Source organism: Pseudomonas caricapapayae (assembly GCF_001400735.1).
Lineage (GTDB): Bacteria > Pseudomonadota > Gammaproteobacteria > Pseudomonadales > Pseudomonadaceae > Aquipseudomonas > Aquipseudomonas caricapapayae.
Genome location: NZ_LJPW01000083.1, coordinates 1 through 45,551 on the forward strand (window position 1 = coordinate 1; position 45,551 = coordinate 45,551).

Sequence of the window (45,551 nt, forward strand, 5' to 3'; positions counted from 1 at the left end):
CTGCAACGGTCCTTAAAGGGTGGCTACGCGGCGCTGAACGAAACGATCCACGTAATCGTCGGCGGGCGAATGAAGGATTTCTTTCGGCGTACCGACCTGAATCAATCGTCCATCCTTGAGGATCGCGATGCGATTGCCGATGCGTACGGCTTCGTCCAGGTCGTGGGTAATGAACACGATGGTCTTGTGCAGGCTGGCCTGCAGCTCCAGTAACTGATCCTGCATTTCAGCGCGGATCAACGGGTCGAGGGCGCTGAAGGCTTCGTCCATCAGAATGATGTCGGTATCGGCTGCCAGCGCTCGGGCCAGACCGACACGCTGGCGCATGCCACCGGAAAGCTGATGCGGGTATTTGTTTTCGTAGCCTTTGAGGCCTACCGTCGTGACCCAGTGCTGCGCGCGTTCCTGACACAGCGCTTTGCTCTCGCCACGCACTTTCAGACCGTACGCCACGTTGGCCAGCACCGTCTTGTGCGGCAGCAGGCCGAAGCTCTGGAACACCATGCTGATCTTGTGCCGGCGAAATTGGCGCAAAGCCTCCATGTCGTAACGCAGGATGTCCTCGCCATCGATCAGGATCTCGCCGCTGGTAGGGTCGATCAGCCGGTTGAAGTGGCGCACCAGCGTCGATTTGCCTGAGCCCGACAGGCCCATGATGACGAAGATTTCACCGCTGCCGATCGACAGCGACAGGTCGTTGACCCCGACCACGCAACCGGTCTGGGCCAGTACCTGATCCTTGCTCTGGTTCTGCTTGATCAGCGCCAGTGCTTCCTTTGCGCGGCTGCCGAAAATCTTGAACACATTTTTGACGACGATCTTGTTCGGTTCCACGCTGCTCATTTGTGCGCCTCATGCCGTGGGCGGCCATAGGCCTGCGTGATTCGGTCGATGACGACCGCCAGAATGACAATGGCCAGACCCGCTTCCAGGCCGCGTCCGACGTTGAGGGTCTGAATGCCCACCAGTACGTCTTCGCCCAGTCCGCGTGCGCCGATCATCGAGGCGATGACCACCATCGACAGTGCCATCATGGTGGTCTGGTTGATCCCGGCCATGATGCTCGGCATGGCCAGCGGTAATTGCACGCCGAACAGCTGCTGCCAGCGGTTGGCGCCAAAAGCGTTGATGGCTTCCATCACTTCGCCGTCAACCTGACGAATACCCAGATCGGTCAGACGGATCAGCGGCGGCGCGGCATAGATCACTGTGGCGAAGATCGCCGGTACCTTGCCCAGACCGAACAGCATCAGCACCGGGATCAGGTAAACAAAGCTGGGCATGGTCTGCATGATGTCCAGCAACGGCATCAGTACCGAGCGCAGGCGATTGCTGCGCGCTGAAAGAATGCCCAGCGGAATGCCGATCAGTACCGCAATGATTGTGGCGACCAGCATCAGCGCCAGGGTTTGCATCAGTTTGTCCCACAACCCGACCGCGCCGACCAGAAACAGCAGCCCGACGATAACCACGGTGGTGACGATCTTGCGCGTTGCGTGCCAGGCGATACCGCCCACGATGATCAGCATCAGCCACCACGGTGCCATGCGCAGCAGGCTTTCCAGGTTGACGATGGCCCATAGCAAGGTGTCGGAAATGTGCCGGAACACATCGCCGTACTGCGTTACCAGTGAGTCGACGCCATCGTTCACCCAGTTGGCGATCGAGAAAGTGAAGCTTTCAGGAAACATAAGCGGCTCTCAAATGAGGTGTGTCGGGTCAACGTCAGGGCAGTCGGATCTTTCAGTCCGACTGCCCGGTCGTTTACAGCGAGGCGTCCACCTTCTTCGCGGCGTCTTCGCTGACCCATTTGTGCCAGACTTCCGGGTGCTCTTTAAGGAAAATCTTCGCCAGCTTCGGCGATTCGATGCGTTCCTTGGCCATGCGCCCCAGGTTCTGGTTAAGCAGGTCGATAGGCAGGTTGACCTTTTCCAGGATAGCGACCAGTTCAGGGGCCTCATCGTGGAACACTTTGGACACGCCGACCTTGATATCGATCGTCTTGTTTACGCCGGCTTTCTCCTCCAGGCGCACCAGGTCCACCTGTCCCATGAGCGGTGTCGGCGACCAGTAGTACGTCAGGATAGGCTCGCCACGTTTGTAGCTGGAGAGAATAGCCGCGTCCAGCGCAGGGCCGGTGCCCGGGCGGAAGTTGGTGTATTTGCTTTCCAGGCCGTAGCTCTTGAGCATTTCAGTGTTTTCCAGCTCACAGGTCCAGCCGGCCGGGCAGTTGTAGAAACGACCTTTGCCGGGTTCTTCCTGGTCCTTGAACACGGCTGAATACTGAGCCAGGTCGCTGATGGATTTCAGGTTGGGTGCCTTGGCTTCCAGCTTGCGTTTGGCGTCGCCTTCAATCACGTAGCGAGGCACGTACCAGCCTTCCACTGCGCCGACTATCGGGGCACCGACACCGACCACTTTGCCCGCTGCAGCGGCCTTGTTCCAGACCTCGCTGCGGCCAACCCACTCTTCGGCAAAAATCTGGATGTCGTTGGTGCTCAGGGCGTTTTCCATGGCGATGGAGTTGCCAGGCAGAGCATCCACGGCGCAGCCGTAACCCTTGTCCAGAATGACCTGCAGAACGTCGGTCAGCAGCATTGCGCTTTCCCAGTTCAGACCGGCGAATTTCACCGGTTTGCCTGATTCGCACCAGCCAGCGGCCTGGCTTGTGCCTGCGCTGGCAAGCAAGCCTGCGGATACCAGTGTGGTCAACAGGGCCTTTTTCATTTTCATTGTCGATGCTCCTAAACCAGAAATGGATGACGGCAGCTTCAAGTAGGCATCCGGCCCGTGGGCATACTCATGCCCGTCCCCGAGGTGTGCCGGCGCGGTGACCGGCAACGCTCTTAACGTCCGATCATCGGCAGGTTCAGGCCCTGCTCTTTGGCACAGTCGATGGCGATGGCATAACCGGCATCGGCATGACGCATCACACCGGTGGCCGGGTCGTTGTGCAGTACGCGGGCGATACGCTCGGCGGCTTCGTCCGTACCGTCGCAGACGATCACCATCCCGGAGTGTTGCGAGAAACCCATGCCGACACCCCCGCCATGGTGCAGCGAGACCCAGGTCGCGCCGCTGGCGGTGTTGAGCAAGGCATTGAGCAGCGGCCAGTCGGAGACCGCGTCGGAGCCATCACGCATGGATTCGGTTTCACGGTTGGGGCTGGACACCGAGCCGGAGTCCAGGTGGTCGCGACCGATGACAACCGGTGCCGACAACTCGCCGCTGCGAACCATTTCGTTGAACGCCAGGCCGAGTCTGGCACGCTGACCCAGCCCGACCCAGCAGATACGTGCAGGCAGGCCCTGAAAACTGATGCGCTCACGGGCCATGTCCAGCCAGTTGTGCAGGTGATCGTCGTCCGGGATCAGCTCTTTGACTTTGGCGTCGGTCTTGTAGATGTCCTGCGGGTCACCCGATAGCGCAGCCCAGCGGAACGGCCCGATGCCGCGGCAGAACAAGGGACGGATATAGGCCGGGACAAAGCCGGGGAAATCGAAGGCATTGGCAACGCCGACTTCCTTGGCCATCTGGCGAATGTTGTTGCCGTAGTCGAAGGTCGGAATACCGGCCTGCTGGAAGGCCAGCATGGCTTCGACGTGCTCGGCCATCGACTGCTTGGCAGCCTTGACCACGTTGGCGGGCTCGCTCACCGAGCGGGCGCGGTACTCGTCCCAGGTCCAGCCTTTTGGCAGGTAGCCATTGAGCGGGTCGTGGGCGCTGGTCTGGTCGGTGACCATGTCCGGACGGACACCGCGACGGACCATTTCCGGCAGAATTTCTGCCGCATTGCCGCACAGGGCGATGGAGATGGCTTTACCTTCGGCAGTGTATTTGGCGATACGCGCCAGCGCGTCGTCCAGATCCACTGCCTGTTCGTCGACGTAGCGGGTCTTGATGCGGAAATCGATGCGGCTCTGCTGACATTCGATGTTCAGCGAGCAGGCCCCGGCCAGTGTGGCAGCCAGCGGTTGCGCGCCACCCATGCCGCCCAGCCCGGCGGTCAGCACCCAGCGGCCCTTGAGGTTGCCGTCATAGTGCTGACGACCGGCCTCGACGAAGGTTTCATAGGTGCCCTGGACGATGCCCTGGCTGCCGATGTAGATCCAGCTGCCTGCGGTCATCTGGCCATACATGGCCAGGCCCTTGGCATCCAGTTCGTTGAAGTGCTCCCAACTGGCCCAGTGCGGGACCAGGTTGGAGTTGGCGATCAATACGCGCGGGGCATTGCTGTGGGTCTTGAACACGCCTACCGGCTTGCCGGATTGCACCAGCAGGGTTTCGTCATCGTTGAGCTGAGTGAGGCTTTCGACGATCTTGTCGTAGCACTCCCAGTTGCGCGCCGCGCGGCCGATGCCACCGTACACCACCAGTTCGTTGGGGTTTTCAGCGACTTCCGGGTCGAGGTTGTTCATCAACATGCGCAGCGGCGCTTCGGTCATCCAGCTTTTGGCAGTCAGTCGAGTGCCGCGTGCAGCACGCACGACGCCTTCACGATGGCGGGTCCAGTCCTGCTTCAGGTCTTGATTATTCTCGGTCACAAAAAAATCCTCGGCGATCAATTCGAACCAGCCCGTTGAAGGGCGAGCAGTGCCTGGCGAAGCAGGCCGATTCAGTTGGGTAGCGAACAGAACGTTTAACCTGTCTCTACTTGTACATACAAGCATATGCAATCAGAAGACCAACTTTAACGAGCTGCGGTTTTTTGCGACTCAAATCGGCATGCAGCGCTGTGTTTCCGAGGGTTTAAAGATTCTTGCAGGCAAGCGGAGTTTCTGTGGGGCAGGGCTGGAGTTGTTACCTGAGAGGCTTTTTGCGCAGTTTTGGGGCGGCAGGTAACAGGTTGGTGCGTGAAATGTGTGGGTGCCGTCCGGATCAGAATCGAGCCTTCACGAGCGGTCGAAGATGCCAGGTTCGATGATCGCCAAATGGCTTCAGCGACGTGGGAACGAACCTGCTCAAGCGTGCGTCATACCCAGGCCTGAGCCAGCATTCACCGGCCTGCGATTAGGTCTCGCAAGCGTTTTCATGTTTAAATTGAACGCTCGTTCAAGTTAAACCGGTGGTTCGCTGCCCGCTCACAACAGGAGGCTTACCCTTGCCGTATCCGCTTTTTGCAGTTGGTTTTATCAGTCCGGAGGCACGCAACCGATGAGTTCTCCGAGTACTTCTTCAAGCGGCATGGTCCGCATGAATGCTCCAGTGTTCTATTTCGCTGCGAGTTTTATTCTGATTTTCGGCATCGTTGTCATCGCCTTCCCGCAAGCCAGCGGTGAGTGGTTGCTGGCGGCGCAAAACTGGGCGGCCAATACGGTCGGCTGGTACTACATGCTGGTCATGACCCTGTACCTGGTCTTCGTGGTGGTCACCGCCTTGTCGGGCTTCGGCAAGATCAAGCTCGGTGCCGACCACGACGAACCCGAGTTCAGCTACCTCTCGTGGGCCGGCATGTTGTTCGCCGCCGGGATCAGTATCACGCTGTTCTTCTTCTGCGTGTCAGAGCCCCTGACGCACCTGTTGCAACCGCCGCAGGGCGAGGGCGGCACCGCTGAGGCGGCGCGCCAGGGCATGCAGTTGCTGTTTTTGCACTGGGGCCTGCACGGCTGGGGTGTATTTGCCTTTGTCGGCATGGCGCTGGCCTATTTCGCCTACCGACACAACCTGCCGCTGGCCCTGCGTTCAGCCCTGTATCCGCTGATCGGCAAGCGCATCAACGGCCCCATCGGCTACGCGGTCGACGGGTTCGGCATTATTGCGACCATCTTCGGGCTCGGCGCAGACATGGGCTTCGGTGTGCTCCATCTGAATTCCGGTCTGGACTACCTGTTTGGCGTGGCTCATACCCACTGGATTCAGGTCGGTCTGATCACGCTGATGATGGGCGCAGCGATTCTGGTGGCGATAGCCGGTGTCGACAAGGGCGTACGCGTCATGTCCGACATCAATATGCTGCTGGCCTGTGCGCTGCTGCTGTTCGTGCTGTTCGCCGGTCCGACGCAGCATTTGCTCAACACGCTGGTGCAGAACATCGGTGACTACCTCGGGGCGCTGCCGAGCAAGAGCTTCGACGTCTACGCCTATAACGAGCCAAGTGACTGGCTGGGCGGCTGGACAGTGTTCTATTGGGCCTGGTGGATTGCCTGGGCACCGTTCGTGGGCCTGTTCATCGCGCGTATTTCCCGCGGCCGGACCATCCGTGAGTTCGTTTTCGGTGTGCTACTGATCCCGCTGGGTTTCACCCTGGCCTGGATGTCGATCTTCGGCAACAGCGCCATCGATCAAGTGCTCAACCACGGCATGACTGCGCTGGGCCAGTCGGCTATCGATGATCCGTCGATGACCCTGTACCTGTTGCTGGAAACCTATCCGTGGAGCAAAACGGTCATCGCGGTAACGGTGTTCATCAGCTTTGTGTTCTTCGTGACCTCTGCCGATTCGGGCACAGTGGTGCTGTCGACGCTTTCGGCCAAAGGCGGCAACCCTGACGAAGACGGTCCGAAATGGTTGCGCGTGTTCTGGGGCGTCGCTACGGCACTGATCACCAGCGGCCTGCTGTTCTCGGGCAGTATCGATGCGCTGAAGTCTGCGGTGGTACTGACCTCGCTGCCGTTCTCGCTGATCCTGCTGCTGATGATGTGGGGCCTGCACAAGGCGTTCGTCATGGAGTCCCAGCGCAAGATCGCGCAGCTGTACTCTCTCGCCCCGGCGTCCGGCGCGCGACGTGGCGGCTGGCGTCAACGTCTGAGTCAGGCCGTGCATTACCCGTCGCGAGATGAGGTGTACCGCTTCCTCGACCAGACCGTACGCCCGGCGATTGATGAAGTGACCGCCGTGTTCGTCGAGAAGGGCCTGAACGTCGTCAATGTGCCTGACCCGTCCAATGACTCGGTGACCCTGGAAATCGGCCACGGTGAAGAGCGTCCATTCATTTATCAGGTACAGATGAAGGGCTTCTTCACGCCTTCGTTCGCCCGCGGCGGGATGGGCTCCAAGCAACTGAACAACCGCCGCTACTACCGCGCCGAGGTCCACCTGAGCGAGGGCAGTCAGGACTACGACCTGGTGGGCTATACCAAGGAACAGGTCATCAACGACGTGCTCGACCAGTACGAGCGGCATATGCAGTTCCTGCATCTGGTGCGTTGATCGGGACGTGAGGGGCGGTTAAGACTATCGCTCCTCATGCTCTGCACTGAGCCCCATGTTCAGGACAGGACGCGGAGCGTCCGGAACGGCATGCCCACGCGGAGCATGGGCACGATGGTGTTCTTGCCGGCGGCTATCGCTTCTCACGCTCCAGCGTTGGCTCGAGAGGCGTCTGGCTCACGTACTTTCCCGCTCCACCAACCTGCATTCCAGCAAATTCAGCCGCTGTATCTCTCCCTCTACCGGCAACACCCCGAGGCTTTCAAGCACCCGCGTGGCAGCCAGTATGCCGATCTCCAGTGCAGGCGGTTTGATGGTGGTCAGGCTGGGCAGCATCATTTCAGCGAAGGCGTAGTCACCAAAACCCATCAGCGCGCAATCCTGCGGAATGTGCAGGCCTGCGCGCTGGCTGGCGAGCAGGGCACCGGCTGCCAGATTGTCGTTGGCGAAGAAAATCGCATCGGGGCGCGCTGGCTGGCTCATCAGTGTGTCCATTGCCTGTTTGCCTGCCTCGAACGGCGCGCGACCGGTGTCCGGGACAAACACCCAGGGCTTGATGCCGAGCCCTTCCAGGGTCGCGACATAGCCGTCACGCCGTTCCAGAGCGCTGAAGTCGCCTGCAACGCTGTTCTGCACGAAGGCGATGCGACGGTAGCCTTTGTCATACAGATAGCGGGCTGCCGTCACGCCGACGTCGTAGTGAGAGAAGCCAATCTGGATCGGGCTGCGTTCAGGCTGGTGATCCCAGGTTTCGATCACCGGCACATCGGTTTGCTCAATCATCTTTTCGGTGGCCTGGCTATGGAAGCGACTGGTCAACACCAGGGCCGCTGGCGACCAGCCCAGAAACGCCCTTACTGCGCTTTCTTCCTGCTCGGCGGAAAAGTAGCTGGAGGCCAGTAACAATTGGAAGCAGTGCTGACTCAGCGTGTCGCTGAAGCCCTGAATGGTGTTGGCGAAGATGGGCCCGGAGATGTTGGGAATCACCATCGCCACTACTCGGCTGCGCGCCGATGCCAGGCCACCGGCGACCAGATTCGGCACATAGCCCAGCGCATTGACTGCAGTCGCAATCCGCTCGCGCAGTTCAGGCGACACTTGTTCCGGCTGATTGAAATAGCGCGATACGGTAATGGCCGATACACCGGCCTGGCGCGCTACAGACGTGATGGTTACCCGTCCTGCACCTCGGCGTTTGCGTGTCGCGGGTTTCTCGTCGGCCATGCTCGATCACTTCGTATAAAAGTAAAAAGAATATAAAACTAATTTTTCAGTATTGGACGGTCTATTCGATCTTTCCTGATACTTGTGATGTTAGCGCTAACAAAGGCGGTTTGTCTGCTACTCGCCACCGCGAATGCCCGGACCCGTTCTAGCCAGCACGCATAGTCGCCAGTGCGCATCGCACAGGCGGATCAGGGCATATTTCAGGTAGGCACGCAGATGCACACAACACGTGGGGATGGGGTCAGACACACGCTTCTGGCACAGGCAATCGATCGGGCTCATACGGCGCGGGGGCGGCGTTTTGGCTGGTTGTTGACCGGGCTGACGGCATTGCCGTGGGTTCCGGCCGTAGCAGATACCGCAGCAGCGCAGAACACAGAGACGGTAGCGCTTGAGTCCGTCACCGTGACGGCCACGCGGCGCGAAGAGTCGCTGCAAAAGGTGCCGGTCGCCGTTTCTGTGATTCAGGGCGAGCAACTGGAGCGGGACAACCGCAACGGCGTGGCCAGTATCGTGCAGCAAGTACCGTCGTTGAATTTCCGCACAGGGGCGTCCAACAAGGACACCTCGCTGTTCATTCGCGGTGTCGGCACCATTTCCACCTCGCCAGGCGTCGAGCCGACTGTGGCCACCGTGATCGACGGCGTAGTGTATGCGCGTCCGGGCCAGGCCACGCTGGACCTGCTCGACCTTGTGCGCATTGAAGTGCTGCGCGGCCCGCAAGGGACGCTGTTTGGCAAGAATGCTTCGGCGGGTGTGCTCAATGTCACGACCAAAGCGCCCACCGAAGAGACTCACGGTTATATCGATCAGTCGTATTACAGCGGCAACGAAAGTCGCACCCGCTTCGGCATCGGCGGCAGTCTGATTCCGCAGACCCTCAAGGGTTCGGTCACGACGCTGTTCGGCAGCTATGACGGCAACGTCGACAACAAGCTCAATGGCCATGAAGTCAATGGCTACAACCGCAAGGGCGCGCGCGGCAAGCTGGAATTCACGCCCAATGACGACATTACCTTTACCCTGGCGGCGGACTACATGCAGTCCCACGACGATGCGCCCAACGGTGTGGTGAGCAAGGCCCTTACGCCGGCTTTTGCCAGCGCCCTGTCACCGGTCCGTGCCGACAGCGACAACCGCGATGTGCTCAGCGATTACCGCAGCCATGTCGAGGACGTCAACAAGGGCTTGTCCGGCCAGCTCGACTGGCAACTGGGCGACTACACCCTGACCTCCATCACTGCCTGGCGCGGCTGGGACAACACCCAGTATCAGGATGGCGACCGACTTGGTACGGTTACCGCCGCGTTCCCTGGCACCGAAGACAAGGGCGACCTGGAATTCAACCAGTATTCCCAAGAGCTGCGCCTTGCATCGCCAAAGGGCCGGTTTGTCGAGTACGTGGGCGGGCTGTTCTACATGCACGGCAAGAGCGACGAAACCTACCAGCGCACGCTTGTCACGCCGACTCGTCAGGACCGCGGCGTTGCCGATTACAGCACCACCACCGACAGCTATTCGGTGTTCGGCGAGACGACCTTCAACTTCACTCCTGACCTGCGCGCAATTGTCGGCGCGCGCTGGACTCACGACGACCTGGAATACGATCACCGCCGCGTATCGACATCAGCCACGACCGTCAGCGGCATTCAGCCGGGCACCAGCAGTTCCGGTTCGGTCGACGAGGACGGCAAGTCCGGGCGTCTCGGCTTGCAGTATGACCTGAGCGACAGTGTGATGACCTACGTCACCTATTCACGCGGCTACAAAGGCCCGGCTTACAACGTGTTCTTCAATATGCAGCCGCGCGACACCGATGCGCTCAAGCCGGAGACCTCCAACACCTGGGAAGTCGGCATCAAGGCCACCACCTGGGATAATCGACTGACCACCAACCTGGCGGTGTTCCACAGCGACTACGACAACTATCAGGCGAACTTCTTCGACAGCGTTGCCGGGCAGGTGGTTACGCGGTTGATCAACGCAGGCAGCGTCAGCACAGAAGGTGTCGAGCTGGATTATGCCTTGCAGGCCACCCGGAACCTGAAATTCTCCGGCGCACTGTCTTACACCAAGGCACGCATCGACAGCTTTGCCTGCCCGGCCGGTGCCGCGGCGTCATGCAACGTCGATGGCAAAACCCTGCCCTACAGCCCGGACTGGAAAAGCTACGTTCGCGCCGATTACACCATCCCGCTGGACAACGGTCTGGATATCGAACTGGGCACCGATTACAGCTGGCAGAGTGAAGTGCAGTACGACATCAGCCAGAACCCCGACACCCGACAGGGTGCCTACGGCATCTGGAATGCCAGTGTGGCGCTGGCTGATTACAACAGTGGCTGGCGCGTCGCACTGCTCGGCAAGAACCTCGCCGACAAGTCCTACTCGCCGATGCTGGCCACAGGCGGCAGCTACGTTTACCGGTCTGTACCACGTGATGACGAGCGTTATTTCGGCGTGCAACTGCGCAAGGATTTTTGAGGCGTGGCCCGCAGTCACACAGTAAGGAGTGAGGTATGAGCACGTCTGCTCGACAGATGAAACTGGGCGCTTTCCTGATGGCCACCGGGCACCACGTCGCTGCCTGGCGTCACCCGGATGTGCCTGCGGATGCAGGGCTGGATTTCAAGCATTATCGGCATGTGGCCAGGGTCGCGGAGGCTGCGAAATTCGACACCCTGTTCGTGGCAGACAGCGTCGCTGCCGCGACCGGTGATATCGCCAGCCGCATGGCACGCTCCGATCATTTCGAGCCGCTGACACTGCTCTCGGCGTTGAGTGCGGTGACGGATAACATCGGCCTGATTGCAACGGCGACGACGACGTACAACGAGCCGTATCACGTGGCCCGCAAGTTCGCCTCGCTGGATCATTTGTCCGGCGGACGGGCGGGGTGGAATCTGGTGACGTCCGATGCCGCTGCCGAAGCGCAGAACTTCGGCCGCGCCGAACATGTGGGGCATGCCGAGCGCTACAGCCGCGCCCGAGAGTTTCATCAGGTGGTGACCGGCTTGTGGGACAGCTGGGCAGATGATGCTTTTACCCGCGACAAGGCCAGCGGTGAGTATTACGACCCGGCCAGACTGCATGTACTCAACCATCAGGGCGAGCACTTCAGCGTCAAAGGCCCGCTGAATGTGGCGCGCTCGCCGCAAGGGCAACCCGTGGTCGTGCAGGCCGGCTCCTCCGAAGTCGGGCGCGATCTGGCGGCGCAGACGGCGGAAGTGGTGTTCACCGCGCAGACCTCGCTGGCCAGTGCCCAGGCGTTTTACGCAGACATCAAAGGTCGTTTGAGCGCCTACGGACGTGACGCAGATTCGCTGAAAGTTATGCCCGGCGTGTTCATCGTCGTGGCAGAAACCGAGGCCTTGGCGAAAGCCAAATTCGAGTCTTTTCAGGAACTGGTCGAGCCTCGGGTGGGGGTTGCCCTGTTGGGGCGCATGCTGGGCAATTTCGACCTGTCGGGCTATCCGCTGGACGGCCCGTTGCCGGAATTGCCGCTGACCGACAGCGGCCAGCGCAGTCGACAGAAACTGCTTACCGAACTGGCCGATCAGGAAAACCTCACCCTGGCGCAACTGGGGCGGCGGATTGCCGGTGGGCGAGGGCATTACAGCCTGATCGGTACGCCTGCGCAGATCGCCGATGAGCTGCAAGTGTGGTTCGAACACGGCGCGGCGGACGGCTTCAACGTGCTCGTGCCGCATTTGCCGGGCGGCCTGGAAGACGTTGCGCAATTGTTGGTGCCGGAGTTGCAGCGGCGCGGGCTGTTCCGTACCGAGTATGAAGGCGCGACATTGCGCGAGAACCTGGGCTTGCAGCGACCTGCTTACAGGTTTTGATTGTTACCGTGCATTCATCGTTACACACAAGGCCGCTCTGGATTCTGGCCGAAGGCCGTGGGAGCGAACTTGTTCGCGAAGGCGGCGGTTCAAACAATACATTTTTCAAAGAATATGCCGGCCCTTTCGCTAACAATGCGGATCGCCGCCCCGGTCGCTCCCACGCCCTGCGGGCAGAATCAAAGAAAGATTTGTGTATGGCAATGGCTTTAGGGCATAGACCACTGAATTAAAGGATTACCCATGAAACCATTCACCTTCATCGCCGCCATTCTGGCTTTCAGCGGCTTGCTCAATGCAGCCTCTGCCGACGAGCCTGACGCCTTGCGCATCGGCTACCAGAAAGGCTCGATCACGCTGGTGCTGGCCAAGGAGCACGGCCTGCTGGAGAAGCGTTTTCCAGAAAAGAAAATCAAATGGATCGAGTTTCCGGCCGGCCCGCAAATGCTGGAGGCGTTGAACATTGGAAGCCTGGACATCGCTTCGACCGGCGACATTCCGCCGATCTTCGCTCAGGTCGCAGGTGCCGATCTGGTCTATATCGGCGCAGAACCGGCCAAGCCGCAGGCGGAAACCCTGCTGGTGCGCAATGAAAGCCCGCTGCACAGCGTTGCGGAATTGAAGGGCCGCAAGGTCGCCCTTCAGAAAGGCTCCAGCTCCCACAACGTGGTGCTGCGTCTGCTGAACAAGGCAGGCCTGACCTTCAAGGATATTCAGCCGGTATACCTGACCCCTGCCGATGCCCGCGCCGCTTTTGAAAACGGCAGCGTCGATGCCTGGGCGATCTGGGACCCGTATTACTCCATTGCCATGAGCGAAGGCCATAGCCGCCTCTTGGCCAATGGTGAAGGGCTTGGACTGTCCGGGCCGTTCTATACCGCACGCCGGGCGTTTTCCGAGGAAAACGCTGCGTTGGTGCAGCACGTCCTTGATGAGCTGACTGTGGCCGATGGGCTGACCCGCTCGCAGCGCACCGAGAGTATTCAGATCCTGGCGCGCAGCATGGGCTTGTCCGAAGCAGTCATCACTCAGTATCTTGATCATCGACCTGAATCGCCCAGCCTGCCGATCACACCCGAAATCGTACGTGCGCAGCAGGCGACCGCCGATCTGTTTTACGACAACCACCTGATACCCAAGCGGGTCGATATCCAGAAGGTGGTCTGGCAAAAGCCATGATTCTCGCGTGGCGAGCAGATTTTTCCGGCTCGCGAACGCACCGCAGAACGCCTCGAATATCCCCAGACAAGAGAGGATTCAATGACCTACATCGCTGCCGAAAATCGTTACAACGACATGCCTTATCGCCGTACCGGCCGCAGCGGGCTGGTGCTTCCGGCGCTGTCGCTCGGCCTGTGGCACAACTTCGGCGACAGCACGCCGATCGACACGCAGCGTGCCATGTTGCGCACAGCGTTCGACCTGGGTATCAACCATTTCGACCTGGCCAACAACTACGGTCCGCCCTACGGCAGTGCCGAGATCAACTTCGGTCGCCTGTTGCGCGAAGACTTCAAGCACTACCGCGATGAATTGATCATCTCCAGCAAAGCGGGTTGGGACATGTGGCCGGGTCCTTACGGCCAGGGTGGTGGTTCGCGTAAATACGTGCTCGCCAGCCTTGACCAGAGCCTGCAACGCATGGGGCTGGATTACGTCGATATCTTCTATTCTCACCGCTTCGATCCGGACACTCCGCTGGAGGAGACCGCCGGCGCACTGGCCACCGCGGTGCAGCAGGGCAAGGCTCTGTATATCGGTATCTCCTCGTATTCCGGGGCCAAGACTCGCGAGATCGCTGCGTTGCTCAACGAGTGGAAAGTGCCGTTGCTGATCCACCAGCCGGCTTACAACCTGCTCAACCGCTGGGTCGAAAAAGACCTGCTCGACGCGACCGAAGAGCTGGGTGCCGGTGTGATTGCCTTCACTGCGCTGGCTCAGGGGCTGCTGTCTGACAAGTATTTGAACGGCGTGCCCAAGGATGCACGGGTCAACCGTCCGGGCGGTGGCTCGCTACAGGCTTCGCACCTGTCCGAGCAGAATATTGCCCATGTGCGCGCGCTTAACGAAATCGCTCAGCGTCGCGGACAAAGCCTGGCGCAAATGGCTCTGGCCTGGACGCTGCGCGACCCGCGCGTGACGTCGGCGCTGATCGGCGCGAGCCGTCCCGAGCAGATCATCGAAAACGTCGGCGCACTGAAGAACTTGGCGTTCAGCCCGGAAGAGCTGACCGAGATCGACAGTTTTGCGGTGGAAGGCGGGATCAACCTGTGGGAAAAGCCATCGCTGGCTGAGTGATGCCAGCGCTTCGCTTGTTTTGACTATCGTTACCGCGCTCCGCGTGGGAATGCAGTTCCGGATGCTCTGTGTCCTGCATTGACTGGTCGTTCATGCCAATTCAGAGCATTGGCATGAACGACCATCATATAACCACTCAGCCTTCATCAGCCTCGTCGTCATCCCCGCCATCGACCTTCATGCCCAGTTCCTTGATCTTGCGGGTCAGGGTGTTGCGACCCCAGCCCAGCAGCACGGCGGCATCGCGGCGGCGGCCGGCGGTGTGCTTGAGGGCGGTTTCGATCATGATCCGTTCGAACGTCGGCACGGCACTGTCCAGCAGGCTGGACTGACCGCGAGACAACGCCTGATCGGCCCACTGACGCAAGGCCTGCTCCCAGTTGGTGACCGGGGCGGCGTCTTGCGGCAGGCTCAGCAGTTCCGGTGGCAGGTCGCTGATGTGCACTTCACGACCCGAAGCCATGACCGTGATCCAGCGGCAGGTGTTTTCCAGCTGACGAACGTTGCCTGGCCATGGCAGGTGCTTGAGGTATTCCTCGGTCTCGGCCTTGAGCAGCTTGGGTTCGACCGCCAGTTCCTGCGCAGCACGGCTCAGGAAATGCTTGGCCAGGGTCGGGATGTCTTCGCGACGGTCCGACATGCGTGGAATGTGAATGCGGATCACGTTCAGACGGTGAAACAAGTCCTCACGGAACTTGCCGGCCTGCACCAGGGTTTCGAGGTTCTGGTGAGTCGCGGCAATGATGCGCACGTCGACCTTGACCGGCGTGTGCCCGCCAACCCGGTAGAACTCGCCATCGGCCAGCACACGCAGCAGGCGGGTCTGGGTGTCGGCTGGCATGTCGCCGATTTCATCGAGAAAAAGCGTGCCGCCGTCGGCCTGCTCAAAACGACCGCGACGCAGGTTGGCCGCGCCGGTGAAGGCGCCTTTTTCGTGGCCGAACAGCTCCGATTCCATCAAGTCCTTGGGAATCGCCGCCATGTTCAGCGCAATGAACGGCGACGCCGAGCGCGGGCTGTGGCGGTGCAGTGCATGAGCGACCAGCTCTTTACCGGTCCCCGACTCACCGTTGATCAGGACCGTGATGTTGGAATGACTCAAGCGACCGATTGCGCGAAACACTTCCTGCATCGCCGGCGCTTCACCGATGATTTCAGGGGTGCGGGTCAACGTCGGCGCGACGTCCAGACCCTGCTGTTCCTGAGCGTGCTGATTGGCACGCTTGACCAGCGATACGGCTTCGTCGACGTCGAATGGTTTGGGCAGGTACTCGAACGCGCCACCCTGATAAGAGGCCACTGCGCTGTCCAGGTCCGAATGGGCAGTCATGATGATCACCGGCAGACGCGGATGCTGCTCGCGAATCCGTGCCAGCAGGTCCAGACCACTGGCGCCGGGCATGCGGATGTCGGAAATGATCACGTCCGGTTGCTGACGGGCCAGACGGCTCATCACCCCGTCGGCGCTGTCGAAGCTCTGTGTGGTCATGCCTTCCTGTTGCAAGGCCTTTTCCAGTACCCAGCGAATAGAACGATCGTCGTCTACGATCCAGACAGTTTCACTACGGCTCATGTCGAAGCTGCTCCTTGTTCCAGCGGCAGGAAGATCGAGAACGTGGTGTGGCCGGGATGGCTGTCACACTCGATCAAGCCCTGGTGCTGGCTGATGATGTTCTGGGTAATGGCAAGACCTAGCCCTGTGCCATCCGGGCGGCCACTGACCATTGGGTAGAAAATGGTTTCCTGAAGTTCGGCCGGAATACCGGGGCCGTTGTCGATGATCTCGATCTTGCTCACCAGTCGATGGCGAACGTGCCCGATGGTGAACTGGCGCATGGCGCGGGTACGCAGGGTGATCCGGCCCAGGCGCAGCTCGTTCTGGCCACTGATGGCCTGCATCGCGTTGCGCACGATATTGAGCACGGCCTGAATCATTTGCTCGCGGTCGATCAAGACGTCAGGGATGCTTGGATCGTAGTCGCGCACCAATGTGATGCAGCCCTGACTTTCTGCTTCGACCAGGCTGCACACTCGCTCCAGCACTTCATGCACATTGGTCATGGCCAGCGACGGCAATTTGTTGGAGCCCAGCATGCGGTCGACCAGATTACGCAGGCGGTCGGCCTCTTCGATGATGACGTTGGTGTAATCCTTGAGGCTCTCTTCCGGCAACTCGCGGGCCAGCAGTTGTGCGGCTCCGCGAATGCCGCCCAGCGGATTCTTTATTTCGTGAGCCAGGCCGCGCACCAGCATCTTGGTGGTTTCCTGTTTGGACAACTGCGCCTCTTCCTTGGTGATGCGCAGCAGCCGGTCACGCGGGTGTACCTCAAGCAGCAGCAGGGTATCGCCCTTGCTGAGAATCGGCGTCACCGCATAGTCGACAGTCAGGGTCTGACCGGTCAGTGCAGTGAGCATCGCTTCGCGTTTGGTGAAAGGGTGAGCCTGTTCGACTGCCTGGCGCAGCGAACTCAAGGCTTCGGCCGACTCGGTGAACAGCTCGCTGATGAATTGCCCATGGCTGCGCTGCCCGCTGATGGCCAGCAGCATTTCCGCCGCCGGGTTCATGTACTCAAGACGCAGATCGGCGTTGAGCAGAATGGTGGCAGTGGTCAGGTTATCCAGTAACAGTCTGTGCAGCGCATCGCTGATAGTCATGAATCGTGTTGACCTCTTTTGGCACATTGCAGTCGCGCAATGCTGGTGCTGGTTGGTCTGCGCCAGCAGGAGCAAAGCCACCAATACGGTGCTGTGCCAGTGAAGTTGCAAAAAACAAACCAAGGCTCCGAAAAGAAGCGCTTTATCTGCAAAGGCGGGCGGTTTTTCGAGAGAGTGCCCGCATACGGCGCTACCTGCAGAGCGTTCCTGAACCAAATTGGGCTGTATTGTTGCGCAGGTGCGCATATGGCGCACCAAAAAGGTGCTTTGATTTTATCGGGGATCAGAAGAAAGGCAGGATGCTGCTTTTCGGCTCGGGCTTGTCCTTGAGCGGGCACTCGGGGCGTACGCCGAAATCGTCATCCTTGCACGGATGAGTCGCACGCTTTTGCGCAAGGGATATGCGCTGAAGGTGAAAAGGCTGATTGGGGGTTTTTTCCAGAACCCTGCCAAGCTCGTCAAAAATCTCCACCGATAACTGGTGCGTGCCGCGATCCACATTGCTCAGCGGGAAAACCGGGCTGCGTCCCGCCTGGCCGACGGCAACACCGTCCAGCAGCAGACGATAACTGTGACCGGGCTGTAACACCGGTTCGCTGGTGACGGTAACGATCAGGTCGCCACCGGGATTGACCAGCGTGGTGTCCGGTTCGGGCACCAGGATTCTCAGCAACTGATAGTGAAACATCGGTTGTACTGCAGGTTTGGCGGGGTGTGCCTTCAGCGTCCGGGTCGGCGGCGTGCCGGTCATGTTGTTGCTGGGTGGAATGTCGACGCGTGTAGCGTTCTTGCGCGGCTGATCGGTAAACACCCGATTACCCTGTGCATCTATATAGGTGTACACGTCGGCTGCTGCGGGCAGCGTCCACAGCAACAACAGGCAGGTGAGCAGGTTGCGCATTCTGTATCTGTTCATGGCTTGCCGAGGTGTACGCGCTGGACGGTCAGCGTGATGGTCTCGCTTTGCTGAATGATCCGTTCGCCGTCTTTCACGACCACCGCGAAACTGTGCTCGCCGCGATCTATGTTGACTACCTGAAAGCGTGGCAGGTTGGAGGGCTGTCCATACAGATTACCGTCCAGCAGCAGTTGCAGGCGATGATCCTGCTGCAGGCGCGGCTGGATTTTCACGCCGATGATAAACGTGCCATTGTTGGCGCGTAACGCTTCATCGGTAGGAAGGTCTGTCAGTTCCAGTACGTCATAGGCGGTTTGTGGTTGTGGTTGTGGTTGTGGCTGTGCCGGAGCCGATTGCGGCGGGCTGTTGACGACCGGTCTGGCGGGCGCCTGTGTTTCGATACTGTTGAGTGGCGGCAACTCGACCACCTCGGTCCTGGTGCCGTCGGGTGGCTGATTGCTGAACGCGGTGTTGCCGTTCGCATCGGTGTACTTATAGATCTGCGCCAGCGCAGGCAGGCTGATCATCAGCAGCAGGCAAATCAGACTTTGACGCATGGGACTCTCGACAGCAGGGGCACGATTGGCCGTCAGCATAGAACACATCGCCCTATGCTGCGCTATCCACCTGATGTGTCAGAGTTTTGCCGAGCAAAGGTCGGCAGTGGCCAGCACCAGCGCCTGATCGTGAATCGCGTCAGTCTGGTATCGCCGCAGCGCTGAATCCAGCTGAACCCTGCAGTTCTCGGCGTTACGTAGCGGTTGAAAGTCTGCATACGCCTGTAGCAGTTGGGTCTGCAGGCGATCCAGTTTCGGACGGATGTCGTCTGCCAGGCTGAGCCTGGCCGTGTCGGGTGCCTTGCCTGCCGCGTGCCACTGGGCGAGGAGGGCGTTCTGCACCTGTTTGTTGGCCTCGATCTGTGCGCGGAACAGACGCTGGATGTCGTCCGGGTCCAGCTTGAATTCGGCAGCACGCGCCTGGGCTGCGCTGATGACTTGCTGCTCGCGCGGCGGGTCTTCAACGGCCTTGCCGCTGTCCCATTTGCTCAGTGCAACCTGATCCGCGATGCTCAGGCGCTCGCTGATTGCCTGCAGCAATGGCTCAAGGGCAGAAGGCTTTTGCTCGGCGGCAAAGGCGAAGCAGGAAGACATGCACGTCAGCGTCAGCAGGGATGTGGCCAGAAGCAGGCGCATAGCAGCTCCATCTCGAATCGGTGGGTGAGGCGAAGATTTAACTCCAGCTAACCGGTCAGAGCCAGTGTCGGGTGGTGAAGAAAACTTCACCACCCGACTGACAGGCTGCTGTGAGGCTATTGCGACAAGGGCGTCGCCGCTGTCGCTGCGTAGAAAACGATGAGTTCGACCGGCATGTCGCCGGTCTGGCCGCGATGCACGATATCGACCATTTCCGCCAGTGCATCGCCCTTTTTCAGGTGAATACGCTTCTTGCTGTCTCTGGCCTCCACCGTGATTTCTCCGGCGACCACATAGGCAGCATTGGGAATCGGGTGGCTATGCCATTTCAGTGCTGTGTTTGCAGGAATTTTGATGTTCAGAAGGGTCAGTTCCGGCCGGCCTTCGGGGTAGGACTCGTAAGGCGTACCGTCCCAGGAGGACTGGCTTTTCAGCAGGACGCGGGAGTCGACGGTGGTTTGCGCTTGTTGGGCAGCAGCGCCGCCAGTCAGTACGAGTAGCGCTGTTGCAATAAGGAGTCGGTATGTCATGCGGGGATTAACCTTGCTGGCTGAAATTCAAGCCAGAAGTCTGCCCGGTATTTTTCTGGTAATACGGTATCCCGCTACCGCACAAAAATAAAAAATCTGTTTATCAGAAACGAAAAGACCTCCCGAAGGAGGTCTCCCGTTACGCCGGCAATGCTGGCGTGGCTGGATCAGCAGCTGTAGTACAGCTCGTATTCCAGTGGGTGTACGAAGGTGCGAACCTTGATTTCTTCTTCGCTTTTCAGCTCGATGTAGGCATCGATGAAGTCGTCGCTGAATACGCCGCCCTTGGTCAGGAACGCGCGGCCCTTGTCCAGTTCTTCCAGGGCTTCTTTCAGGCTGCCGCAAACTTGTGGGATCTCTTTGGCCTCTTCAGGCGGCAGGTCATACAGGTTTTTGTCAGCAGCGTCGCCAGGGTGGATCTTGTTCTGGATGCCGTCCAGACCAGCCATCAGCAGGGCAGCGAATGCCAGGTACGGGTTGGCTGCCGGATCCGGGAAACGTGCTTCGATACGACGGCCGCGTGGGCTGGAGACGTAAGGAATACGGATCGACGCGGAGCGGTTACGCGCCGAGTAGGCCAGCATGACAGGAGCTTCGAAGCCCGGGACCAGACGCTTGTAGGAGTTGGTCGACGGGTTGGTGAAACCGTTCAGTGCCTTGCCGTGCTTGATGATACCGCCGATGAAGAACAGGGCAGTGTCGGACAGGCCGGCATAGCCTTCGCCCGCGAAGGTGTTCTTGCCATCCTTGGAGATGGACATGTGTACGTGCATACCCGAACCGTTGTCACCGTACAGTGGCTTGGGCATGAAAGTAGCGGTACGGCCGTATGCATCGGCAACGTTGTGTACGCAGTACTTCAGGGTCTGGACTTCGTCAGCCTTCTTGACCAGCGTGTTGAATTTCACGCCGATTTCGTTCTGGCCGGCAGTGGCTACTTCGTGGTGGTGAACTTCCACGACCTGGCCCATTTCTTCCAGGGCGTTGCACATTGCGGTACGGATTTCGTGGTCGTGGTCGACTGGTGGCAGCGGGAAATAGCCACCCTTGACGCCAGGACGGTGGCCTTTGTTACCGCCATCGACGTCGCCGTCGGTCATCCAGGAAGCCTGTTCGGAGAAGATCTTGAACATGGAGCCGGAGATGTCGGACTTGAACTTCACTTCGTCGAAGATGAAGAACTCTGGCTCAGGGCCTACAAAGACGGTGTCGCCGATACCGGTGGACTTCAGGTATTCCTCGGCACGGTGGGCAATCGCACGCGGGTCGCGGTCGTAGCCTTGCATGGTCGAAGGTTCGATGACGTCGCAGACCAGCACCAGGGTCGGCTCTTCGGTGAACGGGTCGAGCAGTGCGGTTTCGTCGTCCGGCAGCAGAATCATGTCGGAGGCTTCGATACCTTTCCAGCCAGCAATGGAGGAACCGTCGAACATTTTGCCGACTTCGAAGAAATCGTCTTCCAGTGCATCGCGCGCAGGCATGGTGACGTGCTGCTGCTTGCCCTTGGTGTCCGTGAAGCGCAGATCAATCCATTTAACGTCATGATCTTTGATGAGTTGAACCGACTTCGACATGGTGTCCTCCGGGTGGCTAGAGACCGACTTGATAGAGTTGTGGTCCCTTGAATTTGGGTGATGCCGGCGCGAATACTCTGCCAAGGCAACCTGCCTCACAAGGGAGCAATTTGCATGCCAGTGCCCCGTGTTGGGTTTTTTGCTTCAAATGCAGGCTTTCAGAGGGCGAAAAGGCGTTGTGAGGGAAAATTGCGCACCTTTATGGCGCTGCAATTTGGTGCGTCGACTCTTTTTGGTGCGTCATCGATTGCGTGTACGATAACTGGTTAAACCTTGAGCAATTTCCGCTATAATTCGCGCCCCCCTTTTTTGGTCGGCACCTCGCGCTCCGTTTCCATGAAACTAATCGTTAAAGTTTTCCCTGAAATCACCATCAAAAGCCCTCCGGTGCGCAAGAAATTCATCCGGCAGCTGGGCAAGAACATTCGTACCGTGCTCCGGGAACTGGACGCGGACATTGTCGTGGGTGGCGTATGGGACAACCTTGAGGTCGAAACCCGGCTGACCGACCCCAAAGTGCTGCAGGGCATCAGGGAGCGGCTGAGCTGCATGCCGGGAATTGCCAATTTCCTGCAGGTGGCCGAGTACCCGCTGGGCGATCTGGACGACATCGTTGCCAAGTGCAAACTGCACTATGCCGACCTGTTGCCCGGCAAGATGTTCTCAGTGCGTTGCAAACGCGCCGGCCGCCACGATTTCAGCTCAATGGATGTCGAGAAATACGTCGGCAGCAAGTTGCGGATGCAGTGTGGTGCTGCCGGAATCGAGCTGAAAAAGCCCGATCTGGTCGTGCGGATGGAAATTCGCGACCAACGGTTGTTCGTCGTTCATGACCAACATCAGGGCATGGGCGGTTACCCGCTGGGTGCGCTGGAGCAGACACTGGTATTGATGTCCGGCGGGTTCGATTCGACCGTTGCGGCCTACCAGATCATGCGCCGCGGCCTGATGGCACACTTCTGCTTCTTCAATCTGGGCGGACGTGCCCATGAACTGGGCGTAATGGAAGTCGCGCACTTCATCTGGAAGAAGTACGGCAGTTCGCAGCGGGTGCTGTTTGTCAGCGTGCCGTTCGAGGAAGTTCTCGGAGAAATTCTGCAGAAAGTCGATAACAGTCATATGGGTGTAGTTTTGAAGCGTATGATGTTACGCGCTGCATCCGCCGTGGCTGATCGTCTTGAAATCGATGTGCTGGTTACCGGCGAGGCTATTTCTCAGGTTTCCAGCCAGACGCTGCCAAACCTGTCACTGATCGATGCAGCGACCGACAAACTGGTCCTGCGGCCGCTGGTGGCCAGCCACAAACAGGACATCGTGGACCTGGCGACTGAAATCGGCACCGCTGATTTTGCCCGGCACATGCCTGAATATTGCGGGGTGATTTCGGTCAACCCCAAGACCAACGCCAAGCGAAATCGCGTTGAGTACGAAGAAAAACAGTTCGACATGGCGATTCTCGAGCAGGCGCTCGAGCGCGCAAAGCTGGTTTCGATCGATCGGGTCATCGACGATCTGAGCCGCAATGTCGATATAGAAGAAGTCAGCCAGGCGCTGGCCGGTCAGGTCATCATCGACATCCGTCACCCGGATGCCCAGGAAGACCAGCCGCTGCAAGTGCCCGGCGTGGAGATACAGACGTTGCCGTTCTACGCATTGAACAGCCGTTTCAAGGCACTGGATGACACGCGCCAGTACCTGCTGTATTGCGACAAAGGCGTCATGAGTCGCCTGCATGCTCACCATTTGCTCAGTGAGGGGCATGCCAATGTGCGCGTATATCGACCGAGCTAAGTGCCCGGGGCTGTTTGCCTGTGGCTTGCGTCACCGGCCCCCCGACACCAGTCGTCATGCCGTAACGGCTTTTGCCGACTCGAAATAGTTAATCGCTGCCTTTAAACAGTCAGCAGACCGAATCCTCTGATCGAGATACACAAGTGATCGAAAATCTACGCAACATCGCCATCATTGCTCACGTTGACCATGGTAAGACCACCCTGGTAGACAAACTCCTGCGCCAGTCCGGCACCCTTGAGCGCAACGAGCTCAACGACGAGCGCGTGATGGACTCCAACGACCAGGAAAAAGAGCGCGGTATTACCATTCTCGCGAAGAACACCGCGATCAACTGGAATGGCTACCACATCAACATCGTGGACACCCCGGGCCACGCCGACTTCGGTGGTGAAGTAGAGCGCGTGATGTCGATGGTCGACTCCGTACTGCTGCTGGTCGATGCCCAGGACGGCCCTATGCCGCAAACCCGTTTCGTGACCAAGAAGGCGTTCGAAGCCGGCCTGCGTCCAATCGTGGTCATCAACAAGGTCGACCGTCCAGGCGCGCGTCCGGACTGGGTTCTGGACCAGATCTTCGACCTGTTCGACAACCTCGGTGCCACCGAAGAACAGCTGGACTTCAAAGTCGTCTACGCCTCGGCCCTGAACGGTATTGCCGGTCTGGAACACACCGACATGGCTGAAGACATGACCCCGCTGTACCAGTCGATCGTCGATCACGTTCCTGCGCCAAAGGTTGACCGTGACGGCCCGTTCCAGATGCAGATTTCGGCTCTGGACTACAACAGCTTCCTGGGCGTCATCGGTGTTGGCCGTATCGCTCGCGGTCGCGTCAAGCCAAACACTCCGGTTGTCGCTATCGATGCCGAAGGCAAGAAGCGTAATGGCCGTATCCTGAAGCTGATGGGTCACCACGGTCTGCACCGTGTGGACGTTGAAGAAGCAGCTGCCGGCGACATCGTCTGCATCAGCGGCTTCGACCAGCTGTTCATCTCCGACACTCTGTGCGACCCGCTGAATGTTGAAGCGATGAAGCCGCTGACCGTCGACGAGCCGACCGTTTCGATGACCTTCCAGGTTAACGATTCGCCGTTCTGCGGCAAGGAAGGCAAGTTCGTCACCAGCCGTAACATCAAGGAACGTCTGGACAAGGAACTGCTGTACAACGTTGCTCTGCGCGTTGAAGAAGGCGACACCGCCGACAAGTTCAAAGTCTCCGGCCGTGGTGAGCTGCACCTCTCGGTTCTGATCGAAACCATGCGTCGCGAAGGCTTCGAAATGGGCGTTGGTCGTCCTGAAGTGATCATCCGTCGCGTTGGCGAAGTCAAGCACGAACCGTACGAAAACGTGACCATCGACCTGCCGGAAGAATCCCAGGGCGCGATCATGGAGCAGATGGGTCTGCGTAAAGGCGACCTGACCAACATGGTTCCGGATGGCAAGGGCCGTGTTCGCCTCGAGTACAACATCCCGGCCCGTGGCCTGATCGGTTTCCGTAACGAGTTCCTGACCCTCACCTCCGGTGCAGGCATCCTGACCTCGATCTTCGACCGTTACGACGTGATGAAGTCCGGCGACATGTCCGGCCGTCAGAACGGCGTTCTGGTTTCGGTTGAAACCGGCAAGGCACTGACCTACTCCCTGGAAACCCTGCAAGCGCGCGGCAAGCTGTTCGTCGAGCACGGTCAGGAAATCTACGGTGGTCAGATCGTTGGTCTGAACAGCCGCGACAACGACCTGGGTGTGAACCCTACCAAAGGCAAGAAGCTCGACAACATGCGTGCTTCGGGCAAAGACGAAACCATCGCTCTGGTTCCACCTGTCAAGTTCACCCTTGAACAGGCTCTGGAATTCATCCAGGACGACGAGCTGTGCGAAGTCACGCCGAAGTCCATCCGTCTTCGCAAGAAGATCCTGGACGAAAGCGAGCGTACCCGCGCTGCCAAGAAAGCCAAGGCTTGATACCTGCTCTGCGCTGAATAAAAAACCCCGGTCGAGAGACCGGGGTTTTTTTTGACCTGCTGATCACCGCAATGAGGTTCAGGGCTTGATATCCAGGGCCTGTCGCTTTCCGGCCACGGGTGCCAGCAGCAGTTCGATCCGCTGTTTGCGGATCCCGTCGGCAGCCGCTTCGGCCAGTGCCGCGTCGGTGATGATGGTGTCGAACTGCTCGAGTCCGGCCACCTTGTACATGCCGAAGGTGCCGTATTTGGAGCTGGTGGCGATCAGTACCGTCTGCGATGCAGACTGCATGGCGGCCTGCTTGACCTCGACCTTCAGCGCCGACGGCGTGGTGGTGCCGCGTTGCAGGTCCCACGAGCTGGTGGACATGAAGGCCACGTCGGTGGCCAGTTGCCGCAAAGTGGCTGCAGCGAGCCCGCCGACGCTCGAACGGTTCGGGTGATCCAGCAGGCCGCCTGTGTGGATCACATCCACATGCGCAGCATCGGCCAGCGCGTTGACCACACCAAAGTCGTTGGTCACTACCGTCATGCCAGACAACGCAATGATATGCGGCACGATTTCCAGCGTGCTGGTGCCTGCGTCCAGGTAAATCGTCATGTCCGGATGCAGAAGCCCCGCTGCGAGTCGCGCCATGCCTTGTTTGTGCGGCAGCTCGACAACCGCCTTGGACTGGTGGCTGGGTTCGCTGTGGACCTGGCTGGCGATACGCACGCCACCTGTGACCGAATAGGCACGGCCTTCCTGTTCCAGTTGGGCGATATCGCGGCGGATGGTCATGTGCGAGCAATCGAACATCTCCATCAACTGATGCACGCTGAGCACCTGATGCTTGCGCAACTGACGCAGCATCAGCTCCCGGCGCTGATCAGGAATCATAGGTGTACCGCCGGAAATGGCGATCTCCTCTTCAGTGGACATTCGTACTCCTGTACATCAATGAGCCGCCTCAGGCAGCAGACGGTCCGCGCATCTTAGCCAATCGCTTCGGCAATGGAAGCGGCGACCGGCGTTTTTTGCGTGGTGCGGCTCATCCTTGCATCCGTCGCTGCCTAACTCATCCAGTTGCCACCATCGACATTGTAGGTCTGCGCCACCACGTATTCGCTGTCGCCAGAGGCGAGAAAGATCGCCATGCCGGTCAGGTCATCCGCCGTGCCCATGCGTCCGTAAGGCACCTGTTCGCCCACTTGTTTCTTCTTCTCGCCCAACGGCCGGTTTTCATACCGGGCGAACATCGCATCGACGCCATCCCAGTGTTCACCGTCGACCACGCCCGGTGCGATGGCGTTGACGTTGATGCCATGCCTGATGAGGTCCAGACCGGCTGATTGCGTCAGGCTGATAACCGCCGCCTTGGTCGCGCAGTAAACTGCCACCAGCGCTTCGCCGCGGCGACCGGCCTGGCTGGCCATGTTGATGATCTTGCCGCCGTTCCCCTGGGCAATCATTTGCTTCGCCGCTGCCTGCAACGTGAACAGCGTGCCGGCGACATTGATTGAAAACAGCCGCTCATAGCTGTCGCGGGTGATGTCGACAATCGGGGCCAGATCAAACAGCGCGGCGTTGTTGATGAGGATATCCAGCTTGCCGGTCTGCGCGACCACTGTGGCGATGGCCTGATCGATGGACGCCTGTTCCGTCACGTCCATCCTGACCGCATAAGCGTTCGGGCCCAGCTCGGTTGCCGTGGCCTGTGCGCGCTCCAGATTGATGTCGGCAATGGCTACACGAGCACCTTCCCGAATATAGGCCTGTGCAAAGGCCCGCCCTATGCCCCGCGCCGATCCGGTGATCAGCGCGCTTTTACCTTCAAGTCGTTTCATGGTTCATCATCCGTCCAATACAGTTGAGGGCTGCCGCTTTACTTCGGATAACCGGCGCGTTTCATCTCGCGCTCGGTGACCGCCTGTGCAGCAGTAAGCGCCTGTTCAGTGGTGCTCTGGCCGGTCACGGCGGCCGAGAACAGCTTGCCGACCGAGGTGCCGATGGCCTGAAACTCCGGAATCGTCACGTACTGGATGCCCACGTAAGGCACGGGTTTGGCCGAGGGGTGTGCAGGGTCGGCGTGTTGCATCATTTGCAACGTGACCTTGGCGAACGGCGCGGCTTTCAGGTAAGCCTCGCTGTAGGTAGAGGTCCGGGTGCCAGGCGGTACATTGCTGATACCGTCTTTCTCGGCGACCAGCTGGATGTAGGCCTTGGACGTCGCCCAGGTGATGAACGTCCTGGCTGCTTCCTTGTGCCTGGAGGTGGCCGGTATCGCCAGCGACCAGGCATAGAGCCATGACGAGCCCTTGTCGGTCACTTCGACCGGCGCAGGCGCAAAGCCGACGCTGTCGACCACCTTGCTCTGCTCCTTGTCGGTGGTGAACGAGCCGGCTACGCTGGCGTCCACCCACAACGCGCATTTGCCGCTGTTGAACAGCGCGAGTGTTTCGTTGAAGCCGTTGCTCGACACGCCCGGCGGGCCGTAGTTTTTGAGTGTATCGACGTAAAAATTCGCCGCCTTGCTCCATTCCGGGCTGTTCAGTTCCGGCTTCCACTGCTCATCGAACCAGCGCGCGCCGAACGCATTGGCCATGGTGCTGAGCAGCGCGATGTTCTCACCCCAACCGGCCTTGCCACGCAGGCACATGCCGTAAACGCCCTTGTCGGGCTGATGCAGCTTCGCGGCGAATTCGCCCAACTGCGTCCAGGTCGGGTGTTCGGGCATGCTCAAGCCTGCCTGCTTGAACAAGTCGGTGCGGTAGTAAGTGATGGTGCTTTCGCCATAAAAGGGCAGGGCATAAAGCGTGTCCTTGACTGACAAGCCTTGGCGCACCGAGGGAAAGATGTCCCCCAGATCGTAGTCCGGCGCAAGGCCTGTGACCGGCTCCAGCCACTGTTTTGCACCCCATAGCGGGGTCTCGTAGGTGCCGATGGTCAACACGTCGAACTGGCCACCCTGCGTGGCGATGTCGGTGGTCAGGCGCTGGCGCAGGACGTTTTCTTCCAGCACTACCCAGTTGAGTCTGATGTCAGGATGTTGCTGCTCGAAGATTTTCGACAGGCGCTGCATGCGGATCATGTCACCGTTGTTGACGGTGGCAATCGTCACGGTTTCGCTGGCCTGAGCGGCCATGCCGATAAGGGCGACGGACACGCCCGCTGACAGAAAAAGCGCTTTCCGGATGTTCATCTTATGGCACTCCACCCCGCGCCTTGACTGGCGGGAGTCATTGTTTTTGTTGTTGGCCACGGCCCGATCACCATGGTGGACGGCGTGATTACAGCAGCCTGTCGAGACCTGAACAAACGCATGGCGAATCATCGGCTGATACTTTTTTAACCGAAGCCTGCCCGGCTGTCCGAAAACAAAAAAGTATCAGCGCCGGATTCAGTGCGCGCTAGCATTCGCCGAACAGGGCAGCGTATGTATGGGTGTCCACAGAGCATTCATAACGATAAAAGGGGCATCCAGTGCCTGACAGTCGAGCTGCCTTGTTCGAGCAGCGTCCCGCCGAGCTTGAAGTCATTCTGCCGCAGCCCGATCACTGCTTTCGCTGGTACGAGCATGACTATCCGTGCGCGTTGGCGCGCTGGAACCACCATCCTGAATTTGAAATCCATCTGATCCGCCAGGGCAGCGGCAAGCTGGTGGCCGGTGATTATATTGGCGAGTTTGGTGCAGGCCATGTCGCCCTGATCGGTCCCGATCTGCCCCACGACTGGATTGGCGATCTGGCCCCCGGCGAGCACTTGGCCGGGCGTGATGTGGTGCTGCAGTTCGACGGCGCGGCCTTGCTTGCACTGCGCGGCACGTTGCCGGAACTGGGCGACTTGCAGCGTCTGTTCGAGCAGGCGCGTCGCGGTCTGCAGTTCAGTGGGGAAACAGCACTTCATGCGGCGCAACTGCTGGAGGGCATAGGCCCGGCACAGGGCCTGGAGCGCCTGATTCTGTTTCTGCAATTGCTCGACACTCTGATGAAAGCGCCCGCGCAGAACGTTCATCTGCTGGCCAGTGCCTGTTACGCCCCGACGCTGGATGCGCGCAGCTCCGAACGGATCAACAAGGCGTTCGACTATCTGTTGACCGAGCTGACCAGTGATATCCGGCTGTCAGTGATTGCCCGGCGACTGGACATGAGCGATCCGGGCTTTTCACGCTTTTTCAAACGCACCACCGGACACTGCTTCATTGATCTGATGCGCAAACTGCGGGTCCAGCGTGCGTGCCGGTTGCTGTTGCAAAGCGAGATGTCGGTGTCGGACATCTGCTTTGAAGTCGGCTACGCCAACCTGTCCAACTTCAACCGGCATTTCCGCGTAGAGATGCAGCAGACGCCCAGTGAATACCGGCGCGCCGCTGCAAGTGTCTGATCAGTGTTGTGCCGGGTCTTGCGCTTGCGGGGCGCGTGTCACGGCATGCACCAGCTTGCCGATGGTCAGGCCCTGCAAAAGGATCGACAGCAATACCACGATGTAGGTGATGCTCAGTAGCAGGTCGCGCTCCGGCCCGTTCGGCAAGGCCAGTGCCAGTGCAACCGAGACGCCGCCGCGCAAACCACCCCAGGTCAGGATGCGGATTGTGCCGTGCGGCACCTTGCGCCAGCGTCGCAACAGCAGAATGGCCGGGGCCACGGTGACAAAGCGCGACAGCAGAATCGCCACGGCCAGCAGGCTGGCTGCAATCAGGTGTTGCCATGAGAATGGCAGCAGCAACAGCTCCATGCCGATCAGCGCGAACAGCAGCGCGTTGAGCATGTCATCCAGCAGCTCCCAGAAGCCATCCATGTAACGACGGGTCATGTCGTTCATCGCCAGATTGCGCCCCAGGTTGCCGATGATCAGCCCAGCCACGACCATCGCAATCGGGCCGGATACGTGCAGCTCAGACGCCATCGCCGAGCCGCCGATCACCAGCGCCAGTGTGAGCATCACCTCGATCTGATACTGCTCGATGCTCTTGATCATCAGGTACACGGCGTAACCGATCAGGCCACCGAACAGCACACCGCCCACGGCTTCGTGAACGAACAGCAGAGCGGTTTCGCCCACCGTCGGCGTCTCGCCCAACTGCGCGATACCCAGCAGAACAGTGAACACCACCACTGCGGTGCCGTCGTTGAAAAGGCTTTCGCCGACAATCGTGGTCTTGAGGGGCTTGGAGGCATTGGCGGTACGCAACACGCCGAGCACCGCAATCGGGTCGGTGGGCGAGATCAGCGCACCAAACAGCAGGCAGTACAACGGGCTGACGTGCCAGCCAAACAGCGCAAAGATCCAGTAGGCCAGCGCGCCGATCACGGTGGTGGCAATCAACACACCGAAGGTTGCCAGCAGGCCGATGGGCCAGCGGTAGCTTTTCAGGTCGGCAAGGTTGACGTGCAGAGCACCGGCGAACAGCAGGAAGGACAGCATCCAGTTCATCAGCAGATCGCCGAAGTCGATCTGACCGATCAACTGCTGCACGCGGTCTTCCAGGCCGGGAAAGCCCAGAAAGCTCAGGCCTTGCAGAAGCAACGAGAACATCAGCGCCGTGACCATCACGCCAATGGTGGGAGGCAGACCGATAAAACGATAATTCACATAGGTCAGCAGCGCCGTGAGGCAGATAAAACCAGCAGCAAGTTCAAGCATCCGTCATTCCAGAATCCGTAAGTGCAGTGTCTCGATCACCGTAACCGAGCCTGTGTTGGATGGACCGGATCTACCTCCAGACACATCGCGACACGCCACAGTGGGGTTTGCGTTGACCACGCAGATGCGGTGATGTTGCAAAAAGTACGGAATCGGCGCACTAGAAAAGCTTGAAAGCGGGGAACACGCGGCGCGTTGCAGACGCAAAAAAGTCAGCCCGGATAACGGTCCGGGCTGACGGGGGATTTAACGGTGGGTGGCCTCCCTGGCAGGTTCAGAATCATTGGCTGTTTCTGCACCCGCTCAGGATTTGGTACTGCACGGTGTTCAGCTTGCCTTTGGAGTCCTCGTAGGTCATCAGTTTCGGCATCACGCTGCAGGTTTGCAGATCCGGAGATTTGCGAATCACCTTGGCGACGTCCAGCTTCATTCCGTACGTGTACTCCTTGATCTCAGGCATCGGCTTATTGTGGGTGGCGGCATACTTTTGCACGCTGGCCTGGTGTTCTTTGATGACCGTAGTGGCTTTGACTTCATCAGGGCTGTAAGCATAAGCGCTGAGCGGCGAAAGTATAGCCAGAGCCAGTAATAACGATTTAGCGGTGCGCATTTTCTTTTGTCTCCGTTGGAAGTTGACTCGACCTTAACAAGTGCCCGTTAACCGGAACGTGGCTGAAACATTACAAATCGGTCATCTCGCAGATGTCAGCTTTCTAACAGTATTGTCATTGTCCGCTCACCTTCCTGTTAGCTCTGCGCACGTAAGCTTGTTTCATCCCTGGCGAGCACAGCGCTCTCAGGAACTCCTACACACCCAAGAGGTAATGATGATGAAACTGATCAAGTCGATGGTCTTCGCCGTAGCTGCCTTGTCTGCCACTGCAGCCTTCGCCGACGACGGTAACGAGTTCGCAAGCCCTGCTGCCGACAAGATGCGTCTTGCACAGGAATTGCGCTTCAAGGAACAGAACAGCAGCAACAAAGCCGAGCGGTACGTCAATTCAGACGACAACGCCAAGGCCGAGCGGTCGACCAAGTCCGAAGGCTGAAGCCGTTGATGGTTGACCCGTTGCACCTCCATTCGCCCTTTGTAGCAGCTCCCTGCTCCTTTGGTCGGGGCGAATCTTTAAGCGTCCTCCGGGGCGCTTTTTTTATTCCTGGCAAGAGAATGTCGGGTGCATCGGTCAAAGCGTATTTTATTTTTATAAAGCAAAGACAACGCTGTCGCGCGCTTCCTTTCATATTTGTAATCCTGCCGTCACCTCGACGTTATCTTCGCCCCTTCAAGATGGTGCCCCGCTGGCAGCTCTCGTACCTATAAAAAGAGCCAGGTCGACACGTTTAAAACAATCTGCCGATTAGACGGAGCGCACATGAATCAACTCAGAACACTGTCCCTGGCCCTGTGCTCGACACTTACGGGTGTAGCACCGGTTGCAGTAATTGCCGAAGAGCAAAAAGAAGGCTTCATTGAAGGCAGTACGCTGACCGTACTCAACCGCAACTTCTACATGAACCGCGACCACCGTAACGGCGAGTTCAGCCCCACCGGCAGTGGTTACTCCGAAGCGTGGGCGCAGGGTATTATCGGGCAATTCCAGTCCGGTTTCACTCAAGGTACGTTCGGCGTTGGCGTCGATGCCTTTGCCATGATCGGCATCAAGCTCGACACCGGTGACGGGCGAAACGGCGGACGCAGCGCGTTTGACGTGCTGCCGGTCGACGGGGAGGGCAATGCCCGGGACGAGTACACCAAGGTGGGCGGCTCGCTGAAAGCCAGAGCCTTCGACACCGTGGTGAACGTGGGCGATGTCTTTCCGTCCACACCGGTAGTCGCCTTCGGCGACTCTCGCCTGCTGCCTGAAAGCTTTCGCGGCGTCACAGCAATCAACAACAGCATCAGCGGCCTGACCCTGCAAGGCGGTCGCCTGCACGCCATGAGCCAGCCCGTCTCCAGCAACCTGCGCGACGGTTTCGTTACCTTCTACGGCGGCGCGGTCGACTCGCCCTGGGTCGCCTACTTTGGCGGCGACTACCAGGCTACCGACGCGCTGAGCCTGAGCCTCTACACCAGCCGACTCAAAGACGCCTGGGATCAGAAATACGCCTCTGCTGCCTATGTACTGCCGCTCTCGGACGATCTGGCACTGACCGGCAGCCTGAACTATTACAACGCCACCGACGAAGGAAAAAACTGCTCGGCGAATTCGACAACGACATCTGGAGCGCAAAAGTCGCCCTGCAATACGGTGCACACACCCTGTCGCTCTCGCACCAGCGCAACGAAGGCGATGACGATTTCGACTACCTCAGGCAGTCCGACTCCATCTACCTGGCCAACTCCATCCAGTACAGCGACTTCAACTCACCCAGGGAGCGCTCCTGGATGGTCACCTACAACCTCGACATGTCCACCTTCGGCGTGCCCGGCCTGTCATTCATGACCCGCTACGGCAAAGGCACCGACGCCGACTACTCCAACGCCAACAACACCTACATGCGCCGCGACGCACAAGGCAACCCGCTGACCGACCAGAAACGCTGGGAGCGCGATATCGAAGCGAAATACATTGTGCAGACTGGCTCGTTGAAAGACCTGTCGCTGCGCGTGCGCCAGGCGACGACCCGGGCCACGGCGTTCGAGTCTGATCTGGATGAGGTGAGGGTAATCGTGGAGTATCCGTTGAGTGTGCTTTGACCGCACACCATGCGTCTCCAACAGCATCAATCAAAGCGTCCTTCGGGGCGCTTTTCGTTGTACGGTGCCTTTGTCCGCACGCGTTCTGGAACTGCAACTTCGTTTCGGTCACTCAGTGAGCGCTCAAGAGCCGGGTTGATGCATTGCCGTTGCTCATTTGAAATCAACAACGGCGCTCAACTGGAAGAGAAGGGTCAATGGCGGTTACCAAAGCAGTCTTCACCGAAGGCTCGGTGTTGCGGCATGTTGTGTTCATGACCAGCACCAGTGCGACCAGCCTGTTGTCGATTTTTCTGATCGAAGTGCTGACCGTGGTCTATATCGCGATGCTGCGTGACGACAGTTTGCTGGCTGCGTTCGCGGTGGCCAAGACCCTGCTGTTCTTCCTCATTTCGATGATCCTTGGTATCGCCGTGGCGGTCTCTTCAACTGTGTCGAGAGCCTTGGGCAGTGGCGTGCCGGATCAAGCCAGACGCCTCGCCAGCAGTGGTTTGCTGCTTGGCATCATGGCTACCATTTGTGGCGCTGCGCTTGAGCTGGTGGTTCTCGATCAAGCCATCCACATGCTGGGCGCAGAGGGCAGCAGTTTCGCAGCGACGCGTGAGTATCTGTGGCTAGCCCTTCCGGCTTCGGTGCTGGTCGCTGTCGAGCAGCTATGCGTGCAGATCCTGCGCAGCGCAGGCTTCGGCAAACAGGCGATGTGGACCCTGCTGACGGCGACTGCCGCCGTTGCCATCGCAGATCCGCTGCTTATTGTGGTGTTCGATCTGGGCCTGGTGGGTGCCGGCATCGCCTACCTGATATCGAGCCTGGTATCGGCCTGTCTGGGGTTTTACTACGTCCACCGAGTCGCCCGCCTGACCTGTCGAATCAGCCTGACGCACCTGTCTTGTGACATCAGCAACATCGGCCGAACAGCCACGCCGGCGGTCGTCGGCAACCTGGCGACGCCGGTGGGTATGGCCTACGTAATGGCTGCGATGGCGCCATTCGGGTCTCAGGCACTGGCGGCTATCGGGGTGATCGACAGGGTCATTCAGGTAGCGTTTTGTGTGGTGTTTGCCTTGCCCGGCGCGCTGATCCCGATATTGGGGCAAAACCTCGGCGCAATGAACACAGCCCGCGTATCGCAAGCTGTGAAAACCACTTACGGGTTGTTGATCTGCTACGGCGCAGCCACCTCGCTGCTACTGATTCTGTTGGCTGAGCCGTTGGCCAGACTGTTTCATGTTACCGGCGAAGGTGTGCTGGTGTTTTCCGCATTCTGTCGCTGGGGCGGCCTGCTCTGGACCCTGATAGGACTCCAGTTCATCGCCACCTCCATCTTTCTCAGCGTAGGAAGGCCGATGTACGTAACGCTGTTCGGCTGGCTACGCGCTAGCCTGGGAACCGTACCGTTCGTGTGGTACGGCGCACAGGCATTTGGCAGCGTCGGGGTGATGCTCGGGCAACTGCTGGGCAACACAGTAGTGGCCTTTTGTGCCTGCTGGGTAGCCCATCTGCTCATGAAAAAGATATCGAGCAACAAGGCCAACTCCATAGGGAACCGATCCCGCCATCGGGGTAACTCATAGCCCACGCTTTGCCCACCCTTCGCCGCCGAGGGGGAAAGCAGGTCGTACAGATAATCAAAAAATGGACTATAGAGGACTCTCATGACTGCCTACGATGTAGAAAAGGAATGGAGCAGAATTTCCAATACTGCCGCTAAAACCCACCAGAACAATGACTTTGAAGGTTTCACCTACCAGGACTTCAGAACACATGTACCGATCATGGACAAGGAAGGCTTTACGGCGCAGACCGAACGCTGTCTGGAACGCAACGAGCGAAACTGCCTGATCGGCTTTACCAGCGGTACCAGTGGCAACCTCAAACGCTGTTATTACTACTACGACTGCGAAGTCGATGAAGACAGCTCACGCTCCAACGTCTTCCGCAGCAACGGCTTTATTCAACCCGGTGATCGCTGCGCCAACCTGTTCACCATCAACCTGTTTTCTGCCCTCAACAACATCACCACCATGATGGCCGGCAACTGCGGTGCGCATGTAGTGTCGGTGGGTGATATCACCCTGCTGACCAAGAGTCACTTCGAGGCACTCAACTCGATCAAGCTCAACGTGCTGCTTGGCGTGCCATCGACCATCCTGCAGTTCATCGATGCCATGCAACAGCACGGCGTGCACATCGACATCGAAAAGGTCGTCTTCAATGGCGAGGGCCTGAAAACCTTCCAGAAGAAAATCATCAGGGAAGCCTTTGGCGAACAGGTTTCCATCGTCGGTGTGTATGGCAGTTCCGAGGGCGGCATTCTGGGTTTCACCAACAGCCCTTGCCACACCGAATACGAGTTTCTGTCCGACAAGTACTTCATCGAAAAAGAAGGCGACAGCATCCTCATCACCTCGCTGACCCGCGAGAACTTCACACCGCTGCTCAGGTATCGCCTGGGAGACACCGCTACCCTTTCGATGAAGGGCGACAAGCTCTACCTGACCGACATCCAGCGAGAGGACATGAGCTTCAACTTCATGGGCAACCTCATCGGTCTGGGCATCATCCAGCAGGCGATCAAACAGACACTGGGCCGCTCCCTGGAAATACAGGTCCACTTGTCAGTGACCGAAGCACGCAAGGAACTGGTGACCGTTTTCGTTCAAGCCTCGGAAGTCGATGAAGGCGAACGCACCCGAATTGAAACAGCCATCGCCGATATCCCGGACATCAACGAGGCGTATCAGAAAGACCAGGGCAGCGTTTCGGTCCTGCGCAAGGATGCCAGAGACTACGCCGTCTCGGAGCGAGGCAAAATGCTCTACATCATCGACCGCCGAAACTGAACGGCTGATGTGAAAGCATGAACAGACTGCACCGACGGAGTCTTTGGGCTGTGTGGGTGCAGTTGGCGAGGCGAGGTTGATCGCGCCAGTTCAGCGACAAGTCGTATTTGCCGCAGCTTGCGACCGACTGAGGTGCTGGATGAGTTGATGCGCTACGAGATGCCTCTATCAGTCGGTGATTTCGGCGTCGTCAGGCTGACATCGCGCAAGACTGCGCCGTAGCCTTTATAAAGATTTTCGTCAGGCACCAATTTCTGGGCCACCAGTTGTCGATGCGCGCTCTGCAAGTGATAGAACGGCATGCGCACGTAGAGATGGTGTTCGATGTGATAGTGAATGGCATGCGGGCCGAACACAAAGGTCTGCCAGTTGGGGCGTACGATACTGCGCGCGTTCTGGCTCTGGTCAGCGCAGGCGGGCAGGCCGGCGTGCTCCATGATCGCCCGGATCCGCCCCATCAGCGGCAGCAAGGTGACTGCAGGCAGAAGCCATAGCCCCAGATACAGCAGCGGATGCCCCGACCAGGCCAGCAGGCCAAACAAAAGCCCGTTGCTAATCAGCATTGAAAGCACTTCCCACGCCGCCTGCCGAGGGGATTTCTCGACCTTGGGCATGATTGCGCGATAGTCCCCACGGGCAAATCTGAATGCGCTGATGAAATATCCCACTCCACACAAATCAGCCAGTAATCGAGTGGCCAGCTTGCCTTTTGGTTGTGGGTAATCCCCCAGACCGAACACCGCGACTACCGGGTCATCGTGCTGCATGGGATTCAGGTGATGCTTCAGGTGTCCGGCGCGGTAGGTCTGCATCGATATAAACAGCGGGCCTGCCGCAGCCAGTTGGCCGACTACATCATTAGGTTTCTGCCGAGGCAACAATACGCCGTGGGCGCTCTCATGCATGATCACCGCCAGCGCCAACTGGCTGCGTGCGATGAGCAGGGCTGCAAACAGATAGGTTGCGGGGTATGGCCAGAGAGCGGCGCACGTGAACGCTAGCACGATCAGGCCCCAGTCGGCCAATAGCGATAGCAGGCTGATCCAGGGTTTGAGCACGTACAACTCGGCGGCAGGCGTAAACGCTTTCAGCGCGAGGTTATTGCCTGCGCGTGATTCAGGCTTGGACACGGGCGTTGTTTCCTTGTCGGGTGGCCAGGGTACACGCCAGCGCAAGCAGCACACCCCCTGCGACATCTATCAGCGTGTGTTGCTTCAACGTCAGGGTCGACAGGCAGATCAGCAGCCCGGTCATGCCGATCAACGCTCTGTAAGGTTGACCCCAAAGTGCTCGGCAGGCCAGGCAGGTAACGGCCACGTGCAGGCTGGGGCAACCGTTGGACGCCAGGTCCAGTTGCCAAAGCCGGCTCAGGCGTTGTTGTAGAAACGCATTCTGGATCAACCCGGTATCAGGCCGGGGTATGAACTCGGGGAACAGCCAAAAGCATAGCAAGGCCACGCCAAACGCGATCCCGGTTGCCGTTCTGAACGCCTTGAAACGCTCGACGCTGGCGTACCCGGCTGCCAATAGCACAAACGGGAAAAATAGCACGTACACCCACCATGAATACGCGGTGAACGGGATCAACTCATCCAGCGGCGTGACCCAGTTGTAGCGCGGGGTGACGGCGCGTTCCAGACAGATGAAAACGCCCAGGCCGAGCAGCAGCCCCAGCAACGCGATCAGCGCCTGACGGTAGTCGGGTTGGCAACGCTGCACTGGCTGACTCATGGCTGTTCGCTGGTCGATGGCATAGGCATTGAATTCACAAGCTGAGCAAACGGCTGACCCAGGCGTCGATTCGCGCCTGGGCGCGCGCCTGACCTGCCGCGCCGGAAGGGTCGGGTGTGGAGAGCGCACACAGTTGCCTGGCCGCATCGGCCACCTGATGCTGAAATTCAGCGGCATCGCTCCGCCAGGTCACCACGCGGTGCAACAGCTGCAACTGCGCAGCACGTGCTGCATTGGTGGTTTGTTCGGGCTGATCGCTGACGACAAGGATGATCGGCCGTTGATAAACCAGCGCGATCGACAGCGCGGCCATGCCCGGTGCTGAGACGATCAGTTGTGCCTGCGCAGCTCGGCTGGCCCAGTCCGGGTCAATGGCAAGCCAGCCATCGCGTCCGGCGTAGCCTTCACCGACCAGATGCTTGCTCAGCGCTGCCTCGGACAGGCCCGCGCTCAAGGCATCGGCCAGGGCGGGCTCGGTGAAATGAGGGTTGAGGTAAACCGCTGCGCCATCGCCGATCCGGTCTGGCGTTATGGCAGCCAGTGCTACCGGGGTTGGCAAGCGAAACACCTTTGGGGCGTCTGCGTCGTCAACGGCGTAGGCAAAATCATGCTCGATGCAGGCGCTGGCTGCGTTTATCTGGCGGTCGACAATCCAGCCAAACAGGCGCGCAAACGGACGTGGCCACATGCCCGCGAAATTATTGATCAACGCGACCTTCAGGCTTGCCCCATACACATGCACCACCTTGCGCCGCCAGCCGGGCAGCATGCCCATGTATAGCAGCGCGGGGTGAAAGGAATCGTTGATCACCAGATCGACATCGCGCAGGCGACGTTGCAGCCGCCTGATATCACGCAGCATGCGCCCGGGGCGAAACAGGTAGTGCGCGACATTGCGGTTGGTGGCCTTGCGCAGCATGTTTTGTTCGCTATCGAACTGCACGGCATAGTGCAGCGAGAGAATCCCTGCCTCAATTCCGAAACGCTGCAGAAAACGCTGCCCTTGCTCCGAGGTAGTCATCACATCAACCTCGGCTCCAGCCTTGCGCAGGGCGTGCACCAGCAATTGCGCGCGCATCAGGTGGCCGCGTGCATCGGCAGTCGCAAGATAAAGAATGCGTGCGCTCATCGGGCGCTGCCGCCCGCTTTGCGCAGCCCGCCAAACACCCAGCCGGCCACATACATCGCCACAGCGCTAGTCACGCCAAAGCCGGATTCTACAGTGCGAATATCCTTCAATAACCGCGCCAGATGCACCCATTCATGGGGCGCCACGATACGCCGCAAGGTGTTCTCGCACAGGCGCACGTGGGCTTTCTCGTCGGCCAGCACTTTCGACAGCAACGGGTAGAAACTGTGTGCCGTGCCGATGACTGCGCAGTGACGGCCCAGCACACGCTGGGCCATCTGCTCTGCGCAGAGCCCGGTAGCATAGGCGGGCACCAGCAGGCCCTGCTCGAAATTCGCTGAATACCGCCGGGCAAGCTGTTGCCAGCGACGAATTTTGTGCCGACTGAGCCAGTCCGGTGCCAGGCGCTTTGATCCGTCATCGCCCATCGCGTGCAAGGCCTCAGTGAACAGCACCACGTGGCGACGCTCATCGGCCAGGTGCTGTTCGACCTGCCGTTCGAGCCAAGGCGGCGATTGCGGCATCAACTCGTCAAGTAATGCGCGCTCAGTAGCGTCCTCGCCGGCCAGGTACATGCGCAGCAGCATGCGTTCACCGTGTGGGCTGCGGTGCAGGCGTTTGAGTGCCGCGCGTTTGATCCGGTCCACCAGGCGCGCTTGCAACGCACCAAGGCCACGCGCCTCGGGCGTGGCCAGGCAACTGAAATCGGGCTCGCTGGCGCTGTGTTCGATCACGCTCATTGCACAGGCTGCGGGCTACGGTGCCAAGCCAGGATCAGGCCGATGAAGCTGTCGCGTAAAAAGGCCGAGCCTGAGGCCGCTGCGGCCGGGAAGCTTTCTTCAGCGCCGTTGTAACGCAGATAACCCTTGCCGTTGACCGCGCCCATTTCCAGAGTATCGAGCTTGTTGAAGCCGCGTTTGCGCACGTCGGTAAGCAACGGGCTGTCTTCCAGGCCAAACACAAACAGTTGGCGCTGGACCACCCACACCGGAATCTGCCCGCTCAAGGCCCGCAATTTGACATTCCAGGTGCCGGTTTCCAGTAGCGAACCCAGCTCGGCAGTGCCCGGCTGGTCCGAGGTGAAGCTGGCACGCAGCAAAGACTTCGATACTTTTCCGACGCCCAGCGCAATGGTGATGTCGTTGGCATCAGGCTTTTTCGCGTCGCTTGGGTGAACCTCGACGAAGTAGCTGGCCACTCTTGCCGCAAGTGACGGTTGCGCCAGCACATTGCGCGCCTGCTCGGCTGTGAACAGCACTCGCTCTCCTGTCCCTTCGCGAACGCTGATCTGGTAAGGGTCGAGTTTTATCTCACGAAACTTGCCACGCACCGGGGCGTGCACATAGGTATCGGGGGACCACACCTTGCCTGAGCGGCGCAGCAATACATGCAGGCTCAGCGGTACACGCTGGCCATCGTCGGCCAGACCACTGCCGTGCAGCAACACGTCGCCTATAACGGTTGTGCTGTCATGGCTTGCGTCAGAGGTAAACACGATGGTGTGGGTTTGCGAGTCCACGCTGGCCTGGGCATCCGCCACGTCCAGAGCGATGCGATTGCAATCAGCGTCCGCGCTGCTGGCAGTCGTTGCGCAGCCGCTTTGCGAAGCGAAGTGAAACACGCCGCGGCCTTTGAAATCGGCAGGCGCGGCCTGAGCCTGAACATTCAGCCCCAGTAATGCCAGGCACAGCATGTAGCAGCCAAGTGAGGTGATCGATAACGGTTTCATACTGACTTCCTGTGAGCACGCATCCTGCGTGCGACGATGGGATAGTGCGCGGGTCAATCCAGATTTCGGTGATAAGAGAGCGCTTCGCTGTGACGCGCGCTGGCGCGACCAAACGACAGGCCACAGCCGCGTATGACAGCACCTGCGGTGTCCATCAGCGACACACCCACCACAAAAGCCATCGCGCTCAGGCGGCGAAACCCGCGCAGAGTCGGCAGGTCCTGATGATTGAGTGCGCGCAAGCTGTAACCCATACGGCCGACCATCACACACAAAGGCCCGATGGGACCGCTGCGCGCCAGCCATTGCAGCCAGCCCGGCATATAGGCGCGCACCAGATACGGCGTGAGATCGACACTGTCACCGCCGCGTAACCAACGCAGCTTCACGACTTCGCCCCGGCTGTCAGGCAAGCGATGTTCAGTGTGCGCCAGCGGCGCATAAACCACCGCCACGCCTTGAGCCTGCATGCGCAGCCCCATCACCTGGCAGTGCGCCCGATAAACGCCATCAAGGGGCTCGTAGCGATGCTGCTCGAAAGCATCACAGCGAAACGCCACATTGTTTGCATAGAAATTGCGCGTTGCACCGCTGCGCAACGGGCTGGGGAAATACATGAAATCAATGGCAGTCAGCGCGCTCCCCGCCACACTTGGCGCATAGCTGGTACGCCCGGCGACCGCCACGGGCGCGTCGGCCTGATCAAAGGGCACGAGTAACTGTTCCAGCCAGTCGGCGCAAGGCAGGCAATCGGCATCGGCAAATACCACGTACTGGCAGCGCGTTTGATCGACACAATTGAAGCCGACATTCTTCGCATCGTAATAGCCGGTGAGGGCGTCGATCTCGATAAAGTCCAGCGTGCGCCCGGCCAGCTCACACAACGCCTGACGCGCCTGCAGATCAATGCCGTCATGGGTGATGACCCACTGCGCCAGCGAGAGGGGCGAAACACTCTGCTGCGCATACCGGGCAACCAGCCGTTTGAGGCTGCTCAATGCCTGCACGGCATCACTGCCACCACGCAGATTATTGGTCTCCAGCACCAGCGCCGTGGTTGCCGCAATGCCAGCCAGACCATGACCAGCGCCGTCGCCAAGAGGCCGCACCGACATCCTGACTGTCGCTTCTTTGCTATCCATGCCTGAATGTCTCTGGGAAAACGGGGCTGTTTGCACGTCCGGCGTGTCCGGCTGGGCGCGCAAAATCGGGGGTGTTGTTGGGGGCAATGACAGCATGATCCTTTGGATTATTCAAATGATGAGTTTGCGGGTGCTCTGGGGGAGGGCTTGGAGGCCTGCGATTATTTATTGTTTTCATAATAGTCAACATCCATAGGCACGAGTACTCTGGTTGATGACGGTGAGCCCGCTGCCAGCTCATAAAATGTTCCATGAGTATATAAGTAGACTTTTTTTGTTGTTACAAACATAAACATATCGGGCGATGCCATACCTTGAAAGTAATCGGCCCCGTGCTCCCGTAAGAAAATCAAATCATTTCCGAGTTTTCCCAGTATCCCGCTTCCCTAGTTTCCGGCAGTGAAAAAGCTTTCCATGTCAGGAACGTAGGCGCACGCTTTGAGCCCATGTTCTGGGCATCTCACCGGTTTAAGAGGAGTAAACTGATTCAAATCGATTTTGCCAATCGGCTTTCCGCCTACAAATATCTCGTCTTCACTTTTTGAAAATTCATACTTGCGCCAGTTATCATCGGTGCCGAATGAGAAAAAAACTGCAAATAGTTCGGGTTTTGCACCTTCTATTTTGGCATGTTTGTAATAAACATGGTTTGCATCTTTTGCATAGTGTGAATACTGATCTTTTTTCCAATAAGTTAAGGGCTCGCTGGTATCCTCCAAAGACTGAAAGGCGGTTGAGTCCTGAGTAACTAATTTAAGCCATCTATCTTCTATCGCATCGTACTGCCCTGGTCTTGAAAATAGACAGGCAGGTGATAGATTATATATTAATGCCGATGCATCTCCAGTTCCTGAGATACAGTGTGTATTTCTGGAGTGTTCTTGCCTCATCCAATAAATTTTTCCATCCTTCGCCACGTAATGGGTAGAAATTTTGCGCAGATTCGTTGAGCAGCGTCCAACCGGTCCGGGCGTTTCCTCTACATCACCTTGCTTATTGAAATGACCTTCAATCCTCTCTTTGCAAATCACAAAAGGTTTGATTTCCTCGGTGGATCGCTGTCCGGAACAACTCGTCAGCATAAACGCTATTGCACTCCCGGTTACGAACTTCGATATATTCATTGGTTTCATTTTAGCTTCCTTTCATTGAATGCAAAATTGTTAGCCCCGGATCGGCCTTCAAAAGATTTTTTGATGCACTCTGTGATTTAAATGTGTTGTGACGGATTAGCCTTGACTGTCTGTGTTGGAAAAAGGTGATGGGGCGCAGGGTGTTTCAGGGTTTTAGAATGCATCGATTAGCGTCCGGACAAAGGGAGGAAATACAGGTTTGCATACACAGGTCAATATCGGCACATGCAAAGTTCTGCTCGGAACTGGACACTGTTATTGGTTTTTCTTGCGGTAAACGGGCGATCCCGGCAGCGGCTTACCTGTTTTAGGATCAAGAACCATGGCCTTAGCCAGTAGCTCAATCAGTGCTTCGGAAGGTTTGGGCGGCGGGATATTGGCTTGACGCTCTTCAACCCATTTCAGCTTGCCATCCCAGGCAGGAAGCTTGGCGGGTGGCAGGGGAACGATTTCGTTGATTTCTGGGACCTTCGGATTGGCGTAGGACAATCTATTCAATATCTTGCTAATCTGCTTATAGCGCTCCGCACGCTCAAGGTCTTCTTTTTGGCCTAAGTAATATAAGCGATCATCCGGTTTTGGGCCGCGGAAACCGCTATCCAAAAAAGATGCGGCGGTCTCATTACCTGCTGCAGCTCCAAGTTGGAAAGCTTCAAGAGCTGCTTGATACTGTTTTGCAGTTGATAGATTAACTCCTAACGCCAAGGCTGCATCACCATTGCCTTGCGAGGCCGCACAGCTGCGCATCTGACGTGCTACGTCCGGTGCAATATCAATGGGCGCGAGCTTTTCGGCAACATAGGCTTGCGCTTGCGCGCTTCCTTCATCTGCTGCCTTACGGAAGTAGCGCAGTGACATATTTTCATCTTGTTGCAGCCCAGCCGCACCCTTCTGAAGGTAGATGGCGACCATGTAGTATCCCGAAGCCACATGTGCATCTATTAACTGCTGGCTAAGGCGCAGTCTTTCCGCTCCCGCGAGTTTGAACTGGCCGCGCATGGCACCGTTCTGCAGGTTGACGTTGGCCTTGTAGTGATTGTTTTCTGCGGCTATGCGATACAGTCTGCCAATTTCGACGTCGACCGCTTCGTCCTGCGGGATCTGATTGTTTTTCTGCAACCAGCGGGCGTAGTTGAACAGCACATCCGTTTCTGCCGAAGAGGCCGGGATTTTCTCGTGTATGCAGGTAAATGCCAGCTTGGCGTTGATTTCGTTTAGCTGACTCAGGGGCGCGTCCTTCGTCCGTGAGGTAAGGGCATTGCCGGAGCTGCAGGCGGCCAACAGCAGGCTGGAAAGCAACAAAGTCAAGCGCATCAGTTATGGTCCGTCATATTAGAGTCGTGATAATAAGGTTCAACGAGCGCGCGTCGGGTTTGAGTTTGGGAAGAGATTTGCATGTGCCGATCACTGTCGACACATATAAATTTCTGCTTGGCACATGGATCTGTGATCAGTCTTCCTTACTGTATACCGGAGAGCCTGGCAACGGCTTGCCTGTTTTGGGGTCAAGGACCATGGCCTTGGCCAGTTGCTCGATCAGTGCTTCAGAAGGCTTGGGCGGAGGTACGTTGGCTTCACGCTCTTCAACCCATTTCAGCTTGCCATCCCATGCGGGGAGTTTGGCTGGGGGCAGGGGGACGATTTCGTTGATTTCTGGGACGCTTGGGTTGGCGTAGGATAATCTATTCAATATTTTGCTGATTTGCTTATAGCGCTCAGCGCGTTGAAGGTCTTCTTTTTGATCCATATAGTACATACGATCATCGGGCTTAGGATTACGAAATATTTTACCTAAAAAAGAAGCTGCAGTTTCACTACCTGATGCAACACCGCGCTGGAATGCCTCAAGTGCTTCTTGATATTTTTTATCCGTCTTTAGGTCAAAACCCAAGGCAACTGCCGCATCGCTGTTGCCCTGCTCAGCCGCGCACCGTCTCATTTGCCTTGCGATATCTGGAGCAATTCCAAATGGTGCAAGCTTGTCGGCTATATAGGTTTGGGCTTGTGCGTTTCCTTCATCTGCTGCCTTACGGAAGTAGCGCAGTGACATATTTTCATCTTGTTGCAGCCCTGCCGCACCCTTCTGAAGGTAGATGGCGACCATTTAGTATCCCGAAGCCACATGTGCATCTATCAACTGTTGGCTAAGACGCAATCTCTCCCCCCCAGTGAGCTTGAACTGGCCGCGCATTGCGCCGTTTTGCAGGTTTACGTTGGCCTTGTAGTGGTTGTTTTCTGCCGCGATGCGGTACAGTCTTCCGATCTCGATATCGACCGTTTCATCCTGCTGAATCTGATTGTTTTTCTGCAACCAGCGTGCGTACTGAAACAGCACGTCCGTCTCTGCCGAAGGGGCCAGGATTTTCTCGTGTACGCAGGTAAATGCCAGCTTGGCGTTGA

35 protein-coding genes and 3 pseudogenes are annotated in these 45,551 nt (G+C 58.5%); 12 read left to right on the forward strand and 26 right to left on the reverse strand.

The genetic code is table 11. The annotated features are described in order from the left end of the window. Window positions 1-12: 12 nt before the first annotated feature. The 4 genes from ALO80_RS12520 to hutU form a co-directional block, all read right to left on the reverse strand. Entirely contained in the window at window positions 13-843 is an 831-nt protein-coding gene (locus tag ALO80_RS12520; RefSeq protein WP_055009238.1) for a quaternary amine ABC transporter ATP-binding protein, read from the reverse strand. Then, complete coding sequence (locus ALO80_RS12525) at window positions 840-1,691, reverse strand: ABC transporter permease (protein ID WP_005733871.1); 852 nt, start codon at window positions 1,689-1,691, stop codon at window positions 840-842. The genes ALO80_RS12520 and ALO80_RS12525 overlap by 4 nt, the downstream gene beginning before the upstream one ends. A gap of 73 nt (window positions 1,692-1,764) precedes the next feature. After that, complete coding sequence (locus tag ALO80_RS12530) at window positions 1,765-2,733, reverse strand: ABC transporter substrate-binding protein (protein WP_055009239.1); 969 nt, start codon at window positions 2,731-2,733, stop codon at window positions 1,765-1,767. A 113-nt stretch (window positions 2,734-2,846) separates the two neighbouring features. Further along, window positions 2,847-4,544, reverse strand: coding sequence for a urocanate hydratase (gene hutU, locus ALO80_RS12535; protein WP_054988543.1), 1,698 nt, complete (start codon window positions 4,542-4,544; stop codon window positions 2,847-2,849). 649 nt (window positions 4,545-5,193) lie between these two features. Between hutU and betT the strand changes: the two genes are divergently transcribed. Then, window positions 5,194-7,149 (forward strand): choline transporter BetT, encoded by a 1,956-nt coding sequence (gene betT / locus ALO80_RS12540; RefSeq protein WP_174518951.1) that lies wholly within the window; start codon window positions 5,194-5,196, stop codon window positions 7,147-7,149. A 177-nt stretch (window positions 7,150-7,326) separates the two neighbouring features. Here betT and ALO80_RS12545 read toward each other — a convergent pair whose 3' ends face one another. Continuing rightward, window positions 7,327-8,373 carry a LacI family DNA-binding transcriptional regulator gene (locus ALO80_RS12545; RefSeq protein ID WP_055009240.1) on the reverse strand — a complete coding sequence of 349 codons (1,047 nt, stop codon included), beginning with the start codon at window positions 8,371-8,373 and terminating at the stop codon, window positions 7,327-7,329. Between the two features lie 171 nt (window positions 8,374-8,544). On the opposite strand from ALO80_RS12545, the gene ALO80_RS12550 reads away from it, so the two are divergent. From ALO80_RS12550 to mgrA, 4 genes are all read left to right on the forward strand, one after another. Beyond that, window positions 8,545-10,860, forward strand: a complete 2,316-nt coding sequence (locus ALO80_RS12550) for a TonB-dependent receptor (protein ID WP_174518950.1) — start codon at window positions 8,545-8,547, stop codon at window positions 10,858-10,860. A gap of 35 nt (window positions 10,861-10,895) precedes the next feature. Further along, on the forward strand, window positions 10,896-12,221 hold the full coding sequence (locus tag ALO80_RS12555; RefSeq protein ID WP_055009241.1) for an LLM class flavin-dependent oxidoreductase: 1,326 nt from the start codon (window positions 10,896-10,898) through the stop codon (window positions 12,219-12,221). Between the two features lie 243 nt (window positions 12,222-12,464). Further along, window positions 12,465-13,400 (forward strand): sulfonate ABC transporter substrate-binding protein, encoded by a 936-nt coding sequence (locus ALO80_RS12560; RefSeq protein ID WP_055009242.1) that lies wholly within the window; start codon window positions 12,465-12,467, stop codon window positions 13,398-13,400. Window positions 13,401-13,481: 81 nt separating this feature from the next. After that, window positions 13,482-14,519 (forward strand): L-glyceraldehyde 3-phosphate reductase, encoded by a 1,038-nt coding sequence (gene mgrA, locus ALO80_RS12565; RefSeq protein ID WP_055009243.1) that lies wholly within the window; start codon window positions 13,482-13,484, stop codon window positions 14,517-14,519. 136 nt (window positions 14,520-14,655) lie between these two features. Here the strand turns inward: mgrA and ntrC are convergent, their stop codons facing one another. The 7 genes from ntrC to glnA all read right to left on the reverse strand — a co-directional run bounded on the left by ntrC (window position 14,656) and on the right by glnA (window position 21,369). Continuing rightward, window positions 14,656-16,092: a nitrogen regulation protein NR(I) gene (gene ntrC / locus ALO80_RS12570; protein ID WP_002555721.1), complete on the reverse strand. Its 1,437-nt coding sequence runs from the start codon at window positions 16,090-16,092 to the stop codon at window positions 14,656-14,658. After that, on the reverse strand, window positions 16,089-17,174 hold the full coding sequence (gene glnL, locus ALO80_RS12575; protein ID WP_002555720.1) for a nitrogen regulation protein NR(II): 1,086 nt from the start codon (window positions 17,172-17,174) through the stop codon (window positions 16,089-16,091). The genes ntrC and glnL overlap by 4 nt, the downstream gene beginning before the upstream one ends. Before the next feature lie 283 nt (window positions 17,175-17,457). Beyond that, window positions 17,458-18,075 (reverse strand): DUF4124 domain-containing protein, encoded by a 618-nt coding sequence (locus tag ALO80_RS12580; protein WP_055009244.1) that lies wholly within the window; start codon window positions 18,073-18,075, stop codon window positions 17,458-17,460. An 11-nt stretch (window positions 18,076-18,086) separates the two neighbouring features. Then, complete coding sequence (locus ALO80_RS12585; RefSeq protein WP_083493255.1) at window positions 18,087-18,629, reverse strand: DUF4124 domain-containing protein; 543 nt, start codon at window positions 18,627-18,629, stop codon at window positions 18,087-18,089. A 78-nt stretch (window positions 18,630-18,707) separates the two neighbouring features. Further along, complete coding sequence (locus ALO80_RS12590) at window positions 18,708-19,265, reverse strand: chorismate mutase (protein WP_054988526.1); 558 nt, start codon at window positions 19,263-19,265, stop codon at window positions 18,708-18,710. Between the two features lie 116 nt (window positions 19,266-19,381). Beyond that, window positions 19,382-19,795: a cupin domain-containing protein gene (locus ALO80_RS12595; RefSeq protein WP_055009246.1), complete on the reverse strand. Its 414-nt coding sequence runs from the start codon at window positions 19,793-19,795 to the stop codon at window positions 19,382-19,384. A gap of 167 nt (window positions 19,796-19,962) precedes the next feature. After that, a complete protein-coding gene (gene glnA / locus ALO80_RS12600; RefSeq protein WP_054988528.1) occupies window positions 19,963-21,369 on the reverse strand; it encodes a glutamate--ammonia ligase in 1,407 nt (468 codons plus the stop codon). Window positions 21,370-21,705: 336 nt separating this feature from the next. Between glnA and thiI the strand changes: the two genes are divergently transcribed. Both thiI and typA read left to right on the forward strand, forming a co-directional pair. Next, window positions 21,706-23,160 (forward strand): tRNA uracil 4-sulfurtransferase ThiI, encoded by a 1,455-nt coding sequence (gene thiI, locus ALO80_RS12605; protein ID WP_054988545.1) that lies wholly within the window; start codon window positions 21,706-21,708, stop codon window positions 23,158-23,160. A gap of 143 nt (window positions 23,161-23,303) precedes the next feature. Continuing rightward, window positions 23,304-25,124 (forward strand): translational GTPase TypA, encoded by a 1,821-nt coding sequence (gene typA / locus ALO80_RS12610; RefSeq protein WP_054988529.1) that lies wholly within the window; start codon window positions 23,304-23,306, stop codon window positions 25,122-25,124. A 78-nt stretch (window positions 25,125-25,202) separates the two neighbouring features. Here typA and ALO80_RS12615 read toward each other — a convergent pair whose 3' ends face one another. The 3 genes from ALO80_RS12615 to ALO80_RS12625 all read right to left on the reverse strand — a co-directional run bounded on the left by ALO80_RS12615 (window position 25,203) and on the right by ALO80_RS12625 (window position 28,248). After that, complete coding sequence (locus tag ALO80_RS12615; RefSeq protein ID WP_054988530.1) at window positions 25,203-26,045, reverse strand: DeoR/GlpR family DNA-binding transcription regulator; 843 nt, start codon at window positions 26,043-26,045, stop codon at window positions 25,203-25,205. A gap of 131 nt (window positions 26,046-26,176) precedes the next feature. Continuing rightward, window positions 26,177-26,950 carry an L-iditol 2-dehydrogenase gene (locus tag ALO80_RS12620; protein ID WP_055009247.1) on the reverse strand — a complete coding sequence of 258 codons (774 nt, stop codon included), beginning with the start codon at window positions 26,948-26,950 and terminating at the stop codon, window positions 26,177-26,179. Between the two features lie 38 nt (window positions 26,951-26,988). Next, entirely contained in the window at window positions 26,989-28,248 is a 1,260-nt protein-coding gene (locus ALO80_RS12625; protein WP_375233057.1) for an ABC transporter substrate-binding protein, read from the reverse strand. 338 nt (window positions 28,249-28,586) lie between these two features. On the opposite strand from ALO80_RS12625, the gene ALO80_RS12630 reads away from it, so the two are divergent. Then, complete coding sequence (locus tag ALO80_RS12630; RefSeq protein ID WP_055009249.1) at window positions 28,587-29,486, forward strand: AraC family transcriptional regulator; 900 nt, start codon at window positions 28,587-28,589, stop codon at window positions 29,484-29,486. Here the strand turns inward: ALO80_RS12630 and ALO80_RS12635 are convergent, their stop codons facing one another. After that, a complete protein-coding gene (locus ALO80_RS12635; RefSeq protein ID WP_055009250.1) occupies window positions 29,487-30,746 on the reverse strand; it encodes a cation:proton antiporter in 1,260 nt (419 codons plus the stop codon). Window positions 30,747-31,026: 280 nt separating this feature from the next. Further along, entirely contained in the window at window positions 31,027-31,356 is a 330-nt protein-coding gene (locus ALO80_RS12640; protein ID WP_055009251.1) for a DUF2790 domain-containing protein, read from the reverse strand. A gap of 214 nt (window positions 31,357-31,570) precedes the next feature. Between ALO80_RS12640 and ALO80_RS31410 the strand changes: the two genes are divergently transcribed. The 4 genes and pseudogenes from ALO80_RS31410 to ALO80_RS12660 all read left to right on the forward strand — a co-directional run bounded on the left by ALO80_RS31410 (window position 31,571) and on the right by ALO80_RS12660 (window position 36,287). Beyond that, entirely contained in the window at window positions 31,571-31,795 is a 225-nt protein-coding gene (locus ALO80_RS31410; protein ID WP_054988536.1) for a hypothetical protein, read from the forward strand. Between the two features lie 324 nt (window positions 31,796-32,119). After that, window positions 32,120-33,444 (forward strand): annotated as a pseudogene (locus ALO80_RS12650) (OprD family porin). Window positions 33,445-33,641: 197 nt separating this feature from the next. Further along, window positions 33,642-35,018, forward strand: a complete 1,377-nt coding sequence (locus tag ALO80_RS12655; RefSeq protein WP_055009252.1) for an MATE family efflux transporter — start codon at window positions 33,642-33,644, stop codon at window positions 35,016-35,018. Between the two features lie 81 nt (window positions 35,019-35,099). Beyond that, window positions 35,100-36,287, forward strand: a complete 1,188-nt coding sequence (locus ALO80_RS12660) for an AMP-binding protein (protein ID WP_055009253.1) — start codon at window positions 35,100-35,102, stop codon at window positions 36,285-36,287. 152 nt (window positions 36,288-36,439) lie between these two features. Here ALO80_RS12660 and ALO80_RS12665 read toward each other — a convergent pair whose 3' ends face one another. The 9 genes and pseudogenes from ALO80_RS12665 to ALO80_RS12705 form a co-directional block, all read right to left on the reverse strand. After that, window positions 36,440-37,417: a fatty acid desaturase family protein gene (locus ALO80_RS12665; RefSeq protein WP_055009254.1), complete on the reverse strand. Its 978-nt coding sequence runs from the start codon at window positions 37,415-37,417 to the stop codon at window positions 36,440-36,442. Beyond that, the gene (locus ALO80_RS12670) at window positions 37,404-38,018 is read right to left on the reverse strand and encodes a phosphatase PAP2 family protein (RefSeq protein ID WP_055009255.1); all 615 of its coding nucleotides are present in this window, start codon (window positions 38,016-38,018) and stop codon (window positions 37,404-37,406) included. The genes ALO80_RS12665 and ALO80_RS12670 overlap by 14 nt, the downstream gene beginning before the upstream one ends. A 34-nt stretch (window positions 38,019-38,052) precedes the next feature. Next, complete coding sequence (locus ALO80_RS12675) at window positions 38,053-39,147, reverse strand: glycosyltransferase family protein (protein ID WP_055009256.1); 1,095 nt, start codon at window positions 39,145-39,147, stop codon at window positions 38,053-38,055. Further along, a complete protein-coding gene (locus tag ALO80_RS12680) occupies window positions 39,144-39,887 on the reverse strand; it encodes a hypothetical protein (protein WP_055009257.1) in 744 nt (247 codons plus the stop codon). Before ALO80_RS12680 ends, ALO80_RS12675 begins: the two co-directional genes overlap by 4 nt. Further along, entirely contained in the window at window positions 39,884-40,876 is a 993-nt protein-coding gene (locus tag ALO80_RS12685) for a hypothetical protein (RefSeq protein WP_055009258.1), read from the reverse strand. The genes ALO80_RS12680 and ALO80_RS12685 overlap by 4 nt, the downstream gene beginning before the upstream one ends. 53 nt (window positions 40,877-40,929) lie before the next feature. Further along, window positions 40,930-41,991, reverse strand: coding sequence for a glycosyltransferase (locus ALO80_RS12690; RefSeq protein ID WP_055009259.1), 1,062 nt, complete (start codon window positions 41,989-41,991; stop codon window positions 40,930-40,932). Between the two features lie 188 nt (window positions 41,992-42,179). Next, window positions 42,180-42,908 (reverse strand): annotated as a pseudogene (locus ALO80_RS12695) (DKNYY domain-containing protein). Between the two features lie 498 nt (window positions 42,909-43,406). Next, window positions 43,407-44,465, reverse strand: coding sequence for an SEL1-like repeat protein (locus tag ALO80_RS12700; RefSeq protein WP_055009260.1), 1,059 nt, complete (start codon window positions 44,463-44,465; stop codon window positions 43,407-43,409). A gap of 136 nt (window positions 44,466-44,601) precedes the next feature. Then, window positions 44,602-45,551 (reverse strand): annotated as a pseudogene (locus ALO80_RS12705) (SEL1-like repeat protein); the annotation flags it as partial.

Coding starts and splice junctions, on each gene's coding strand:
- glnL (WP_002555720.1), bottom strand. CDS start 17,174: ATGACTATCAGCGATGCGCTGCACAGACTGTTACTGGATAACCTGACC.
- ALO80_RS12685 (WP_055009258.1), bottom strand. CDS start 40,876: ATGAAACCGTTATCGATCACCTCACTTGGCTGCTACATGCTGTGCCTG.
- ALO80_RS12690 (WP_055009259.1), bottom strand. CDS start 41,991: ATGTCGGTGCGGCCTCTTGGCGACGGCGCTGGTCATGGTCTGGCTGGC.
- glnA (WP_054988528.1), bottom strand. CDS start 21,369: ATGTCGAAGTCGGTTCAACTCATCAAAGATCATGACGTTAAATGGATT.
- ALO80_RS12595 (WP_055009246.1), bottom strand. CDS start 19,795: ATGACATACCGACTCCTTATTGCAACAGCGCTACTCGTACTGACTGGC.
- ALO80_RS12700 (WP_055009260.1), bottom strand. CDS start 44,465: ATGCGCTTGACTTTGTTGCTTTCCAGCCTGCTGTTGGCCGCCTGCAGC.
- ALO80_RS12530 (WP_055009239.1), bottom strand. CDS start 2,733: ATGAAAATGAAAAAGGCCCTGTTGACCACACTGGTATCCGCAGGCTTG.
- ALO80_RS31410 (WP_054988536.1), top strand. CDS start 31,571: ATGATGATGAAACTGATCAAGTCGATGGTCTTCGCCGTAGCTGCCTTG.
- ALO80_RS12625 (WP_375233057.1), bottom strand. CDS start 28,248: ATGGCCGCTCAGGCCAGCGAAACCGTGACGATTGCCACCGTCAACAAC.
- ALO80_RS12655 (WP_055009252.1), top strand. CDS start 33,642: ATGGCGGTTACCAAAGCAGTCTTCACCGAAGGCTCGGTGTTGCGGCAT.
- ALO80_RS12680 (WP_055009257.1), bottom strand. CDS start 39,887: ATGAGCGTGATCGAACACAGCGCCAGCGAGCCCGATTTCAGTTGCCTG.
- ntrC (WP_002555721.1), bottom strand. CDS start 16,092: ATGAGCCGTAGTGAAACTGTCTGGATCGTAGACGACGATCGTTCTATT.
- ALO80_RS12545 (WP_055009240.1), bottom strand. CDS start 8,373: ATGGCCGACGAGAAACCCGCGACACGCAAACGCCGAGGTGCAGGACGG.
- betT (WP_174518951.1), top strand. CDS start 5,194: ATGAATGCTCCAGTGTTCTATTTCGCTGCGAGTTTTATTCTGATTTTC.
- ALO80_RS12585 (WP_083493255.1), bottom strand. CDS start 18,629: ATGCGTCAAAGTCTGATTTGCCTGCTGCTGATGATCAGCCTGCCTGCG.
- ALO80_RS12580 (WP_055009244.1), bottom strand. CDS start 18,075: ATGCGCAACCTGCTCACCTGCCTGTTGTTGCTGTGGACGCTGCCCGCA.
- thiI (WP_054988545.1), top strand. CDS start 21,706: ATGAAACTAATCGTTAAAGTTTTCCCTGAAATCACCATCAAAAGCCCT.
- ALO80_RS12660 (WP_055009253.1), top strand. CDS start 35,100: ATGACTGCCTACGATGTAGAAAAGGAATGGAGCAGAATTTCCAATACT.
- ALO80_RS12670 (WP_055009255.1), bottom strand. CDS start 38,018: ATGAGTCAGCCAGTGCAGCGTTGCCAACCCGACTACCGTCAGGCGCTG.
- ALO80_RS12615 (WP_054988530.1), bottom strand. CDS start 26,045: ATGTCCACTGAAGAGGAGATCGCCATTTCCGGCGGTACACCTATGATT.
- ALO80_RS12620 (WP_055009247.1), bottom strand. CDS start 26,950: ATGAAACGACTTGAAGGTAAAAGCGCGCTGATCACCGGATCGGCGCGG.
- ALO80_RS12590 (WP_054988526.1), bottom strand. CDS start 19,265: ATGCGCCTGCTTCTGGCCACATCCCTGCTGACGCTGACGTGCATGTCT.
- ALO80_RS12555 (WP_055009241.1), top strand. CDS start 10,896: ATGAGCACGTCTGCTCGACAGATGAAACTGGGCGCTTTCCTGATGGCC.
- ALO80_RS12560 (WP_055009242.1), top strand. CDS start 12,465: ATGAAACCATTCACCTTCATCGCCGCCATTCTGGCTTTCAGCGGCTTG.
- ALO80_RS12635 (WP_055009250.1), bottom strand. CDS start 30,746: ATGCTTGAACTTGCTGCTGGTTTTATCTGCCTCACGGCGCTGCTGACC.
- mgrA (WP_055009243.1), top strand. CDS start 13,482: ATGACCTACATCGCTGCCGAAAATCGTTACAACGACATGCCTTATCGC.
- ALO80_RS12525 (WP_005733871.1), bottom strand. CDS start 1,691: ATGTTTCCTGAAAGCTTCACTTTCTCGATCGCCAACTGGGTGAACGAT.
- ALO80_RS12675 (WP_055009256.1), bottom strand. CDS start 39,147: ATGAGCGCACGCATTCTTTATCTTGCGACTGCCGATGCACGCGGCCAC.
- ALO80_RS12640 (WP_055009251.1), bottom strand. CDS start 31,356: ATGCGCACCGCTAAATCGTTATTACTGGCTCTGGCTATACTTTCGCCG.
- ALO80_RS12520 (WP_055009238.1), bottom strand. CDS start 843: ATGAGCAGCGTGGAACCGAACAAGATCGTCGTCAAAAATGTGTTCAAG.